The 54,828-nt window shown below is 77.1% G+C and carries 60 protein-coding genes and 1 riboswitch (2 of these 61 only partly in view); of the genes, 30 read left to right on the plus strand and 30 right to left on the minus strand.

All coding sequences use genetic code 11. The features are described from left to right. A protein-coding gene (locus HLV61_RS21890; RefSeq protein ID WP_369259319.1) for an HNH endonuclease signature motif containing protein crosses the window boundary here: on the plus strand, positions 1–555 show its 3' portion. It extends 96 nt beyond the left edge of the window; the window shows 555 of its 651 coding nt (coding positions 97–651); its start codon lies beyond the left edge, outside the window; the stop codon is at positions 553–555. Positions 556–606: 51 nt separating this feature from the next. On the opposite strand, the gene HLV61_RS21895 is transcribed toward HLV61_RS21890, so the two are convergent. From HLV61_RS21895 to HLV61_RS21930, 8 genes are all read right to left on the minus strand, one after another. Next, a complete protein-coding gene (locus tag HLV61_RS21895; RefSeq protein WP_369259321.1) occupies positions 607–1,224 on the minus strand; it encodes a flavodoxin family protein in 618 nt (205 codons plus the stop codon). A 37-nt stretch (positions 1,225–1,261) separates the two neighbouring features. Then, positions 1,262–2,845: a YfjP family GTPase gene (locus HLV61_RS21900; protein ID WP_369259323.1), complete on the minus strand. Its 1,584-nt coding sequence runs from the start codon at positions 2,843–2,845 to the stop codon at positions 1,262–1,264. Beyond that, the gene (locus HLV61_RS21905; protein ID WP_369259325.1) at positions 2,842–4,551 is read right to left on the minus strand and encodes an ABC transporter; all 1,710 of its coding nucleotides are present in this window, start codon (positions 4,549–4,551) and stop codon (positions 2,842–2,844) included. The genes HLV61_RS21900 and HLV61_RS21905 overlap by 4 nt, the downstream gene beginning before the upstream one ends. 28 nt (positions 4,552–4,579) lie before the next feature. Next, positions 4,580–5,239, minus strand: a complete 660-nt coding sequence (locus HLV61_RS21910) for an HAD hydrolase-like protein (protein WP_369259327.1) — start codon at positions 5,237–5,239, stop codon at positions 4,580–4,582. 163 nt (positions 5,240–5,402) lie between these two features. Further along, on the minus strand, positions 5,403–6,770 hold the full coding sequence (locus tag HLV61_RS21915; RefSeq protein ID WP_369259329.1) for an alpha/beta hydrolase: 1,368 nt from the start codon (positions 6,768–6,770) through the stop codon (positions 5,403–5,405). A gap of 62 nt (positions 6,771–6,832) precedes the next feature. Beyond that, entirely contained in the window at positions 6,833–7,291 is a 459-nt protein-coding gene (locus HLV61_RS21920) for a hypothetical protein (RefSeq protein ID WP_369259331.1), read from the minus strand. After that, positions 7,291–8,496, minus strand: coding sequence for a flavin-containing monooxygenase (locus HLV61_RS21925; protein ID WP_369259333.1), 1,206 nt, complete (start codon positions 8,494–8,496; stop codon positions 7,291–7,293). The genes HLV61_RS21920 and HLV61_RS21925 overlap by 1 nt, the downstream gene beginning before the upstream one ends. Next, entirely contained in the window at positions 8,493–10,370 is a 1,878-nt protein-coding gene (locus HLV61_RS21930) for a multicopper oxidase domain-containing protein (protein WP_369259335.1), read from the minus strand. The genes HLV61_RS21925 and HLV61_RS21930 overlap by 4 nt, the downstream gene beginning before the upstream one ends. A 167-nt stretch (positions 10,371–10,537) precedes the next feature. Here HLV61_RS21930 and HLV61_RS21935 point away from each other — a divergent pair, with 167 nt between their 5' ends. Beyond that, a complete protein-coding gene (locus HLV61_RS21935) occupies positions 10,538–13,819 on the plus strand; it encodes an AfsR/SARP family transcriptional regulator (protein WP_369259337.1) in 3,282 nt (1,093 codons plus the stop codon). 43 nt (positions 13,820–13,862) lie between these two features. Here HLV61_RS21935 and HLV61_RS21940 read toward each other — a convergent pair whose 3' ends face one another. The 5 genes from HLV61_RS21940 to HLV61_RS21960 form a co-directional block, all read right to left on the minus strand. Then, positions 13,863–14,807 (minus strand): CPBP family intramembrane glutamic endopeptidase, encoded by a 945-nt coding sequence (locus HLV61_RS21940; protein WP_369259339.1) that lies wholly within the window; start codon positions 14,805–14,807, stop codon positions 13,863–13,865. Positions 14,808–15,068: 261 nt separating this feature from the next. Continuing rightward, positions 15,069–15,440 (minus strand): VOC family protein, encoded by a 372-nt coding sequence (locus HLV61_RS21945; RefSeq protein WP_369259341.1) that lies wholly within the window; start codon positions 15,438–15,440, stop codon positions 15,069–15,071. A 40-nt stretch (positions 15,441–15,480) separates the two neighbouring features. Continuing rightward, positions 15,481–16,122 (minus strand): LysE family translocator, encoded by a 642-nt coding sequence (locus HLV61_RS21950; RefSeq protein WP_369259343.1) that lies wholly within the window; start codon positions 16,120–16,122, stop codon positions 15,481–15,483. Positions 16,123–16,182: 60 nt separating this feature from the next. Next, complete coding sequence (locus tag HLV61_RS21955; protein WP_369259442.1) at positions 16,183–16,665, minus strand: FBP domain-containing protein; 483 nt, start codon at positions 16,663–16,665, stop codon at positions 16,183–16,185. Between the two features lie 51 nt (positions 16,666–16,716). Next, positions 16,717–17,451: a cobalt-precorrin-6A reductase gene (locus HLV61_RS21960; RefSeq protein ID WP_369259345.1), complete on the minus strand. Its 735-nt coding sequence runs from the start codon at positions 17,449–17,451 to the stop codon at positions 16,717–16,719. Between the two features lie 26 nt (positions 17,452–17,477). On the opposite strand from HLV61_RS21960, the gene HLV61_RS21965 reads away from it, so the two are divergent. Further along, positions 17,478–18,566, plus strand: coding sequence for a cobalt-precorrin-5B (C(1))-methyltransferase (locus HLV61_RS21965; protein ID WP_369259347.1), 1,089 nt, complete (start codon positions 17,478–17,480; stop codon positions 18,564–18,566). Positions 18,567–18,610: 44 nt separating this feature from the next. Here the strand turns inward: HLV61_RS21965 and cobM are convergent, their stop codons facing one another. The 3 genes from cobM to def are packed head-to-tail and all read right to left on the minus strand — an operon-like array spanning position 18,611 to position 21,179. Next, the gene (gene cobM, locus HLV61_RS21970; RefSeq protein ID WP_369259349.1) at positions 18,611–19,351 is read right to left on the minus strand and encodes a precorrin-4 C(11)-methyltransferase; all 741 of its coding nucleotides are present in this window, start codon (positions 19,349–19,351) and stop codon (positions 18,611–18,613) included. Between the two features lie 29 nt (positions 19,352–19,380). Continuing rightward, positions 19,381–20,625 carry a precorrin-6y C5,15-methyltransferase (decarboxylating) subunit CbiE gene (gene cbiE, locus HLV61_RS21975; RefSeq protein ID WP_369259351.1) on the minus strand — a complete coding sequence of 415 codons (1,245 nt, stop codon included), beginning with the start codon at positions 20,623–20,625 and terminating at the stop codon, positions 19,381–19,383. Further along, on the minus strand, positions 20,622–21,179 hold the full coding sequence (def, locus tag HLV61_RS21980) for a peptide deformylase (protein ID WP_369259353.1): 558 nt from the start codon (positions 21,177–21,179) through the stop codon (positions 20,622–20,624). Before def ends, cbiE begins: the two co-directional genes overlap by 4 nt. 40 nt (positions 21,180–21,219) lie before the next feature. Between def and HLV61_RS21985 the strand changes: the two genes are divergently transcribed. From HLV61_RS21985 to HLV61_RS22005, 5 genes are all read left to right on the plus strand, one after another. Then, positions 21,220–22,170 carry a cobalamin biosynthesis protein gene (locus tag HLV61_RS21985; protein ID WP_440285280.1) on the plus strand — a complete coding sequence of 317 codons (951 nt, stop codon included), beginning with the start codon at positions 21,220–21,222 and terminating at the stop codon, positions 22,168–22,170. 262 nt (positions 22,171–22,432) lie between these two features. Next, a complete protein-coding gene (yczR, locus tag HLV61_RS21990) occupies positions 22,433–23,878 on the plus strand; it encodes a MocR-like transcription factor YczR (protein ID WP_369259357.1) in 1,446 nt (481 codons plus the stop codon). 173 nt (positions 23,879–24,051) lie between these two features. Continuing rightward, entirely contained in the window at positions 24,052–24,753 is a 702-nt protein-coding gene (locus HLV61_RS21995) for an ANTAR domain-containing protein (protein WP_369259359.1), read from the plus strand. An 87-nt stretch (positions 24,754–24,840) separates the two neighbouring features. Further along, positions 24,841–25,506, plus strand: a complete 666-nt coding sequence (locus tag HLV61_RS22000; protein WP_369259361.1) for a lysophospholipid acyltransferase family protein — start codon at positions 24,841–24,843, stop codon at positions 25,504–25,506. Continuing rightward, on the plus strand, positions 25,503–27,020 hold the full coding sequence (locus HLV61_RS22005) for a cobyric acid synthase (protein WP_369259363.1): 1,518 nt from the start codon (positions 25,503–25,505) through the stop codon (positions 27,018–27,020). Before HLV61_RS22000 ends, HLV61_RS22005 begins: the two co-directional genes overlap by 4 nt. Here the strand turns inward: HLV61_RS22005 and HLV61_RS22010 are convergent. Further along, on the minus strand, positions 27,007–27,405 hold the full coding sequence (locus tag HLV61_RS22010) for an acyl-CoA thioesterase (protein ID WP_369259365.1): 399 nt from the start codon (positions 27,403–27,405) through the stop codon (positions 27,007–27,009). The genes HLV61_RS22005 and HLV61_RS22010 overlap by 14 nt on opposite strands. 35 nt (positions 27,406–27,440) lie before the next feature. Here HLV61_RS22010 and HLV61_RS22015 point away from each other — a divergent pair, with 35 nt between their 5' ends. Beyond that, positions 27,441–28,046, plus strand: coding sequence for an MSMEG_1061 family FMN-dependent PPOX-type flavoprotein (locus HLV61_RS22015; RefSeq protein WP_369259367.1), 606 nt, complete (start codon positions 27,441–27,443; stop codon positions 28,044–28,046). 77 nt (positions 28,047–28,123) lie between these two features. Beyond that, entirely contained in the window at positions 28,124–28,549 is a 426-nt protein-coding gene (locus tag HLV61_RS22020; protein ID WP_369259369.1) for a VOC family protein, read from the plus strand. A gap of 47 nt (positions 28,550–28,596) precedes the next feature. Here HLV61_RS22020 and HLV61_RS22025 read toward each other — a convergent pair whose 3' ends face one another. Continuing rightward, complete coding sequence (locus tag HLV61_RS22025; RefSeq protein ID WP_369259371.1) at positions 28,597–28,791, minus strand: hypothetical protein; 195 nt, start codon at positions 28,789–28,791, stop codon at positions 28,597–28,599. A 158-nt stretch (positions 28,792–28,949) separates the two neighbouring features. On the opposite strand from HLV61_RS22025, the gene HLV61_RS22030 reads away from it, so the two are divergent. Continuing rightward, complete coding sequence (locus tag HLV61_RS22030; protein ID WP_369259373.1) at positions 28,950–29,462, plus strand: type II toxin-antitoxin system PemK/MazF family toxin; 513 nt, start codon at positions 28,950–28,952, stop codon at positions 29,460–29,462. A gap of 16 nt (positions 29,463–29,478) precedes the next feature. On the opposite strand, the gene HLV61_RS22035 is transcribed toward HLV61_RS22030, so the two are convergent. The 6 genes from HLV61_RS22035 to HLV61_RS22060 all read right to left on the minus strand — a co-directional run bounded on the left by HLV61_RS22035 (position 29,479) and on the right by HLV61_RS22060 (position 32,974). Further along, a complete protein-coding gene (locus HLV61_RS22035) occupies positions 29,479–30,243 on the minus strand; it encodes a maleylpyruvate isomerase family mycothiol-dependent enzyme (protein ID WP_369259375.1) in 765 nt (254 codons plus the stop codon). A 142-nt stretch (positions 30,244–30,385) separates the two neighbouring features. Continuing rightward, positions 30,386–30,649, minus strand: coding sequence for a hypothetical protein (locus tag HLV61_RS22040; RefSeq protein WP_369259377.1), 264 nt, complete (start codon positions 30,647–30,649; stop codon positions 30,386–30,388). Positions 30,650–30,720: 71 nt separating this feature from the next. Further along, positions 30,721–31,782, minus strand: coding sequence for an AbrB family transcriptional regulator (locus tag HLV61_RS22045; RefSeq protein ID WP_369259379.1), 1,062 nt, complete (start codon positions 31,780–31,782; stop codon positions 30,721–30,723). 3 nt (positions 31,783–31,785) lie between these two features. Further along, positions 31,786–32,079: a transcriptional regulator gene (locus tag HLV61_RS22050; protein ID WP_369259381.1), complete on the minus strand. Its 294-nt coding sequence runs from the start codon at positions 32,077–32,079 to the stop codon at positions 31,786–31,788. Continuing rightward, a complete protein-coding gene (locus HLV61_RS22055) occupies positions 32,076–32,519 on the minus strand; it encodes a hypothetical protein (protein ID WP_369259383.1) in 444 nt (147 codons plus the stop codon). Before HLV61_RS22055 ends, HLV61_RS22050 begins: the two co-directional genes overlap by 4 nt. After that, positions 32,516–32,974 (minus strand): hypothetical protein, encoded by a 459-nt coding sequence (locus tag HLV61_RS22060; RefSeq protein WP_369259385.1) that lies wholly within the window; start codon positions 32,972–32,974, stop codon positions 32,516–32,518. Before HLV61_RS22060 ends, HLV61_RS22055 begins: the two co-directional genes overlap by 4 nt. Before the next feature lie 106 nt (positions 32,975–33,080). Further along, positions 33,081–33,152, plus strand: a riboswitch (cobalamin riboswitch). A gap of 58 nt (positions 33,153–33,210) precedes the next feature. On the opposite strand from HLV61_RS22060, the gene HLV61_RS22065 reads away from it, so the two are divergent. The 14 genes from HLV61_RS22065 to HLV61_RS22130 are packed head-to-tail and all read left to right on the plus strand — an operon-like array spanning position 33,211 to position 45,320. Next, on the plus strand, positions 33,211–35,223 hold the full coding sequence (locus HLV61_RS22065) for a putative cobaltochelatase (RefSeq protein WP_369259387.1): 2,013 nt from the start codon (positions 33,211–33,213) through the stop codon (positions 35,221–35,223). A 1-nt stretch (position 35,224) separates the two neighbouring features. After that, positions 35,225–35,839 (plus strand): cob(I)yrinic acid a,c-diamide adenosyltransferase, encoded by a 615-nt coding sequence (cobO, locus tag HLV61_RS22070; protein ID WP_369259389.1) that lies wholly within the window; start codon positions 35,225–35,227, stop codon positions 35,837–35,839. 40 nt (positions 35,840–35,879) lie between these two features. Further along, positions 35,880–37,262: a cobyrinate a,c-diamide synthase gene (locus tag HLV61_RS22075; protein ID WP_369259391.1), complete on the plus strand. Its 1,383-nt coding sequence runs from the start codon at positions 35,880–35,882 to the stop codon at positions 37,260–37,262. Further along, a complete protein-coding gene (locus HLV61_RS22080) occupies positions 37,249–37,944 on the plus strand; it encodes an energy-coupling factor ABC transporter permease (protein ID WP_369259393.1) in 696 nt (231 codons plus the stop codon). The genes HLV61_RS22075 and HLV61_RS22080 overlap by 14 nt, the downstream gene beginning before the upstream one ends. Further along, positions 37,941–38,249 (plus strand): energy-coupling factor ABC transporter substrate-binding protein, encoded by a 309-nt coding sequence (locus HLV61_RS22085; RefSeq protein WP_369259395.1) that lies wholly within the window; start codon positions 37,941–37,943, stop codon positions 38,247–38,249. Before HLV61_RS22080 ends, HLV61_RS22085 begins: the two co-directional genes overlap by 4 nt. Continuing rightward, on the plus strand, positions 38,246–38,980 hold the full coding sequence (gene cbiQ / locus HLV61_RS22090; RefSeq protein WP_369259397.1) for a cobalt ECF transporter T component CbiQ: 735 nt from the start codon (positions 38,246–38,248) through the stop codon (positions 38,978–38,980). Before HLV61_RS22085 ends, cbiQ begins: the two co-directional genes overlap by 4 nt. Then, complete coding sequence (locus tag HLV61_RS22095) at positions 38,977–39,828, plus strand: energy-coupling factor ABC transporter ATP-binding protein (RefSeq protein WP_369259399.1); 852 nt, start codon at positions 38,977–38,979, stop codon at positions 39,826–39,828. Before cbiQ ends, HLV61_RS22095 begins: the two co-directional genes overlap by 4 nt. Further along, positions 39,819–40,166: a cobalamin biosynthesis protein gene (locus HLV61_RS22100; protein ID WP_369259401.1), complete on the plus strand. Its 348-nt coding sequence runs from the start codon at positions 39,819–39,821 to the stop codon at positions 40,164–40,166. Before HLV61_RS22095 ends, HLV61_RS22100 begins: the two co-directional genes overlap by 10 nt. Further along, on the plus strand, positions 40,163–41,245 hold the full coding sequence (cobC, locus tag HLV61_RS22105; RefSeq protein ID WP_369259403.1) for an Rv2231c family pyridoxal phosphate-dependent protein CobC: 1,083 nt from the start codon (positions 40,163–40,165) through the stop codon (positions 41,243–41,245). Before HLV61_RS22100 ends, cobC begins: the two co-directional genes overlap by 4 nt. Further along, positions 41,173–42,498 (plus strand): uroporphyrinogen-III C-methyltransferase, encoded by a 1,326-nt coding sequence (cobA, locus tag HLV61_RS22110; protein WP_440285288.1) that lies wholly within the window; start codon positions 41,173–41,175, stop codon positions 42,496–42,498. The genes cobC and cobA overlap by 73 nt, the downstream gene beginning before the upstream one ends. Beyond that, positions 42,495–43,208: an SGNH/GDSL hydrolase family protein gene (locus HLV61_RS22115; protein WP_369259405.1), complete on the plus strand. Its 714-nt coding sequence runs from the start codon at positions 42,495–42,497 to the stop codon at positions 43,206–43,208. Before cobA ends, HLV61_RS22115 begins: the two co-directional genes overlap by 4 nt. 47 nt (positions 43,209–43,255) lie before the next feature. After that, positions 43,256–44,191 carry an ABC transporter ATP-binding protein gene (locus HLV61_RS22120; RefSeq protein ID WP_369259407.1) on the plus strand — a complete coding sequence of 312 codons (936 nt, stop codon included), beginning with the start codon at positions 43,256–43,258 and terminating at the stop codon, positions 44,189–44,191. Then, complete coding sequence (locus tag HLV61_RS22125; RefSeq protein ID WP_369259409.1) at positions 44,188–45,042, plus strand: ABC transporter permease; 855 nt, start codon at positions 44,188–44,190, stop codon at positions 45,040–45,042. The genes HLV61_RS22120 and HLV61_RS22125 overlap by 4 nt, the downstream gene beginning before the upstream one ends. Beyond that, entirely contained in the window at positions 45,039–45,320 is a 282-nt protein-coding gene (locus HLV61_RS22130) for a helix-turn-helix transcriptional regulator (protein WP_369259411.1), read from the plus strand. The genes HLV61_RS22125 and HLV61_RS22130 overlap by 4 nt, the downstream gene beginning before the upstream one ends. A gap of 15 nt (positions 45,321–45,335) precedes the next feature. Here HLV61_RS22130 and ygiD read toward each other — a convergent pair whose 3' ends face one another. Further along, entirely contained in the window at positions 45,336–46,187 is an 852-nt protein-coding gene (gene ygiD, locus HLV61_RS22135) for a 4,5-DOPA dioxygenase extradiol (protein WP_369259413.1), read from the minus strand. 82 nt (positions 46,188–46,269) lie between these two features. Beyond that, positions 46,270–46,737 carry a redox-sensitive transcriptional activator SoxR gene (gene soxR / locus HLV61_RS22140; protein WP_369259415.1) on the minus strand — a complete coding sequence of 156 codons (468 nt, stop codon included), beginning with the start codon at positions 46,735–46,737 and terminating at the stop codon, positions 46,270–46,272. A gap of 46 nt (positions 46,738–46,783) precedes the next feature. Here soxR and HLV61_RS22145 point away from each other — a divergent pair, with 46 nt between their 5' ends. Both HLV61_RS22145 and HLV61_RS22150 read left to right on the plus strand, forming a co-directional pair. After that, positions 46,784–47,473 carry an SDR family NAD(P)-dependent oxidoreductase gene (locus tag HLV61_RS22145; RefSeq protein ID WP_369259417.1) on the plus strand — a complete coding sequence of 230 codons (690 nt, stop codon included), beginning with the start codon at positions 46,784–46,786 and terminating at the stop codon, positions 47,471–47,473. Continuing rightward, complete coding sequence (locus tag HLV61_RS22150; protein WP_369259419.1) at positions 47,470–48,492, plus strand: S-adenosylmethionine:tRNA ribosyltransferase-isomerase; 1,023 nt, start codon at positions 47,470–47,472, stop codon at positions 48,490–48,492. Before HLV61_RS22145 ends, HLV61_RS22150 begins: the two co-directional genes overlap by 4 nt. A gap of 110 nt (positions 48,493–48,602) precedes the next feature. Here the strand turns inward: HLV61_RS22150 and HLV61_RS22155 are convergent, their stop codons facing one another. Next, the gene (locus tag HLV61_RS22155) at positions 48,603–49,298 is read right to left on the minus strand and encodes a (2Fe-2S)-binding protein (protein WP_369259421.1); all 696 of its coding nucleotides are present in this window, start codon (positions 49,296–49,298) and stop codon (positions 48,603–48,605) included. Between the two features lie 123 nt (positions 49,299–49,421). On the opposite strand from HLV61_RS22155, the gene acs reads away from it, so the two are divergent. From acs to HLV61_RS22170, 3 genes are all read left to right on the plus strand, one after another. Continuing rightward, positions 49,422–51,374 (plus strand): acetate--CoA ligase, encoded by a 1,953-nt coding sequence (gene acs, locus HLV61_RS22160; RefSeq protein ID WP_369259423.1) that lies wholly within the window; start codon positions 49,422–49,424, stop codon positions 51,372–51,374. A gap of 130 nt (positions 51,375–51,504) precedes the next feature. Next, complete coding sequence (locus HLV61_RS22165; RefSeq protein WP_369259425.1) at positions 51,505–52,008, plus strand: phage holin family protein; 504 nt, start codon at positions 51,505–51,507, stop codon at positions 52,006–52,008. Between the two features lie 146 nt (positions 52,009–52,154). Then, positions 52,155–52,949 carry an alpha/beta fold hydrolase gene (locus HLV61_RS22170; RefSeq protein WP_369259446.1) on the plus strand — a complete coding sequence of 265 codons (795 nt, stop codon included), beginning with the start codon at positions 52,155–52,157 and terminating at the stop codon, positions 52,947–52,949. Positions 52,950–53,031: 82 nt separating this feature from the next. On the opposite strand, the gene HLV61_RS22175 is transcribed toward HLV61_RS22170, so the two are convergent. The 3 genes from HLV61_RS22175 to HLV61_RS22185 form a co-directional block, all read right to left on the minus strand. Further along, on the minus strand, positions 53,032–54,213 hold the full coding sequence (locus tag HLV61_RS22175) for a MarP family serine protease (protein ID WP_369259427.1): 1,182 nt from the start codon (positions 54,211–54,213) through the stop codon (positions 53,032–53,034). Positions 54,214–54,216: 3 nt separating this feature from the next. Beyond that, positions 54,217–54,624: a cupredoxin domain-containing protein gene (locus HLV61_RS22180; RefSeq protein ID WP_369259429.1), complete on the minus strand. Its 408-nt coding sequence runs from the start codon at positions 54,622–54,624 to the stop codon at positions 54,217–54,219. Positions 54,625–54,692: 68 nt separating this feature from the next. Next, on the minus strand, positions 54,693–54,828 hold the 3' end of the coding sequence (locus tag HLV61_RS22185; protein WP_369259431.1) for an NUDIX hydrolase. 635 nt of this gene lie beyond the right edge of the window; the window shows 136 of its 771 coding nt (coding positions 636–771); its start codon lies beyond the right edge, outside the window — the gene reads right to left on this strand; the stop codon is at positions 54,693–54,695.

Here is a 54,828-nt window from a genome sequence, read left to right on the forward strand (position 1 = left end):
CTGCTGTCACGCGAGCTCGACGCCCTCGGCGTGCGCACGCCCGACGGCGGGTCGGTGACGCTGGCGCTCAGCGACACCGACGGGTCGCTGCGCGCCACCGGCACCCTCGATCAACTCCGTCGCCTGGCCCGCCTCGGCTGCCCCGACCACCCGGCCGCCGACTGCGAGTGCGCGGTGCTCTACCGGCCCGGGCCGGTCGACCGCTACACACCGTCGGCCGCGCAGGACCGCTTCGTGCGCACCCGGGACCGCACCTGCCGGTGGCCCACCTGCGGCCGGGGGGTCGGCTGGGCCGACGCCGACCACGTCATCCCCCACGCGCACGGCGGGGCGTCGGACTGCGCGAACCCGTGCTGCCTGTGCCGCAGCCACCACCGCCTCACGACCTTCGCCCGCGGCTGGCGCTTCCACCTGAGCCCCGACGGGGTCCTCACCGTGACCACACCCTCCGCGATCACCAGGACGACCCGCCCACCGGGCATGCGACCACCACCACCGACACCCGACCCACCGCCCGACGACGTCCAACCGGACGACGACCAGCCGCCCTCCTGATCCCGCAGGGCAGGGAGCGGGCTCCCCACCGCACGGGGAGCCCGCGACCGCCTACCGGCCCGGGTAGGGCTGCCCCTTCAGCGCACGGGCCAGGTGCGCGGCGTTCTCGGCCAGCGTCCTGGTCGTCGACGCGACCGCCTCGGGGGTCTCGTCGAGGTCGTTGTAGTCGCGACTGCCCATCGCCTCGTCGTTCCAGTAGGTGGCGCCCTGCGCCGGGATGGTGAAGCCGATGTCGTTGAGGCCCTGGAAGAGGTCGGCGCTGATCTTGTGCGCGCCGTCCTCGTTGCCGACCACGCACACCACCGCCACCTTCCCGGTGACCAGCGGCCGGCCGGAGTCGTCGGTCTCGGACAGCTCGCCGTCGAGCCGCTCCAGCACCCGCTGCGCGACGCTGCTCATGTGCCCGACCCAGGTCGGGGTCGCGACGACGAGGACGTCGGCGGCCACGAGCTTCTCGCGGATGCCCGGCCACGCGTCCCCCTCGCCCATGTCCACCTCCACGCCGGGCTTGACGTCGTGGTCGACGACGCGGACGACCTCGGAGGTGAAGCCCTGCGCGCCGAGCCCCTCGAGCACCTGGCCGGCCAGGAGCTCGCTGGACGACGGTGCGGGGGACGGCTTGAGGCTGCAGATCAGGGCGAGGGCACGGGGTGACGCGGTCTCGGTCATGCCCCTGACCTGCCCAGACGGAGGCCGGTGTCACACATCAGGATCGTGCGCGACCCACCGCGGCGCAGTACCGGTCGTGGTCGGCGCGCGCCTCGGAGAGGGGGGCCAGCACCTCCTCGTCGGCCACCTCCGCCACCCGGGCGGTGAGCCGGCGCCGCGCGGTCCGCGCCCGGCGTCTGGCCCCCGCCGCCACCAGCGGCCGGCACAGCAGCGCCAGCAGCAATCCCGCCAGCAGCCCGCCGACCAGCAGCAGCGTGGGCAGCGGGATCCCCTGCACCCGCGGCAGCGGGACGACGTCGTCGAGCTGCAGCAGCCCCAGTCCCACGAGGGCGAGCAGCCACAGCGCGCCCACCAGCGCGGTCAGCGCGAGCAGCCACTGCAGGCCGCCGACGGTGCGCTGCCAGATCGGCGTGCGGTCCGGGCCGAGGTCGGTGCCGGCGACGGCGCGGTCGAGCTGGTCGGGCAGCCGTTCCTCGGTGTCCTCGGACGTGCGGCGCAGCTCGTCGCGCCAGGCGGGCGGCAGCCCCCGGCCGGCGTCGTCGCGGGCCCGGCGCAGCGCGGCGTCCATCCCGGCCCGCTGCACCGCCCCGGCCTGCGGCAGCGAGGTCCGCGAGCGCTCGTCGCCCAGGTGCAGCCGGTCCAGCGGGTCGGCGCGCAGCTTCGACGTCCAGCGCAGCACCGGCCAGCCGGTGTGCGCGGTGCCGTTGCGGCGGGCCGAGCGCTGCACGGCCGCGACGACGGCGGGCACCCCGGCGGCGTCGGCGAGCGCGCCGGCGAGGTGCTCGCGCGCCGCCCGGTCCGGCCCGCGGTCCCGGCCGGCGTCGGTCGCGCAGTGGGCCGCGAGCGCCCCGGCGGCGGCGCGGGCGTCGGCGGTGAGCCGGTCGGTGGCCGCCTTCCGCGCCCCCACCCGGCGGGCCAGCTCTGTCCGCAGCTCCGGCAGGCCGAACCCCGTGCGGGCCGAGGTGGGCAGCACCGGCGTGCCGGTCAGCCCCTCCTCGTCGAGCAGCCGGCGCAGGTCGGCCAGGCACGCCACGGCGGCGGCCTCGTCGAGGCGGTCGACCTGGTTGAGCACCACGAGCAGCACGCCGGAGTGCCCGGCCAGCGGCGCCAGGTAGCGGGAGTGCACGGCGTGGTCGGCGTACTTCTGCGGATCGAGCACCCACACCAGGACGTCGACCAGCTGCACCAGGCGGTCGACCTCCAGCCGGTTCTCCAGCCGCACGCTGTCGTGGTCGGGCAGGTCGAGCAGCACCAGCCCGTCCAGCGCGGGGTCGCCGTCGGCCACCCGGTGCCGGCGCGGCACCTCGAGCCAGTCGAGCAGCCGGTCGGCGCCGTTCTCCCCCCAGATCGTCGCGTGCGCGACGCCGGTGGTCGGCCGGCGCACGCCCGGGGTGCTCACCTCGGCGCCGGACAGCGCGTTGAACAGCGTGGACTTGCCGCTGCCGGTGGCGCCGGCCAGCGCGACGACGGTCGCGTCGCCCAGCGCCTCGCGGGCACCGGCCTTGGCCAGCAGCGACCGCGCGGCCCCCACCTCGGGCACCTCCAGCCGCCCCTCGGCCACGCCGACCGCCTCGCGCAGCGCCGCCAGCCGGTCGGCCAGCGACAGCTCCCGCGCCCTCACGCCGACCTCCGCGCCGCGGCCAGCGTGGCCACGGCCGCGCGCAGCCGCTCCACCGCGTCCGGCGCCTCCGCGACTCCGGCCAGCAGCTCGTCGAAGCGGTCCTGCTCGGCGGCCAGCAGCCGGTCGGCCCGGGCGTCGAGGTCGGCCCGCGCCCGTGCGGCCAGCGCGCGCACCGCGGCGTCGCCGAACACCGCCTCGAGCACCCGCTGCCCCACCGCCGTCGTCCCGCCGGCGATGGCGAGCTCGGCACCGGACAGGCCCGCCGTCGAGGCGAAGACGGCGACCATCACCAGCGCGCCGGCCCCGTTGACGCCCCAGGACAGCAACCGCGCCTGCGAGCGCTTGCCCGCGCCCTCCTCGCGGACCAGTTCGAGCACGTAGCCCTGCCAGTCGCGCACCTCGTCGGCGGCCACGGGGGCGAAGTCCGGCGACACCGTCCCGAGCTCCTCCTCGCGCCCCGCGACCAGCGCCCCGCCGCCGGGCAGCGAGCGCCACGCGGTCACCGTGCGGTCGGCGGCCCGCTCCCCCTCGGAGCGCAGCAGCGTCTCCACCCCCGACTCCAGCGCGCCGTGCAGGGAGTCGGCCGAGGACGGCCGCCCGTTCAGCGCCGCCCCCAGCCGGTCGCGCAGCCGCCCCACCCGGCTCTGCAGCGAGCGCATCCACTCACCCGTGCCGACGAAGTCCTGCCAGCGGGCCATCACCTCCCCGCGCAGCAGGCTGCCGTTGCCGACACCCTCGTTCACCGCCTGCCGCGCGCCGTCGTAGGCGGCGTCGGCGGCGTTCCCCAGGGCCGCGGCGGTCGCCGCCTGCTCCTCCACGCCGGCCGCGACCGCGGCCACCCGCCCGTCGAGGCTCTCCAGGGCACCGGCCAGCGTCTGGCGGACGACGGCGGCGCGCTGCTCCTGGTCGGCGGCGAGCCCCCGCAGCCAGTCGCGCAGCTGGGCGACCTGCGCCCCGGGCAGGAACCCGTCGTGCAGCGGCCGCTCCTCGACGACGAACAGCCGCGCCGCCCCCAGCCCGCCGCGCTGCAGCATGGCGGCGAGGTCGGCGGCCACCTCGGTCACCGCCTCGGGCGGCGTCCGGTCCAGCACGACCGCCAGCGCCGTCCCCCGTTCCTGCGCCGTCCGCAGCAGGTCCCAGGGGACGGCGTCGGCGTAGCGGGCCGCCGTCGTGACGAAGATCCACAGGTCCGCCGCCGAGAGCAGCTGCCCGGCGAGGTCGCGGTTGGCCTCCACCACCGAGTCGACGTCGGGGGCGTCGATGAGCGCCAGACCGGGCGCCAGCGCCTCGGTGGGCACCAGCCGCAGCCCGCCCGCGAGGTCGCGGGCACGGTCCCCCTCGCCGGTGGTCCGGGGCATCCCGGGCAGCACGCGGTCGCCGGAGAACGCGGGGAGGTCGGCCGGGGAGCAGACCAGCACGGGCGCGCGGGTCGTCGGCCGCAGCACGCCGGGTGTGGTCACCCGCGCGCCGAGCACGCTGTTGACCAGCGTGGACTTGCCCGCGCCGGTGGACCCACCGACGACGGCGAGCAGCGGGGCGTCGAGGTCGCGCAGCCGCGGCAGCAGGTAGTCGTCGACCTGGTCCACCACCGCGCGGGCGGTGCGCTCGGTGGCGTCCCGTCCGGGGGTGGCCAGGCCGAGGGGAGCCGCGGCGACCGCATCGCGCAGCTCCTGGAGGGCATCGGTCAACAGCACGGGCGCGGTCACACCCGTTCCTTGCCCGGACGGCGTCGCGCTACCCCTCCAGCCTCGCGAGCGCCGCGGGCACCTCCCCCGGCGTGGCGACGACGGCGGCCGCACCGGCCGCGGTGAGCTCCCCGGCACCGCCCGGACCCCAGCCCGCGCCGACGCACGGCAGCCCGTGCGCCGCGGCGCCGAGGACGTCGTGCTCCCGGTCGCCGACCAGCGCGACCGCGCGGGTGCCGGGGTGGGCGGCCAGCGCGGCGGCGACCACCTGGTCCTTGTGCCGGACGGCGCCGTCGAGGCTGGCGCCGTGGACGCCGGCGAAGGCGCGCAGCAGGCCCACGTGCCCGAGCACGCGGACGGCGAACACCTGCGGCTTGCTGGTGGCCACGGCGAGCACGGCGCCGCCGTCGCGCAGGGTCCGCAGCAGCTGCGGCACGCCGTCGTACACGGCGACGTCGAGCATCGCCCCGGACGAGTAGTGCCCGCGGTAGGCGGCCACCGCGCGCCCGACGTCGTCGCCGGTCAGGCCGAACACGGTGGCGAAGCCGTCCTGCAGCGGCGGGCCGACCATGGCCCGCAGCTGGGCCGGCGTCGGCTCGGGCAGCCCGAGGCCGGCGGCCGCGACGCGCACCGACGCCCAGATGCCCGGGGCCGAGTCGACCAGCGTGCCGTCGAGGTCGAACAGGACCAACGGTGGCCGATCGGGCACGGGGCCTGCTCCTCTGGTCGGTGGGAGCTCGTCGTCGGGCCCGAGGAGCCCGGCCACCGGGACACCGCTGCGACGGGGACACCTCGGGAGGCGGAGCTCGCGCCGCGGTGGTGGCACAGCGAGTGCGAGGAGACGGTAACGCCCACCGCTCGAGGTGGGCGCGTCAGCGCGGCGGGAGCGGTGCACCCGTCCGTGCGGCCCGGACGACGTCGGCGATCGCCTGCGCCGACGTCGCGGCGCCGTCCTCCTCGCCGAGCAGGCCGGCGTGCGTGGCGTCGGCGAAGCGGTGGCTGCTGTCGGTCGACAGGGCCGCCATCCGGTCCTGGGCGGCGGCCCAGGCCGCGTCCCCGTCGTGTCCGGCCGCGGTGAGCACCACCAGCGGCGTGCTGCCGAGGGTGGTCAGCGCCCGTGCCTGGTCGAGCAGCGCGGGCATGGTGACGTACTCGTCCCGGGTGGTGCGCCAGCCGCGGGGGCTGGAGGTGAACGCCTGCACCTGCCCGGCGGCCGGCTCGGGCAGGGCGGACCAGAAGGAGGTCGGCAGCAGGCGCCCGAGGCCGAGGCGGGCGAGGCTGGGCAGGACCGCGATCGAGCTGGGTGGGCCCGCGTGGGCAGGACCGGCGCCGGAGGACCGGTACGGGCTGGTGGCGTCGAGCAGCACCATGCCGGCGACCTGCTCGGGATGGCGGGCGGCGTAGACCATCGCGTGGTCACCGCCGATGGAGTGCCCGACCAGCACGAGGGGGCCGTCCTCGCCGGCGCGCTCGAGCAGGGTGTGCAGGTCGGCCGCCGCAGCCAGCCCGTCCTGCTCGGAGGGTGCGTCGTCGCTCCAGCCCTGTCCGGCGCGGTCGTATGCGCACACGCGGGTGGTGCCGGCGACGGCCGCGGCGATGCGCGCCCAGTTCGCCGAGGACTCACCGAGCCCGTTCTGCAGGACGACGGTGGGACTGCCGGTGCCGGTGCAGTCCAGGTGCAGCCGGTACCCACCGACGTCGTGGGTCTGCCCCGGCACGTCGTGGACGCGCTGGTCGACCGCCAGCCCGACGGTCTCGACCGCACCGCCGACCGCCGCTGCGGCCGTGACCGCCACGACCGGGTAGAGCAGCCAGCGGCCCTGGCCGACGGCCAGGCCGCGGCGGACCCGGACGCCCATCCAGACGGCGAGCCCCAGCAGGACAGGGGGCCATCCCCAGCCGGCGGCCGTCAGTGCCCGGTCGTCCGGCGCGAGGACCAGGAGCCCGAGCCCGGTCGCGGCCAGGCCGCCGGCCGGCACCCACGCCCAGCGCTGGGGTCGGTCGGTCAGCCGGCTCGACAGGACCGCGAGCAGCGCCCAGCCGGCCGCGAACCCGAGCAGGGCCGACCCGGTGACGACGTGCTCGGGGGAACCGGCGACGACGACCAGGGTCAGGACGGCGGCGGCCGCCGCCCCGGTGAGCAGCGAGCCGGCGACGATCCGGCGGATCGGGCCGGTGCGGGACGGGCGGGTGGTGGTGGACCCGGCCGCCGTGGCGGCGGTGGGTGCGGCGGTGGCCATCAGGGGGCTCCTGTTCACGTGTCGGGCCGTCGCGAGCCGGTGGTGTCCCGCCGGCGTGGTGCTCACCAGGGCACGGGGAACCCGACGAGGAGCGCGGCCGCGATGAGCGCGGCGGCGACCCCGTCGACGGCGGCGCAGAACGGCGGCCACCACCGGGTGCCGGTCACGAAGCCGGTGCGGTGCTGCCACAGGTCCTTGAGGCCGTGGCCGGCCAGACCGGCCACGACGAGCCAGGCCGGTCCGGTCACCGCGGCGGCGGCAGTGACGACGAAGACGGCGGCGACGGCCGTCTCGACGGCCAGGACGTGCCACCGGCCGTCAGCCACGGCGAACCCGACGTACACGGCGGCGATGAAGGCCAGCGAGAGGGCGTAGACCACCCCGCTGCGCGACCAGGGGAAGGCCAGCGGCGCGAGGGCCTGGACGCCTCCGAGGACGACGCCCCAGGCCAGCGGTCCGCGCAGGCTGCGGGGGGTGGAGACGGCCGGGGCGGGTGGCGCCGACATCTCGTGAGTGCTCATCACACGTCCTCCTGGCCGTACGCCCGGGCGCCCGGTGTCCCCTCGGGTGGTGTGGGGTGGGGCCTGCGGGAGAGACGCTGCTGGCAGGCGCTGTCCCGGCGCTGTCCGGGTCCTGTCCCGGTCTCTCCCGACTCCGGCCGCCCGAGGGCGGCCACCTGGTCGGCCACGTGGGCGGCGTCGGCGGCGACGAAGCCCAGCAGGGCCGAGCCGCGGGTGTGCTGCCAGGACAGGCCGAGGACGTACAGCCCGGGGACGTCGGTGACGCCGCGGCGATGGACCACGCGGCCGTCGCGCAGCACCCCCGGGACGTCGATCCAGGAGTGGTCCGACCGGAAGCCGGTCGCCCAGACGACGACGCCCACCTCCCGACCGGTGCCGTCGGCGAACCGCACGGTGTGGCCGATGGCGTCGACCAGCCTCGGCCGGAGGCGGACGCCGGCCCGCAGCAGGCCGCGACGGCTGCTGCCGATGAGGAACTCACCGCGGGACCGCATCCGGCGGCCGAGCCGGGAGCCGGCGGTCACGCGCATCAGGCCGAGCCGGGTCAGCCACCAGAACAGGTCCCGGCCGAGTAGCCGCTGCGGCAGCGCCGGGGGGACCGAGCCGACCGACAGCTCCGTCGGCCGGGTCGCGGCCAGCTCCGCAGCGATCTGGAAACCGGAGTTGCCGCCTCCGACGACCAGCGCGGGCCCCTCGGGCAGCACGTCGGGGCTGCGGTAGGCGGTGCTGTGCACCTGGGTCACCGACGCGTCCAGCCCGGCGGCGATCGGCGGGACGAACGGGGTCTGGAACGGCCCGGTGGCCACGACGACCTGCCGGGCGGTGTACGTCCGGCCGGCCGTGGCGAGCCGGAACCCGGCGTCGGTGCGCCGCAGCCCGGTGACCCGCGCGCCCGGCTCGACGGGCAGGTCGAAGGTGGCGGCGTAGGCCTGCAGGTAGTCGGCGACGGCGTCCTTGCCCGGGTGGCTGCCGGCCGGCGCCGGGAACGGCAGGCCGGGCAGCGCGTCGTGCTCGGCGGGGCTGAACAGCCGGAGGGAGTCCCACCGCGATCGCCAGGAGTGCCCGAGCTCCGCCGCCGCCTCCAGGACCAGGAAGCGCAGCCCGTGCCGGCGCAGGTGCCACGCGGCGGCCAGGCCCGCCTGGCCGCCACCCACCACGACGACGTCGTACGACCGGTCCGTGGCATGGCGCGCTGCGGCGCTCACGGTGTCGCCCCGGCCAGCACGGTGAAGCCGAACACCATCCCGCTGTGCATGTGCTCGGCGATGTGGCAGTGCGCCATCCACGACCCGGGGTTGGTCACGTCGAAGAGGACGTCGACGGTCTGCCCGGTGCGGATCAGCACGGTGTCCTTCCACACGAGGTTGGGCTCGGGCACGCCGTCGCGGGACAGCACGAGGAAGCGCCCGGCCCCGTGGACGTGGAACGGGTGGTGCATCGGGTGGTCGGAGTCCATCTCGTTGACCAGCCGGATCTTCACCCGCTCGCCGGCGGTGAACTGCCAGTCGATCGGCGGGCTGTCGCCGCCCGTGGTGCGGTCGAGCAGCTTCCAGCGCATGGTCGCCGGGGTGGTCCGACGGTTCAGCTCCACCATGTCGTCCTCCCACTCGATCCCGTCGGCGGTCCCGGACGCGTGGCCGGCGTGCGCCGTCGCTGACGAGTCGGGCCGCGCCCCGCGGTGGCCCGTGTCGTGCCCGCTGACGCCGCCCACCGGGGCCGCCATCAGCTTCATGCCGCACTGCGGGCAGCGGCCGGGCTGGTCGCTCACGACCTCGGGGTGCATGGGGCACGCGTAGGACACCGGCCCGGTCCGGTCGGCGGCGGGGTCGTCCATCTCGGCGACCGCGGCCAGGATCTTGTCCGGGGGTGCGGCCAGCCACGCGTCCAGCCGCTCGCGCTCGGCCGCCAGCTCCGGTGCCCGTCGCAGGTCCTCGAACGCCCGGCGCAGTGACGGCTCGGGGGTGTCACCCGTGACCGTGATCGACGCCAGCCGGTGGATGCGGTCGGGGGTGTGGTGCTCGAGGGTGAGCTCACCCGGCTGCTCGAACAGCACGTCGACCACGGCCCTCTCCGACGGTGCCAGCACGACGGAGGAGACGAACTCCTCGTGCTCCACCCGGCCGCTGTCGCCGCCGACCAGCTTCATCCGCGCCCCGGGAAGCCGGACGTCGAAGACGCGGCTGTTGGCGGTGTTGGTCAGCCACAGCCGCACGACCTCGCCGGTGTGCGCGGGAAGCGTCAGGTCGGTCTCGCCGGCGACCAGCAGCACGTTCCCGTAGCGGCCCATCGCGGCGTGGTTCGTCTGGGTCCGGCTGAACGGCGCGATGACGCCGTCCTCCACGAGCACGTCGTCGACGGTCAGGACGACGTCCCGGTGCGCCGGCGGCCAGTAGTCCGGCTCCGCGGGCTCGACCAGGATGCTGCCGTAGAGGCCCATCTCCTGCGTGTAGTCCTCGCGGACGTGCGGGTGGTACCAGTACAGGCCCGGGTCGGGGAACGAGAGCCGGTAGGTGAAGCTGCCGCCGGGGAGGATCGGCTGCTGGGTGTCGTGCGGCACACCGTCGTACCGGTTCCGCAGGCGCAGCCCGTGCCAGTGCACGGTCGTCTCCAGGTCGGTGTCGTTGGTGACGTGCACGACGACCTCGGAGCCCTGCCGCACCTCCAGCGTGGGGCCGGGGACGGACCCGTTGTAGCCGAGCATGCGCACCGTCGTCCCGCCCAGGCGCTTGGCGACGGGGGCGGGCCGGAGGTCGAGCGTCTCCCCGTCGGCCAGCTCGACGACCCGCGTGGGAGTGGCCTCGGGCAGGCCGGTGGTGTCGGTGGAGAAGGTGTCCACGGAAGGGCCTCCTGGATGGGCTGGTGCAGGGACCGGGGAACCGTCGTCCCACGGGTCGGGGGCGTAGCCGGCGGCGCGGATGGCGGCGCCCACCGCGGAGGGATCGGCGCTCCCGGTCACCTCGACGGTCCGGGTGGCCAGGTCGGCCCGGAGGGTCTGCACGCCCGGCACGTCGCAGATCCGCGCGCTGAGCACCCGGACGTCCTGCCGCGAGCTCATCGCCGGCACGCGGACCGCGATCATGGCGCCTCCTGTGCGGGTGGGTCGTCCCGGACCGTCCCGCGGCGCGCTGTCCGGACGCTGTCCACTCCCTGACCGGTGGTCCGCCGGCCGCCCGCCGAGTCGTTGCCTGCGCGATCCGGTCGGTCGACAATCGGCGCCTCGTCGGACTGGTCCGAGAGGGGCGCTGCATGGAGATCCGCGTCCTGGGACCGGTCGAGGTGGTCGTCGGGGGGCAGGCCCGGCCGCTTCCCGGCGGTGGGGAGCGGGAGCTGCTCGCGCTGCTGGCACTGTCCGCCGGCCGGGTGGTCGCCTCCTCCGCACTGGTGGACGCGTCGTGGGGTGAGCTGCTGCCGGCGAACCCGACGAACGCGCTGCAGGTACGGGTGTCCAGACTGCGCCGGGCGTTGGCGGGCACCGGCGCGGCGGTCGTCACCCGGCCGCCGGGCTACCTGCTCGATGCCGACCGGTCGCGGGTCGACGCGCTGCGCTTCACCGACCAGGTGGCCGCCGCCCGGGCCGCCAGCGATCCGTCGGCCGCCGCGGCGCTGTACCGGGACGCGCTGGCGCTGTGGCGCGGTCCGGCGCTGGGCGAGTTCGCCGGCACCGGATGGGCCGGCTCGGAGGCGGCCCGCCTGACCGACCTGCAGCTGGCGGCGCACGAGGAACTGATCGACCTGGACCTGGCGGCGGGCCGGCACGTCGAGGTGCTGGCCGAGCTCGAACGGCTGACCGCCGCCCATCCGCTGCGCGAGCGGCTGCACGCCCGGCTGATGCTCGCGCTCTACCGCGCCGGCCGCCAGGCCGACGCGCTGGCGGCCTACCAGCGGGCCCGGGGCGTGCTCGATGCCGAGCTCGGTCTGCTGCCGGGGGCGGAGCTGCGCGAGCTGGAGTCGGCGATCCTGCAGCAGCGGCCCGACCTGACCGCCCCGACCCGGACACCGGTCGTGCGCGCGCCGGACCCGGTCGCCGCGGACGTGCCGGCGCCCGCGTCGGCGTCCGCGTCGGTGCCGGGGAGCCTGCCGCGGCGGCTGACGTCGTTCCTGGGCCGGGAGGCCGACCTGGACGGGGTCGGCCGGCTGCTGCGGACCCGTGGGCTGGTCACGATCACCGGTCCCGGCGGGGTGGGGAAGACGAGCCTGGCGTCGGAGGCGGCCCGCGCGGCCGCGGACGGCTTCGGCGACGGTGTCGGGTTCGTCCGGCTGGCCGGCGTCAGCGACCCGGCGCAGGTGCCCGGCGCGGTGCTGGCCGCACTCGAGGTCCGGGACGAGGCGACCGCGACGGCCGACGCCCGGCTGGTCGGTCACCTGCGCGACCGCGCCGTGCTGCTGGTGCTCGACAACTGCGAGCACCTCGCCGACGCCTGCGCGCTGCTGGCCGAGCGGCTGCTGGAGTCCTGCCCCCAGGTGCGGCTGCTGGCCACCAGCCGCGAGCCGCTGGCCGCCCGCGGCGAGGTCCAGTACGCCCTCGACCCGCTCCCGGTGCCCACCGGCACGCCGGCCGGCGGCGAGGTGGCGGCGAGCACCGCGGTACGGCTGTTCGTCGACCGGGCGCGCGCGGTGCTGCCGGGCTTCACCCTCGACGAGGGCAACACGGCCGCCATCGTCGAGGTGTGCCGGCACCTGGACGGGATCCCGCTGGCGCTCGAGCTCGCTGCCGCCCGGGTGGCGGCCCTCCCGGTCGACGAGCTGGCCAGGCGCATGGGCGACCGCTTCGCGCTGCTCACCACCGGCCCCCGCACCGCCGAGGCCCGCCAGCGCACGTTGCGGGCGACGGTCGAGTGGAGCCACCAGCTGCTCAGCGAGCCCGAGCGGGTGCTGCTGCGCCGGCTGTCGGTGTTCCGCGGCCGGTGGACGCTGGAGGCCGCGCAGGCCGTCGGGGCGGGTGGGTCCCTTCCCCCGGCGGCGGTCGTGGACCTCGTCGGCCGGCTGGTCGACCGGTCCCTGGTCGTCGTCGACCGCGCCGGGCGGTCCCCGGGCGAGGAGACCCCGGGCGACCGGACCCCGGACGACCGGACCCCCGGGGTGCGGTACCACCTGCTCGAGACCATCCGGGAGTACGCCGCCGAGCGGCTGGCGGAGTCCGGCGAGGCGGACGCGGCCGCCCGGGCGCACGTCGGCCACCTCACCGGCCTGGCCGAGCGCGCCGAGGCCGAGCTGCGCGGCGACGGGCAGGCGCGCTGGCTGCCGCGGCTGGCCGCCGAGCGCGACGACCTGGACGCCGCCCTGGCCTGGTGCACCGAGCACGCGGCGACCGAGCCGGACGCGGGACTGCGCCTGGTGGCGCCGCTGGGCTGGTACTGGTACTTCGCGACCCGCCCCGACGGCGGCCGCCGGATGGCGGCGATGCTGTCCGCCGCCGCGGGCGGCTCCCCGGAGGCGCGGGCGCGGGCGCTGCAGGCGCTGGCGGTCGCCGCCCGGCCGGGGGCGTGCATCGTGCACCCGGACGCCGGGTGCGCCGCGGCAGCCGCGCAGAGCCGGGCACTGTTCGCCGACCTGGACGACGAGTTCCGCACGGCGCTGTCGGACACGCTGCTGGCCGTCGAGGGCATCGGCGCCGACCGCCCCGCCGAGGCCACCGCCCTGCTGGAGCGCGCCGACCGCCAGTTCGGCCGGGCCGGTGACGCGTGGTGCACGGCGCTGGTCCAGTTCGTGCGGATGGAACTGCTGGCCGCCGCCGGCGACCTGAGCGAGGCCCGCGCCGTCGGCGCCCGGGCGCTGGCCGCGTTCCGGGCGCTGGGCGACCAGTGGGGTGTGTCGGCCGTCCAGTTCCACCTCGGCACGGCCCTGCACCGCGCCGGCCGACTGGAGGAGGCCCTGGCGATGTACGAGGGCGCGCGGGCCAGCGGCGAGGTGGCCGGCCCGGCCAACACCCTGCAGTACGCCCTGGCCGGCGCCGGCCACGTCACCCTGCTGCTCGGGGACGCCGACCGCGCCGCTGCGCTGTTCGCCGACTCGCACGCCGTCGCTCGCGGGCTCGGCGCCGAGGGCAATCCCCGGGCCGCCGTCGGTGAAGGACTGCTCGCCCGTGAGCGCGGCGATCCCGCCGCCGCGCGGGAGCGCCTCACGGCCGCGCAGCACCTGCTGGCCGGGCTGAACGAGAAGCCGGAGTGGACCGCCGCCGCCCTGGTCGGGCTGGGCCACCTCGCCGACGCCGAGGGCGACGGCGACGGCGCCGAGTTCTCCTTCCGCCGAGCGTGGCAGACCGCGCCCGGGCACGCCGCCGCCCTCGAGGGGCTCGCCGGTGTCGCCGCTGCCCGTGGTGACGCCGCCGCGGCGGCCGGGCTGCTGGGGGCGGCGGCGTCCTGGCGGCGACGCTCGCACCGGCCCGCGTCCCGGCTGGAGGAGGCCGATGCCACCCGGGCCGAGCAGCGTGCCCGCGCGGTCCTGGACGAGGGCGGGTACTCCGCGGCGTTCGCCGCCGGCGCGGCCCGGCCGGAGACCGTGCTCGACGCAGCGCGCGTGCACGCCTGACGACCGTCCCGTCTGCTCGACGGTGCGGCCGGCGGATGGGCGGTCAGGAGCTGCGGACCGGCGCGACGGTGGAGACCACGGACGGCGCGCGGGACGAGCCGGACGCCCCCAGCCGCCCCCGGGTCGCGACCAGCACGACCAGGCCGACGACGGCGAGGGCCAGCAGGTGCAGCACACCGACGAGGGAGGCGTCCGGGTACAGCCGCGGCAGGAAGCCGGTACCGAAGCCGCTGCCGCCGCCCGCGCCGTTGGCGGCCGCGTGCAGGAGGGCGACGGCGAACAGGCTGCCGGTGCGGTTGTAGGTCCAGCCCATGACCGCGCGGATGGGGACGTTGACCGCGACGAAGAACAGCATCAGCACGACGGCGACCGCGACGGAGTCGCCGATGACCAGGACGACGTGCTGCAGCGCGAACAGCGGCGCGGTCAGCGCGGCCGCGCGCATCGGTGTGCTGCGGGCCTGCAGCCGGGACTGGACGAAGCCCGTCCAGGCGACCTCCTCGGCCCAGTTGTTGGGCACGAGAGCCACCACGGTCTGCACCAGCAGACCCGACACCAGCGCCGTACCGACCGATGCGGCGCCCGTCGCCGCCGTCGGCGCGCCGAGGACGGCGAACGCCAGCGCGGTGGACAGCGCCGGCACGGCGGCCAGGGCCAGGACGTACCAGCGGACCGAGACCCACACGGCCGACGAACGGCGCCACAGGTCGCGGACCCCCGCGGGGCCGTCGACGACCCAGGTGATCACGACGGCCGGCAGCAGCAGGCCGACGAGGGTGCTGGCGACGACGAACACCTGCGGGGGCAGGTCGACGCCGTACCCGCGGGCGACCGACGGGGTGAACACCAGCGCCTGACCCACGGTGAAGAACCAGGCCAGGAACGCGGTGAGCGGCCGGCGGCGGACGAGCCCGGCCACCCCGGTGCTCGTGTCGCGGGCCCGGGGCATCGGGAATGGGTGCGCCGGGGTCTGCTGCGTGTCGGCCATGACGGCTCCTCCAGGACGAGGACCCGCACCGAGCGTGGAGCTCGGGAGCGGCGGTGCGGCGTCCTCGACGCTGCTGCGCGCCCCTGTCCCGTCCCTGTCGGGGCGCTGACCGCACCCGACAGCCGCTGACGGGGAGGAGGGGCCGTCCTCCTCGTCAGCGCGCTGCTGAGATCACCCGAGGTGCGTGACCGTCGGCGTCGCCTGCCGGCCGGTGGACGCGGACGGCGCACCTCGGGGACGGCGACCGGGGTCCACGGGCGGTCACCGCTCCGACCAGACGCCGAGCTCGTTGCCCGACGGGTCGGCGAAGTGTAAGCGGCGCCCGCCGGGGAACGCGTACGGCTCCTCGACGACCGTCCCACCCGCACGCCGCACCGCGGCCACGGACGCGTCCAGGTCGGCCGAGAACAGCAGGACCAGCGGTCCGCCGGGACGCACCTCGTCGCCGCGTCGCAGGCCGCCCACCTCCCCGGCGTCGTCGCGGGGGTCGCGGATGCCGGAGTACTCCGGCCCGTAGGAGGTGAACCGCCACCCGAACGCCTCGCCGTAGAAGCGCTCGGCCGCGGGGAGGTCGGTCACGGTCAGCTCGACGTAGTCGATGGCGTGGTGCCGGTGCGCGGGGTCCTCGGCCATGGCGAGATCCTCCCGCCGACGGAGCCGCCGGGGGAACGGGTCACCGGCCGGAGACGGCGACCCGCAGGCCCAGCCCCACGAGGACCGTGCCGCTGACGCCCTCCAGCCACGTGCGCACCCGCGGACGGCGGAACCAGGCCCCGGCGCGCGCCACCCCGGCCGCCAGCGACAGGTACAGCACCGTCTCCAGCGCCACCTGCACGAGCGCGAGCACCGCGGTGGTGGCGAACAGCGGCCGGTCCGCGGGCACGAACTGCGGATAGAAGGCGATCATGAACACTGCCGCCTTGGGGTTGGCCAGCTGCACGGCGACGCCCTCGCCGAAGCCGGCCCACCCGCCCCGGCGGGACACGGGGAGGGCAGCCGCCCCGGACCGGCCGGCGCGCCGCTCGCGCCAGGCCGCGCGCAGCGCCTGGACGCCCAGCCAGCACAGGACTCCGGCACCCACGACCCGCAGGACGAGGAAGGCCGCCTCGGAGGCGGCGACCAGACCGGCGAAGCCCGCCGCGGCCAGCAGCGCCCAGGTGTAGAGCCCGAGCTCCAGGCCCAGGACCGTCGGGACGGCGGTCCGGAAGCCGCCGAGCGCGGCGCGGCGCAGGATCAGGGCCACCGCCGGCCCCGGGGACGCCGCGATCAGCAGGACGGCGACCAGGAACGCCGGCAGCGAGGGGATCGCGTCCACGCCGCGCATGGTGGCACCGGGCCGGCGGGCGGTCGACCGCGTTCCCGGCCGGCGAGGGCGTCAGCGCAGCACGGCGTCGAGGAAGGTCCCCACCCGCGCCAGCAGATCCGCGGCGCGCTCCTCGCCCACCTGGGCCGGGTCCCGCTCGCGCAGCCACGGCGGGATCTCGGTGCGCGCCCGGGTGGCGCAGCCGAGGTCGGCGCACACGTAGGTGCCCACGGTGTCGCCGTTGCGGCCTGCTCCCCCGGCCCGCCGCGCGGTGAACAGCGAGACGGCGTCGCCGGAGTGCGTGGACTGGCAGAGCAGGCACATGACCGTGCGGCGGGCCGACATCCGGGTGTCGGCCGCCCGCAGCGCCACGCCCACCGGCCGGCCCTCCCGCTGGACGACGAGGTAGCCGCGCAGGGGCGCCTTCGGGTCGCGCCAGCCGAGCACCTCGAGCTCCCCCCACGGCAGGTCGGCGAGGTCGCGCGGCAGGGTGGCGGAGTTCGCCTCGCCCTTCGAGCAGTTCACGAAGGAGCGGCGCACCTGCTGCTCGGTCATCGGGTCCACGAGGAGCCAGTGTCCGTTCCGGCACGGAGGCGTCTCAACCGGTTATCCGAGCCGCGTCACCCAGGCCGCCGCCTCCTCGACCGTCGTCACCACCTCGACCCCGGCGGGCAGCGGCGGCCGGCGGACGAGCACCACGGGCAGCCCCAGCCGCCGGGCGGCGGCCAGCTTGGCCTCGGTCATGGCGCCGCCGGAGTCCTTGGTGACGACGACGTCGATGCCGTGCTCCCGCATCAGCGCGGCCTCCTCGTCCACGGTGAACGGGCCGCGGGCCAGCAGCAGCACCGCCCCCGCGGGCAGCGGCCCGTCGGGCGGGTCGACGGCGCGCACCAGCACCCGCCCCGGCAGTGCGGCGAACGCGCCCACGCCCTGCCGGCCGGTGGTGAGGAAGACGGTGCCGGCGTCGTGCACCGCCCGCGCGGCGTCGTCCAGCGAGTCGACGGACGTCCACCGGTCCCCCGGCCCCGGCGTCCAGCCCGGGCGCTGCAGCCGCAGCAGCGGGGTGCCGTGCCGGGCGGCGGCGGCGGCCGCGGAGGCGGTGATCCGGGCGGCGAAGGGATGGGTCGCGTCGACGACGGCGCGCGGCCGGTGCACGGCCAGCCAGTCGGCGAGCCCGTCGGCGCCGCCGAACCCGCCGACGCGCACCCCGCCCTCCGGCAGCACCGGGTCGGCCACCCGCCCGGCGAGGCTGGACAGGACGTCGACGCCCGCGGCCACCAGCGCCGCGGCCAGCCGCCGGGCCTCCCCCGTGCCGCCCAGCACGAGCACCTGCCCGCTCAAGCCGCGCCGCCGGGGATCATGGGGCCGTGAGCAGGGACGGCGCCTCCGGTCTGCGGCACGGCTGGACCACCGGCGCGTGCGCGACGGCGGCCACCACCGCGGCCTACACCGCGCTGCTCACCGGCGAGTTCCCCGACCCCGTGACCATCGACCTGCCGAACGACCGGCACCCGTCCTTCGCGCTGTCCCGCGAGGGCCTCGACGGGGGCGGCGCCTGGGCGGGCGTGGTGAAGGACGCCGGCGACGACCCCGACGTCACCCACGGCGCCCTGGTCAGCGTGCGGGTGACGCACGGGGAGCCGGGCGGCGGCGTGGTCTTCCGGGCCGGCGAGGGCGTGGGCACGGTGACCAAGCCCGGGCTGCCGCTGGCGGTGGGCGAGCCGGCGATCAACCCGATGCCCCGGCAGTTCATCCGCGAGCACGTCGCGGCGGTGGCGCGGCGGCACGGCGGCAGCGGCGACGTCGTCGTCGAGGTGTCCATCGAGGACGGCGCGGAGCTCGCCCGGAAGACCTGGAACCCGCGGTTGGGGATCCTCGGCGGGCTGTCGGTGCTCGGCACGACCGGTGTCGTCGTCCCGTACTCCTGCTCGTCGTGGATCGACTCGATCCGCCGCGGCATCGACGTCGCGCGGGCCGCCGGGCACCGCCACGTGGCCGGGTGCACCGGCTCGACCAGCGAGCGGACGGTGCAGCAGCTCCACGGCCTGCCCGAGGACGCGCTGCTCGACATGGGCGACTTCGCCGGCGCGGTGCTCAAGTACCTGCGCCGCCACCCGGTGCCGCGGCTGACCGTGGCCGGCGGCATCGGCAAGCTGGCCAAGCTCGCCGACGGCCACCTCGACCTGCACTCGGGCCGCTCGCAGGTGTCCTTCGACTCGCTGGCCGCGCGGGTGGCCGCCGCCGGGGGCTCCCCGGACCTGGTCGAGGGCGTGCGGAGCGCGAACACCGCCCTCGACGCGCTGCGGCAGTGCCAGGCGGCCGCGCTGCCGCTGGGCGACCTCGTGGCCGCGGGCGCCCGCGAGACGGCGCGCGGCGTGTTGCTCGGCGCACCGGTGGCGGTCGACGTCGTGGTGATCGACCGCGCGGGGACGATCGTCGGGACGGCCCCGCTGTAGGGGCCCGCCGCGAGCGTGCGAGCGGTGGGGGGCAGCGGGGTCCCTCACCGGCATCGGGTCGTCGAGTAGAGGTGGCTGTCCGGGAACTCCCCGGCGCTCAGCACCGGGCCCACGATCACCACCGCCGTCCGCTTCACGCCTGCCGCCTCGACCTGCGCGGCGATGTCGGCGAGCGTGCCGCGCAGCACCAGCTCGTCGTCGCGGCTGGCCCGGGCGACGACGGCGACCGGGCCGTCGGGGCCGTAGTGCTCGGCCAGCTGCGGAGCGAGCTCGGCCATCCGCTGCACGGCCAGGTGCAGCACGAGCGTGGCGCCGGTGGCGGCGTAGGCGGCGAGCTCCTCCCCCGGCGGCATCGGCGTCGACCGGGCCGACGTGCGCGTGAGGACGACGGTCTGCCCGACGCCGGGCACGGTCAGCTCGCGCTTGAGCGACGCGGCCGCCGCCGCGAACGCCGGCACCCCCGGGACGACGTCGTAGGGCACGCCCGCGGCGTCGAGGCGGCGCATCTGCTCGGCCATCGCGCTGTAGACGCTCGGGTCGCCGGAGTGCAGCCGGGCGACGTCGAGGCCCGCCTCGTGCGCGGCGACGAGCTCGGCGGTGATCGCGTCGAGGTCGAGGTCGGCGGTGTCGACCAGCCGGGCGCCGGGCGGGGCGGTGTCGAGCAGCTCCCGCGGCACCAGCGCCCCGGCGTACAGGCAGACCGGGGCGCTCGCGATGATCCGCGCCGCGCGCAGCGTGACCAGGTCGGCGGCGCCCGGGCCCGCCCCGATGAAGTGCACCGTCATGGCAGGGCCTTCGTAGCGCTGATGGCTGCTCACCACCGGGTCACCGACCAGATCGTCACCGGCATCGCGGGCTTCCAGCCGGTGAACGAGCCGACCGGCTCGGCGCGGGAGACCTCGACCCGCACCAGGTCGCCGCCCACCCGCGCGTGCCACTGCGCGAGCACCGCCTCGCTCTCCACCGTGACCGCGTTGGCCACGAGGCGCCCCCCCACCGGGAGGGCGTCCCAGCACGTGTCGACCAGCAGCGGCGTGGTCAGCCCGCCGCCGATGAACACCGCGTCGGGCGCCCCGAGCCTCGACAGCACGTCCGGCGCGTGCCCGTGCACCACGCGCAGGTAGGGGACGCCGAGCCGGGCGGCGTTGCGGGCGATCCGTCCGGCCCGCTCGGCGGAGGCCTCCACCGCGACGGCGCGGCAGGTGGGGTGCGCCCGCATCCACTCGATGCCGATCGACCCGGAGCCGGCGCCGACGTCCCACAGCAGCTGCCCGGGCACCGCGGTCAGCCGCGCCAGCGTCACGGCGCGGACCTCGGACCTCGTCAGCTGCCCGTCGGACTCGTAGGCGCCGTCGGGCAGGCCGGGCGTGGTGGGCAGCGGCATGGTGCCGCGGTCGGCCCGGCACTCGACGGCGGTGACCACCAGCGCGGGCGCCGGCTGCGACCAGGTGGCGGCGGTGCCGGTGCGCACCTCCTCGTCGGGGCCGCCCAGCCCGCCGAGCACGGTGACCAGGCTCTGCCCGTAGCCGCGGCCGGCCAGGAGCGCGGCCACCTGCGCCGGCGTCCCGCCGTCGGAGCCGAGCACCAGCAGCCGCCGGCCGGGCTGCACGTGCGGGTGCAGCAGCTCGATCGGCCGGCCCACCAGGGTGACCACCTCGGTGTCCTCGACCGCCCAGCCGAGCCGCGCGCAGGCCAGCGAGACCGACGACGGCGCCGGCAGCACCCGCACCCGGTCCGCGCCGAGCAGCCGGGTCAGCGTGGTGCCGATGCCCGACAGCATCGGGTCGCCGCTGGCCAGCACCACCAGCGCGCGCCCGGCGTGCTCCTCGACCAGCCCGGGCACCGCCTCGGTCAGCGGCGAGGGCCAGGGCACCCGCTCGGCGGACACCCCGTCGGGCACCAGGTCCAGCTGCCGGGCGCTGCCCAGCAGCACCTCGGCCCGCTCGACCTCCGCCCGCGAGGTGGGCGCGAGGCCCTCCCAGCCGTCCGCGCCGATCCCGACGACGACGACCGGCGCGGCCGGGGCCGCCTCCACGGCCTCCTCCACCGTTCCGCTCATGCGGGCAGCTCTCCCTCGGGGCCCGCGGCCTCGGCGAGCAGCCGCTCGCGCAGCTCCTCCGGCAGCCGGTCCACGTAGACGACGCCGTCGAGGTGGTCCACCTCGTGCTGCAGGCAGCGCGCCGCCATGCCGGTGGCCTCGATGCGCACCGCCTTCCCCTTCACGTCGACGCCGTCGACCCGGGCGCGGAAGGCGCGCGCGAGGTCGGCGTAGGGGCCGGGCACCGAGAGGCAGCCCTCCTCGGTGACCTCCTCGGCCGGCTCGCCGTCGACCGGCGGCAGGAGCGTCAGCTGCGGGTTGACCACGTACCCGACGACGTCCGCGCCCTCGGCGTCGGGGCAGTCGATGACGAACACCCGCGCGTCGACGCCGATCTGGTTGGCCGCCAGGCCCACACCGTCGGCCTCGCGCATCGAGGCGAACATGTCGAGCACCAGGCGGCGCAGCCGCTCGTCGAAGTCGGTGACCGGCGCGCACGGCCGGTGCAGCACCTGGTTGCTGCCGTACGTGACGATCGGCCGGGCGACGCCGTCGTAACGGCCGGGCAGACGCATGGCCGCGATCCTAGGAAGCGCCCTCGGCAGGATGGACGGCGTGCTGCGCCGACGGGACGTCCCCACCGCCCTGGGCCTGGCGCTCGGCGCGGGCGCCGACCTGCTGCTCGCCGACCCGCGCCGCCGCCACCCCGTCGCCGGGTTCGGCACGGTCGCCGCGGCGCTGGAGCGGCGGGTCTGGCAGGACTCCCGGGCGGTCGGGGCCGGCCACGCGGCGGTCCTCGTGGCCGGCGCGGCGGGTCTGGGGGCGGCTGTGGACCGCGCCACCCGCGACCGGCCGGCCGCGCGGCGCACCCTCGCCGTGGCGGCCGGGACCTGGGCGGTGCTCGGCGGCACCTCGCTCGGCCGCGCGGCCACGGCGATGGCCGGGGCGCTGGACGGCGGCGACCTGGCCGCGGCCCGCGCGCTGCTGCCCACCCTCGCCGGGCGGGACCCGTCCACCCTGGACGCCGGCGAGCTGGCCCGGGCCACCGTGGAGTCGGTCGCGGAGAACACCTCCGACGCCGCCGTCGCGCCGCTGGTGTGGGGCGCGCTCGCCGGGCTGCCCGGCCTGCTCGGCTACCGCGCCGTCAACACCCTCGACGCGATGGTCGGCCACCGGTCCCCGCGGTACGCCCGGTTCGGCTGGGCGGCCGCCCGCACCGACGACGTCGCCAACTGGCTGCCCGCCCGGCTCACCGCGGCGCTGACCGTGGTCTGCGCGCCGCTGGCCGGGGGCTCGGCGCGCGGCGCGCTGCGGGTGTGGCGCCGCGACGGCGCCGCCCACCCCAGCCCGAACGCCGGCCGCTGCGAGGCCGCGGCGGCCGGCGCCCTGGGGCTGCGGCTGGGCGGGCGCAACGTCTACGGCAGCAGGGTGGAGGACCGGCCGGTGCTCGGCGACGGCCGGGCGCCCGACAGCAGCGACGTCGCCCGCGCGGTGCGGTTGTCGCGCGCGGTGTGGCTCGCCGCCGCGGCCCTCGCCGCGGGGAGCAGGCTGGCCCGGCGCGGCTGAGGACGGGTCCGCGGGCCGTGCCGGTGCAGGACGCCGCGCGGCGCGGGGAGCACCGGGAAGCCGGACGGGTCGACCCGGAGGTGGCTGGCCGGCGGGTCGGCCGGGCCGCGGCCACCGCGGACGGCGACCACGAGGGTGGCCACCGCGAGCCCGGCCGTGGCCAGCAGGAGGAGCAGGACGAGGACGGCAGCAGGAGTCATGACAGGGACAGTGGCACCATCCGCCCTGGACGGGAGCGGTCCAATCCGGCACGGTGGCCTGCATGCCACTCCACCCTGACCAGTCCAACGCCGCCGAGCTGGCCGGACTGGTGGGTCCACTCGGGAACCTGCCGGGCCCGCGCTACGCCGCACTGGCCCGCCGCGTCCGTGAGCTGGCCGCCGTCGGGCAGCTCCCGCCGGGCACCCGGCTGCCGGCCGAGCGCGACCTCGCCGCCGCCCTCGCCGTCAGCCGGGTGACCGTCGCCTCGGCCTACCGGCTGCTGCGGGAGCAGGGGCACGCCCGCACGCGGCACGGCGCCGGCACCGTCGTCGAGGCGCCCGGCACCGAGCCGGTGTGGACCACCCCCAGCACCGACCCGGCGATCCTCGAACTGGCCCACGCCGCCCCCGAGGCCGCGCCGCAGCTCCTGCCGGCCTACCGCGAGGCCCTGGACCGGCTGCCCGCGGTGGCCGCCGGCCACGGGTACGCGCCCGGCGGCCTGCCGGAGCTGCGCGAGGCGATCGCCGACCGCTACACCGCCCGCGGCCTGCCCACCGACCCCGAGCAGGTCGTCGTCACCGCCGGCACCGGCGACGCCACCGCGCTGGCGATCGAGACGCTGCTGCAGCCCGGCGACCGCGTGCTGGTCGAGCACCCCACCTACCCGGGGGCCGTGGCCATGGTCACCGCGGCCGGCGGCCGCTGCGTCCCGGTCGCCGTGGACGCCGGGGACCCCGACGCGATGGTCCGGGCGGCCTCCGTCGCGGTCCGGCAGAGCAGCCCGCGGATGGCCTTCCTCATGCCCGACTTCTCCAACCCCAGCGGCGCCCGGCTGTCCGCTGCCGGACGCCGCCGCCTCGCCGCGACGTTGTGGCAGCAGGGCGTGCTGACCGTCGTCGACGAGGTCGCCGCGGAGCTGTACCTCGACGACGGGCCGCTGCCGCCCTACGCCGCGGGGCTGCCCGACGCCGCCACGGTGACCGTCGGCGGCCTGTCGAAGGCCGTGTGGGGCGGGCTGCGGGTCGGCTGGCTGCGGACCGACGGCGCGCTGGCCGCCTCGCTGGGCGCCGCGCTGGGCCGGCGCCAGCTCTCCGTCGGGCTGCTCGACCAGCTCGCCGCCGCCGTCCTCGTGCGGGACCTGGACGCGGTGCTCGAGAGCCGGCGCGCGCTGCTGCGCGAGCGGCGCGACGTGCTGCTCGCCGAGCTCGCCGCGCGCCTGCCGGCGTGGACCGCGCCGCGCCCGCGCGGCGGGCTCTCGGTGTGGTGCGCCCTGCCCCCGGGGAGCAGCTCGGCGGCCCTGGTCGCGGCCGCCGCGCCGCTCGGGATGGTGCTCGCCGAGGGCCGCGCCTTCGGCACCGGGACGGCCTTCGACGACCACCTCCGCGTGCCCTTCACGCTCCCGGCCGCCGACCTGCGCACCGCCGTCGCCGGCCTCGCCGCCGTCGACGCCGCCCTGCGCAGCGGCCCGCCGGTGCGCTCCCCCGCGCGGCCGGTGACGGTCGTCTGAGCGGCCTCCGGGACGGATCCGTCCGACGGCTCGCGCCCACCGGGGACCGGGACTAGCGTCGGTCCCGTCCCGAGCGGCCGGGCACCTCCGGCGTCAATCCGCAGATGGTCGAACAGCCGGCTGCGCGGCGCTCCCCCCGGGCCACGCCCGGAGCGCGTCCACCGGAGCTCGTCATGACGTCCACCCAGTCGCGAGTCGCCCCCCGTCCCATCCCCGCCCCGCCACTGTCCCGTCCTCCTGCCCCGGCCACCCTCCCCGAGCGGCACCCGCGGGTGGCCGGCCGCTGGCGCTACGACCGGCACAGCGGCGAGTGGTGGTGGTCGCCGGAGATGCGCGCGCTGTACGGCCTGGCCGCCGAGGGCCGCGGTCCCTGCACGGAGGCGCTCGTCGCCGCCGAGCACCCCGACGACCGCCCCCGCACGATCGAGGCGCTGTCCGCCGCGGTCACGGGGGCCCAGGGGTTCTGCCTGGAGGTGCGCCTGCGGGCCGGTGACGGCGAGGTGCCCGTCGTCCTCCTCGGTGAGCCGCAGCTGGACGACGACGGCCGGGTGACCGCGGTCGAGGGCCTCGCCTTCCGGGCGCCGCCGCCGGCCGAGGAGCGGGTCCGCGCCCTGGAGACCGAGGTGGCCCAGCTGCGCACGGCGATGGCCGGCCGGGCCCCGATCGAGCAGGCCAAGGGCGTGCTCATGCTGCTGACGGGGTGCGGCGAGCAGTCGGCCTTCGACCTGCTGGCGCACATCTCCAGCCACACCCACCGCAAGGTGCGCGAGGTCGCCCTCGACCTGGTCGCCTCGGCGGCCGGTCAGCGGCCGCTCTCGGCCGAGGTGCGCACGATCCTGCGCGACGCCTGCCCGCCCGGGCACGGGGGGCACTGACCGGGGAGCGGGGTCCGCGGGGGAGGATGCCCGGGGCCGGACCGGCGGGCAGACGCCGGGCCCCGGCTCCTGGGAGGAGGCGGACGCGTGATCTACCTGCTCGCGCGGTTGCTGCTGCGGCCGCTGTTCCGGATCCTCTTCCGGCCCCGGGTCAGCGGGCGGCAGAACGTCCCGGCCACCGGGGCGTTCCTCATCGCCAGCAACCACCTGTCGTTCATCGACAGCATGGTCATCCCGCTGTCGTCCCCGCGGCGGGTCCGCTACCTGGCCAAGCACGAGTACTTCAGCGGCCGCGGCGTGGGCGGGTGGGCCACCCGCACGCTGTTCACGGCGCTGGGCGCCATGCCGGTGCAGCGGGAGGCGTCCCGGGCCGCGCAGGAGGCGCTGGACACCGCGCTCGGTGTGCTGCGCGCCGGCGAGGGCTTCGGCATCTACCCCGAGGGCACCCGCTCCCGCGACGGCCGGCTGGCGCGGGGCAAGACCGGCGTGGCCTGGCTGGCGCTCACCGCCGGCTGCCCGGTCGTGCCGGTCGGCGTCGTCGGCACCGACCGCATCCAGCCGGTCGGCGCCCGCTGGCCGCGGCCGCACCGCTTCTCGGTCACCTTCGGCGAGCCGCTGACCTTCCCCGAGCACGCCGGGAAGGCCCGCAACGGCCCGGCCCGTCGCGAGGTCACCGACCGGATCATGGAGGCGGTCGCGGAGCTCTCGGGCCAGGAGAAGGCCGGCTGGGGCACCCCGCGCCCCCCGGCGTGAGCGGCGCGCTCCTCGTCGCCGGGACGACGTCGGACGCCGGGAAGTCGGTGGTCACGGCGGGCATCTGCCGGTGGCTGGCTCGCCAGGGGGTGCGGGTCGCGCCGTTCAAGGCGCAGAACATGAGCAACAACTCGGTGGTGACCGCCGACGGCGCCGAGATCGGCCGGGCGCAGGTCATGCAGGCCGCGGCGGCCCGGGTGGAGCCCGAGGCGGCGATGAACCCGGTGCTGCTCAAGCCCGGCGGCGAGGACGCCAGCCAGGTCGTGGTGCTCGGCCGGCCGGTCGCCGACGTCACCGCGCTGTCCTACCGGCCGATGAAGGCCGCGCTGCTGGAGCAGGCGCTGGCCTGCCTGGCCGACCTGCGCAGCCGCTTCGACGTCGTCGTCTGCGAGGGGGCGGGCTCCCCCACCGAGATCAACCTGCGCGCCGACGACATCGCCAACATGGGGCTGGCCACCGCCGCGGAGCTGCCGGTGGTCGTCGTCGGCGACATCGACCGCGGCGGGGTGTTCCCCGCCCTCTACGGCACCGTCGCGCTCATGCCGCCGGGCGACCAGCGGCTGGTCGCGGGGTTCCTGGTGAACAAGTTCCGCGGCGACGTGCGGCTGCTGCGGCCCGGCCTCGAGCAGCTCACCGCGCTCACCGGGCGCCCCACGCTCGGCGTCCTGCCCTGGCTGCCCGGCGCCGCCCTCGACGTCGAGGACTCCCTCGGCATCCCCACCGGCGTCTCCTCGGCCGGCCCGCCGCACGGCGAGGAGGTGCTGCGGGTGGCCGTCGCGCGGCTGCCCCGGCTGTCGAACTCCACCGACGTCGACGCGCTGGCCGCCGAGCCCGGCGTCCTCGTCCGGTTCGTCACCCGTCCCGAGGAGGCCGCCGACGCCGACCTGCTGGTGCTGCCCGGCACCCGGTCGACGGTGGCCGACCTCGCCTGGCTGCGCTCGACCGGGCTGGCCGGCGCGGTGGCCCGCCGCGCCGCCGAGGGCCGCCCGGTGCTCGGGATCTGCGGCGGGCACCAGATGCTCGCGCGCACGATCACCGACGACGTCGAGTCGCGGGCGGGCACGGTCGAGGGACTCGGGCTGCTGCCGGCCGACGTCCGGTTCGCGCGGGAGAAGACGCTGGGCCGCCCCTCCGGCACGGCGCTGGGCCACCCGGTGCAGGGGTACGAGATCCACCACGGCGTGGTGACCTACGACCACGACACGGACCCGCACACCCACCCCTTCCTCGACGGCGGCCGGGTCGGGTCGGTGTGGGGCACCACCTGGCACGGGGCGCTGGAGAACGACGGCTTCCGCCGCGCCTTCCTCGCCGAGGTCGCCCGCGCCACCGGCCGCCGGTTCACCCCGGCGCCGGACACCTCCTTCGCCGGCGTCCGCGAGCAGCGCCTCGACGCCCTCGGCGACCTGGTGGCCGAGCACGCCGACACCGGCGCGCTCTGGCGGCTGCTCGAGGACGGACCGCCGGCGGGCCTGCCCCTGCTGCCGCCCGGGGACGCGCTCAGCCCGCGCTGAGCGCGGCCTCCAGGCGCTCCCGGACGTCGTCGGGCCACGGCGCGGACGCCCCGCCCGCGGTGCCGACGTAGGTGGTGCGGATGACGCAGCACACCCGCTCGCCCACGCGGACGGTGAAGCGCACGGTCACGCTGGTGCGCCCCAGCCGCTCGGCCGCGGCGTCGACGGTGACCGTGTCGCCCCAGCGGGCCGACGACGACCACTCCAGCGCGCTGGCCTTGACCACCGGCTCGACCCGCGCCGACAGCTCGTCCCACGGCAGGCCGAGGGAGGCCCACCAGAGGGTCGAGGCCTCGTCGGCCCAGACCAGGTAGTGCGCGTTGAACACGACGCCCTGCTGGTCGCACTCGACGAAGCGGACCGGGGAGCTCCAGGGAACGGCCACGGGGAGCGACGCTAGCCGGGGTTACCGTGCTGCCCATGCAGCACGACGGCGCCGACCCGGTCCTCGCCTCCTACCGCCCGCCCTCGCAGCTGGTGGTGGACAAGGAGATCGACCACCTCGACGTCCACTGCCGGGCATTGATCGGGCTCTCCCCGTTCCTCACGATGTCGACGGCCGACGCCGACGGCTGGCCGGAGATCTCCCCGCGCGGCGGCGACCCGGGCTTCGTCAAGGTGCTCGACGAGCACCGGCTGGCGCTGCCCGACCGCCAGGGCAACAACCGGCTCGACAGCCTGCGCAAGATCGCGGTCAACCCGCGGGTGGCGCTGCTGTTCTTCGTGCCCGGCGTCGAGGAGACGCTCAAGGTGTTCGGCACCGCCGAGCTGCTGGCCGCCGACGCGCTCGACGTCGACCTCACCGAGTTCGGCCGGGCGCCGCGCTCGGTGCTGGTGGTCACCGTGCAGCGGGCCTACCTGCAGTGCGCCAAGGCGGTCATGCGCTCGGGCCTGTGGGACCCGGCCAGCCGCATCGACCGCGCTGCCCTGCCGCCCTTCGGCACCATGATCCGCGACCACTGCCGGCTGGAGTCGCCGCTTCCCGACGACGCCACCATCCGCGCGGAGCTCGCCCTCGAGCTCTGAGCGCGGACCCCGTCCTCACCGCCCCTCGCCGGCCCGGGACGGAACCGGATGTCGGTGCGCCCTGCCAGGCTGCGCGCATGGCGACCGACTTCCAGGTGACCGTGGACTGCGCCGAGCCGCACGTGCTCGCCGACTGGTGGGCCGAGGCGCTCGGCTGGCAGGTGGAGCCGCAGGACGAGGCGTTCATCCGGCGCATGGTCGACGCCGGGCACGCGAGCGAGGACCAGACGACCACGCACCGCGGGCACCTGGTGTGGGTCACCGGCGCGGCCATCACCTCGCCGGACCCGGACCGGCCGCGGGTGCTCTTCCAGTCCGTGCCGGAGGCCAAGACGGTCAAGAACCGCGTGCACCTGGACCTGCGGGTGGGCGGCGAGCGGCGCGAGGCCGAGGTGGCGCGGCTGACCGGCATGGGCGCCACCGAGCTGTGGCGTGCCTCCCAGGGCCCGTTCACCTGGGTGACGATGGCCGACCCCGAGGGCAACGAGTTCTGCGTGGCCTGACGACGGGGCCCGACGACAGGCTGACGGCCGCGCTGCGGCCGCCGGCGCTACACGGGCAGGTCGCGGGCGAGGCGGCGGGAGACGATGGTCCGCTCGGCGATCCGGCGGGTGCGGACGTGGCGCGGTCTGCGCTCGGTCCCGAGGTAGCGGGCGTCCTCGACCAGCTGGAACGCGGCGAGGACGCTGGCGCGCGGCTCGCGCACCAGCGGGATGGTGGCGACGACGGGCTGGGCCGAGGTCATGGGAGCCCCCCTCTCCCGGAACGCGGCGGCTACGCGTTCCGTGACGCAATGGTGCCCCCGTTCGACGGAACGCAACCAGAACCGGCCCGATTTGGTACCGATGTGACGAACGGGACTGCTGAGGCGGTCCGCCGCCCCGGATCCGTACGGTTCGCCCCATGAGCCGTGCGAGCCGTCCGAGCCGCCTCGTCGACGCCGTCCTCTCGGTGCTGCGCGCCGCCACGGCGCCGGCCGCCCGCCGGCCCGCGGCGCGGCGTCCCGCTCCCCGCGCCCGGCAGGCGCCGTCCGGCGTCGACGTCGACTACCGCCCGCGCGCGGACGGCCGGCCCGACCCGGGTGAGGTCGTCTGGGCCTGGGTGCCCTACGACGAGGGCGACGGGCGGGGCAAGGACCGTCCCGTGCTCGTCGTCGGCCGGCGGGGCGAGGACCTGGTGGGGCTGATGCTGACCAGCAAGGACCACGACCGCGACGCCGCCGACGAGGCCCGGCACGGCCGCTCGTGGATGGACGTCGGTACCGGCGGCTGGGACGGCCGGGGCCGGCCGAGCGAGGTGCGGCTCGACCGGCTCCTCACGCTGGACCCGGCGCGGGTGCGGCGGGAGGGCGCGGCGCTGGACCGGGCGCTGTTCGAGCGGGTGGTCGCCGCCGCCCGGCGTACGCAGGGCTGGTGACCGGGGTGGCAGGTGCTCAGAACGGCACCTGCTCCGCGAGGAGGCCCGCGCCGGAGCCGCGTCCGGACAGCAGCCGGCAGAACTCCACGGCGTCGTGCTCGAGGTCGGGCCCGCCGGCGCCGGCCGCCCAGGTCCCGCCGGCCGGCCCCGTGAGCCGCAGCCGGCACGCCCGGCCGTGCCGGCCGAGCCACTCGCGGACGACGTCGTCGACCAGGACGCCGTCGTGCCCGGGGGTCAGCAGCGGGTCCCTGCCCGTGGCGCGGGCGACGTCGACGCGGTGCATCCAGGTGTCGCGGGTGAGCACGACGTCGAGCAGGTAGCCGAACGCCCACCACTCCCGACGCTCCCCCACCACCTGCTGCTCGGGGAGCGGCAGGCGCCCCACGACGGCCGCCAGCCGGCGCCGGCCCCGCACCGCGCGGGGTGCGACGGCCGCCAGCCCGGCCACCACCTCGTCCGGGGTCAGGCCGGCCGCCCGGCGCACCTGCAGCGCGGTCAGCGCGTCGATGCCGCCGCCGGCCCGGGCGGCCGCGGCGTTCTGCGTGACGAACCCACCGACGGAGGCGACCATCCGCGCCATGCCCAGCATGTGCCCGGCCACCGCGCGCACGTCCCAGCCAGGGCAGTCGGTCCGGCGCACCCACTCGTCGGGGTCGAGGCTCCGGAGCAGGTCGACGAAGCGGCCGTACTCCGTGGCGGCCAGCCGCATGGCCCGGTCCCGGTCGAGGGCGGCCCGCCGCGGGCCGGTCCGGGGGACGACGGAGACGACGGTGCTGCTCATGCCGGGCTCCTCGGGGGGTCAGGGCCGACTCGGCACTCCAGACGGTGCCGCCGGGGGTGCACCGGCACCGTCCCGGTCACGGCCAGAGCGTTCGCCTGCCGGTGTCAGGAGGTCAAGGGCCCCGCGCGCGGGCGCACGACGGTCAGTCGGCGGCGGCCCGGTCGTCGCTGCCGGGCTGCCGGACCGGCGGGCGCAGGTGGTAGACACCGGCCGCGCCGGGCAGGGGCTGCAGGTCGTAGCGGGAGACGACCTTGGGACCGCCGTGCAGGTGGACGTGCGTGACCGTCGGGAGCGGTGCACCGTGCCGGGCGGCGCGGACCTCCACGCGCCCGTCGAGGGGGCCGCCGACGAACAGCAGGACGGCGTCCTGCTCGTCGCCGTCGGCGTCCACGGGCGCAGTCTCCACGTCCGACAGCTCCGTCCCCTCCCTCGGCGCACGACCCACCCGGACGAGGGTAGGCGTGCCGCGCCCGCCGGTCAGGCCGGCCGGCGGCGGAGCCGGCGGGCGATGAGCGGCGCGGCGAGCAGCATGACGAACAGCCGCAGCACCTGGACGGCGAGCACGAACGTCGCGTCGGCGCCGGTCCCGGTGGCCGTGGCGAGGACGGCGTACAGGCCGCCGGGCGTCGTCGCGAGGTAGGCGTCGAGCTGGCTGACCCCGGTGGCCGCCGACAGGACCAGCCCCAGTCCCGCGCAGGCGACGACCAGGCCGACGATGACGGCCAGCGCCGGCAGCAGGGCGCGGCCGACCGTGCGCAGGGCGGCCACGGTGAACCGCAGGCCCACCTGCAGGCCGATGAGCAGGAACGCGGCCGCCTCGACCGGTCCGGGCACGCTCACGCCGCCCGACAGCCCGCCGAGGTCCACCGCGGCGGCCACCAGCAGCGGCCCGAGCAGCGCCGGCACCGGCAGCCGGACCAGCCGTGCCAGGAGCACGCCGGCGACGGCGCAGCCGGCGGTGGACAGCAGGCCGGCCGGCCAGCCGGGGGTGGCCTCCACCGGGACGGCGGTCCCGGCGGTGGGGTCGGCGCCGTAGACCGTCGTCGCCACGACCGGCATGGCGACGACGATCAGCACCACCCGCAGGTACTGCAGGACGGCGACCATGCGGTCGTCGGCGCCGAGGTCGCGGGCCATCGCGGTGATGCCCGACGCGCCGCCGGCGATCATCGCGAACGCCCCGGTCACCGGGCTGATCCCGGGCTGGCGGCGCAGCAGCAGGCCGGCGCCGACGGTGAGCAGCAGCGTGGCCAGCGTGACCAGCACGACCGGCAGCCAGTCCTCGCCGAGCGCGGCCAGGGTCGCGGGGTCGACGAGGGTGCCGATCGAGACGCCGACGACGGCCTGGGACGCGGCCGCCGCGGGCCGGGGGACGCCGAGCGGCCGGCGCCCGGCCAGCCCGCGCACCAGCCCGGCGAGGAGTCCGCCGAACAGCGCGGCCGACGGGACGCCGGCGCGGCCGAGCAGCCAGCCGGCCAGCGCGGCGCCGACGAGGACGAGGGCGCCGTCGGCGAGGACGCGCGCGGCGGGCCGGGGCACCCGCTACAGGCCGGCGATGCGGCGCAGCTCGGCGACGTGGGCGTCGAACGCCCGCCGCCCCTCCTTGGTCAGCGAGAGGCTGGTGCGCTGGCGCGAGGCCACGGTCGCCTTGCTGACCTTCACGTACCCCGCCTCCTCCAGCTGCTTGACGTGCTTGGACAACACCGAGTCGCTCACGTCCACCCGGTCGCGGACGGTGGCGAACTCCATGGTGTCGACGGCCGCCAGCAGTCCGCAGATCTGCAGTCGCGGCGAGGGGTGGATGACCGCGTCGAAGTGCGGCGCGACCGCCGTCACCGCGGGCTCCGCAGCTCGGCGACGTACGCGCGCATCCAGACGCGGCTGAGCACGCCGACGGTGACGCCCAGGACCGCGCCGGCCACCACCATCGCCCAGCGCTGGTCGTAGGCCTCCGCCAGCACGAGCGCCGGCACCAGGACCACCAGCACGATGCCGCCCCAGAGGACCATGGCCCGGGTCGGCGTGCCGATCCAGACCCCGGTGATCCGCCGGTAGGCCGCGACCAGCGCACCGAGGCCGGCGGCGAAGAGGACGAACGCGGGGACGGTCACCCAGGGGGAGTCGAAGGCGTAGGACGCCAGGAAGCCGAAGAGCAGCAGCCCCAGCGCGACGTCGTACCACCACGGCTGCAGGATCCGGTCGGCCAGCGCCTCCCGGTCGGCCTGCAGGCCCGCGAGCTGGTCGGCCGCGGCCCGCTGCCGGTCGGCCGCGGTCACAGCTCGCCCCGGAGCTCGCGCACGTACAGCCGTCCGGCCCAGCGGCTGGTCACCGCCGCCGTTCCGCCCGCGACCGCCCCGGCGACCACGAGTGCCCACGACTGGTCGAAACCCAGGGCGAGCACCAGCGCCGGCACGGCGACGAGGCCGTAGACCACCAGGTACGCCGTCGACGCGCGGCGCATGGCGCCGTGTGTCCCGTCGACCCAGAAGCCCGTGCGCCGCCGGTAGGTCGAGATGAGCCACCGGAGGGCGCCGGCGAACCCCGCCACGGCGGCGAGGGTCAGGAAGACGTTGCCCACCGCCAGGACGGAGAGCAGGCCGAACACCAGCAGTCCCAGCGACACGTCGTACCACCACGGCTGCATCGCCCGGTCGGCGAGCACCTCCCGGTCGGCCCGGAGGCCGGCCAGCTGGGCGGCCGCGGTGGCCCGGTCCACGTCGTTGCTTTCCATGCCGGAAAGTGTGGACCGTCTCTTTCCGATCCGTCAAGTCACCGCCCCGGCCTGTCGGGGGCGGGTCCCGCGTGGTTGCATGGGCGCCGCCACAGCGACGGCAGTGGAGGAAGCCCGGTGCGACTCCGGCGCGGTCCCGCCACTGTGACCCGGCCACCCGCCGGGGAGTCAGGAACTCCGGCCGTCGCCTCCTGCCACCTCCGGGCGTGGACACCCGGGGAGAGGATCCCTGCCGCATGACGTACCCCTTCGGCGCCGTCGTCGGGATGGACGACATGCGGCTGGCCCTGCTGCTCAACGCCGTCTCCCCCGCCATCGGCGGCGTGCTGGTGCGCGGCGAGAAGGGCACCGCCAAGTCGACGACGGTGCGCGCGCTGGCGGCCGTGCTCCCCTCCGTCGCCGTCGTCCCCGGCTGCCGCTTCGCCTGCGACCCCGCCGCGCCCGACCCGGCCTGCCCCGACGGACCGCACGAGCCCGCCGCGCCCGCGCAGACCCGCCCCGCCCGGCTCGTGGAGCTGCCGGTGGGCGCCTCGGAGGACCGCGTCGTCGGCTCGCTGGACCTCGAGCGGGCGCTCACCGAGGGCGTGAAGGCCTTCGAACCGGGCCTGCTGGCCGCCGCGCACCGGGGCGTCCTGTACGTCGACGAGGTCAACCTGCTGCACGACCACCTCGTCGACCTGCTGCTCGACGCCGCCGCGCTGGGCACCGCCTACGTCGAGCGCGAGGGCGTCTCGGTGCGGCACGCGGCGCGGTTCCTGCTGGTCGGGACGATGAACCCCGAGGAGGGCGAGCTGCGCCCGCAGCTGCTCGACCGGTTCGGGCTGACCGTGGAGGTCGCCGCGCCGCGCGACCCGGCGGTGCGCGCCGAGGTGGTGCGCCGGCGGTTCGCCCACGACGCCGACCCGGCCGGGTTCGGGGCCGCGTGGGCGCCCGAGGAGGCCTCCCTGGCCGCGCGCATCGCCGACGCGCGCGCCCGGCTCCCGCGCGTCGTCCTCTCCGACGACGCGCTGCGCCAGGTCACCGCGGTCTGCGCCGCCTTCGACGTCGACGGCCTGCGCGCCGACCTCGTCACCGCCCGCACCGCCATCGCGCACGCCGCCTGGTGCGGCCGCGAGGAGGTCACCGAGGACGACGTCCGGGTGGCCGCCCGCCTCGCGCTCCCCCACCGCCGCCGGCGCAACCCGTTCGACGCGCCGGGCCTCGACGACGACACCCTCGACCAGGCGCTCGAGGACTCCCGCCCCGAGGACGCGCCCGACGAGGACCCGCCCCCGCCCGACGGCCCCGGCGACGGCGGCACTCCCCCGCCGCCCCCGAACGACGACGCCGGTCCCGGTCCCGGTCCCGACGAGGGCGGATATCGCGACAAAGGCTCACCCGAGGGCGGCGAGGAGGCCGCGGGCGCGCCGGCGCGGGAGAAGGCGGCCGTCGCGCCGTCGGACCCCTTCCGCGCCCGCCGGCTCGAGGTGCCCGGCATCGGCACGGGCGTGGCCGGCCGGCGCTCCAAGGCGCGCGCCGAGCGCGGCCGCGTGGTCGGGTCGGTGCGCCCGTCCGGGCCGGTGACCCGGCTGCACCTGGTCGACACCGTGCTGGCCGCGGCGCCGCACCAGGTGGCCCGCGGGCGCAGCGGCCCGGGGCTGCGGATCGCCCGCGAGGACCTGCGCCAGGCCACCCTCGAGGGCCGCGAGGGCAACCTCGTGCTCTTCGTCGTCGACGCCAGCGGCTCGATGGGCTCGCGGGCGCGGATGGGCGCGGTCAAGGGCGCGGTGCTGTCGCTGCTGCTCGACGCCTACCAGCGCCGCGACAAGGTCGGCCTGGTCACCTTCCGCGGCGGCGACGCCGAGCTGGCGCTGCCGCCCACCTGGTCGGTGGAGGCCGCCGCGGCCCGGCTGCGCGAGCTGCCCACCGGCGGCCGCACGCCGCTGGCCGCGGGGCTGCACCGGGCCGCGGAGACCCTGCGCGTGGAACGGGTGCGCGATCCCCAGCGGCGGCCGCTGCTCGTCGTCGTCACCGACGGCCGGGCCACCGGCGCGCGCGGCTCCGACGCCGTCGGAGCGGCGCACACGGCCGCGCGGCGGCTGGCGGACGCGGGGACGGCGGCCGTCGTCGTCGACTGCGAGTCCGGGCCGGTGCGGCTCGGGCTGGCCGGCGTCCTCGGCGCCCACCTGGCCGCGCGGACGCTGAGGCTGGAGGAGCTCGCCGCCGACGCGCTGGCGGCCACCGTCCGCAGCGTGCGGGAGGCGGCCTGACATGCCCCAGGGACAGGTCGCCGTCGTCCCGCAGGACGGGCTGACGACGCGGCAGCGGCGCAACCGGCCGCTGCTGGTGGTGCACACCGGTGAGATGAAGGGCAAGTCCACCGCCGCGTTCGGCATGGCGATGCGCGCGTGGAACCAGGGCTGGTCGATCGCGGTCTACCAGTTCGTCAAGAGCGCGAAGTGGAAGGTCGGCGAGGAGAACGCGCTGAGCGCACTGGGCCGGCTGCACGCCGAGACGGGCGAGGGCGGCCCGGTGGTCTGGCACAAGATGGGCTCGGGCTGGAGCTGGTCGCGCCGCCAGGGCAGCGAGGTCGACCACGCCGCCGACGCCGCCGAGGGCTGGGCGCAGATCAAGCGCGACCTCGCCGCGGAGGCGCACCGCTTCTACGTCCTCGACGAGTTCACCTACCCCCTCAAGTGGGGCTGGGTCGACGTCGGCGACGTCGTCGCGACGCTGGCCGACCGGCCGGGCACCCAGCACGTGGTCATCACCGGGCGGGACGCACCGCAGGCGCTGGTCGACGCCGCCGACCTGGTCGTGGAGATGACCAAGGTCAAGCACCCGATGGACGCCGGCCAGAAGGGCCAGCGGGGGATCGAGTGGTGAGGGCGGCAGGAGTGGCCGTCTCCGCCGGTGGGAGGGCGGAGTGAGCGTCCCGCGCGTGGTCGTCGCCGCCCCGTCGAGCAACGCGGGCAAGACATCGGTCACGACCGGGCTGGTCGCCGCGCTCACCGCCCGCGGCCTGGCCGTCTCCCCGCACAAGGTCGGCCCCGACTACATCGACCCCGGCTACGCCGGCCTGGCCGCCGGGCGACCCGGCCGCAACCTCGACCCCTGGCTGGCCGGCGAGGAGCGCATCGCGCCGCTGTTCCTGCACGGTGCGCGCGGTGCCGACGTCGCCGTCGTCGAGGGGGTCATGGGCCTGTTCGACGGCGCCACGCACCCCGAGGTCGAGCCCGGCTACGCCTCGACGGCGCACGTGGCGCGGCTGCTGCGCGCCCCGGTCGTGCTGGTGGTCGACGCGTCCTCGCAGGCGCGCAGCGTCGCGGCGCTGGTGCACGGGTTCGCCACGTTCGACCCGTCAGTGCGCCTCGGCGGCGTGGTGCTCAACCGGGTCGGCAGCGACCGGCACGAGGCGATCCTGCGCGAGGCGCTGGACGCGGCCGGGGTGCCGGTGCTCGGCGCGGTCCGGCGGCTGGCCGAGCTGGGCACGCCCTCGCGGCACCTGGGGCTGGTGCCGGCGGCCGAGCGCTCGGCCGAGGCCCTGGCCACCGTGCGCCGGCTCGGCGAGGTGGTCGCCGGCGGCGTCGAGCTCGACGCCGTGCTGCGGCTGGCCCGCACCGCCCCCGACCTGGACGCCGCACCGTGGGACCCGGCCGCCGAGGTGACCCCCGTCCCCGGGCGGCCGCGCGTCGCCGTCGCCGGCGGACCGGCGTTCACCTTCGGCTACGCGGAGCACGCCGAGCTGCTCGCGGCCGCCGGCGCGGAGGTGGTGACCGTGGACCCGCTGCGCGACGAGGCGCTGCCCGAGGGCACCGCGGGGCTGGTCGTGGGCGGCGGCTTCCCCGAGGTCTACGCCGACCAGCTCTCGGCCAACACGACCCTGCGGGCCGACATCGCGGCGCTGGCCGCGCGCGGCGGACCGGTCGCCGCCGAGTGCGCCGGCCTGCTGTACCTGTCCCGCGAGCTCGACGGCTCGCCGATGTGCGGCGTCCTCGACGTCGCGACGGCGATGACGCCGCGGCTGACCCTCGGCTACCGCGCCGCGGTGGCGCTGACCGACAGCGTGCTCGCCCCGGCCGGCACCCGCGTGCGCGGCCACGAGTTCCACCGCACGCACGCCCTCCCCGCCGCCGGCCCGACCCCCGCCTGGGGACGGGCCGGCGCCGGACCCGAGGGCTTCGTCGCCGGCTCCGTGCACGCCTCCTACCTGCACCTGCACTGGGCCGGCTCCCCGGCACTGGCCGAACGGTTCGTCGCCGCCTGCGCGGCGGCGGTCCCGGAGAGGGCACGCCATGCACATCGCTGAGGGCTTCCTCCCGGCACCGCACGCGATCGGCTGGACGGTCGCGGCCGCCCCGTTCGTCGTGCACGGCGCCCGGGCGGTCGTCAAGGAGGTGCGCGAGCACCCGGAGTCCACGCTGCTGCTCGGCGCCGCCGGGGCGTTCACCTTCGTGCTGAGCGCGATCAAGCTGCCCTCGGTCACCGGCAGCTCCAGCCACCCGACCGGCACCGGCGCCGGAGCGGTGCTCTTCCGCCCACCGGTCATGGCGCTGCTGGGCACGGTGGTCCTGCTGTTCCAGGCGCTGCTGCTGGCGCACGGCGGGCTGACCACGCTGGGCGCCAACGCGTTTGCCTTCGCCGTCGTCGGGCCGTGGGCCGGCTACGGCGCCTACCGGCTGGCCCGGGGGCTGGGCGCCGGGCTGCTGCCCGGCGTCTTCGTGGCCCTCTCGCTGGCCGACCTCGCCACCTACGGAACGACGGCGCTGCAGCTGGCGCTGGCCTTCCCCGACGCGGCCAGCGGCCTCGCCGGCGCGGCGGCCAAGTTCCTCGGCGTCTTCGCCGTCACCCAGGTGCCGCTGGCCGTCGCCGAGGGCCTGCTCGGCGTCCTGCTGTTCCGGGTGCTGACGGTCAACGCCCGGCCCGAGCTCGAGCGCCTCGGCGTGCTGCGCCCCGCTCCCGCGGAGGAGACGGCGGAGGAGGTCCGATGACCCGCCGCTCCCTGGTCACCGCGCTGCTCGTCCTCGCCGTCGTCGCGCTGTTCGCCCTGCCGCTGGTGCTCGACGGCGGCGCGTCCGAGTACGCCGGCACCGACAGCCTGGCCACCGAGACGATCGAGGAGTCCGGGTACACGCCCTGGTTCGAGTCGGTGTTCAGCCCCTCCTCGAGCGAGGTCGAGTCCGGGCTGTTCGCGCTGCAGGCGGCCCTCGGCGGCGGTGTGCTCGGCTACGTGCTGGGCCGGCTGCGCGGCCGCCGCGGCGCCCGGGAGACCACGCCGCCCGCCGAGGCGCCGTGACCGGACTGGCGGTCGACGACGCCGCCTGGGCCAGCGCCTGGCGCACCCGCTCGCCGGTGGACAAGCTCGTCCTCTGCGCGGGGCTGGTCGGCTGCGCGCTCGTCCTGCCCGTCTGGCCCGGCGGCGTGCTCGTCGCGCTGGCCGCCGTCGTCCTGGCGCTGGGCCCCGCGCGGGTGCCGGCCCGCACCTTCGGCCGCGCGGTGCGCTGGCCGCTGGCCTTCGTCGCCGTCGGAGCGCTGACCGCCGTCGTCTCCGTCGACGGCGGCGGCCTCGGGTGGGCTCCCGACGCCGCGGTCCGGGCCGGCGAGCTGGTCGGGCACTCGGTGGCCGGGGGCGCGGCGGTGCTGCTGCTCGCCACCACCACGCCCATGAGCGACCTGCTGCCGGCGCTGCGGCGGCTGCGCGTGCCGGGGGCCGTCGTCGAGGTGGCGAGCGTGACCTACCGGCTGCTGTTCGTGCTGCTGGAGAGCCTGTCCACCATCCGCGAGGCGCAGACCGCGCGGATGGGCCACTCGTCGCTGCGCCGCTCCTACCGGTCCTCGGGGATGCTGGCCGCCGCGGTGCTCACCCGCTCCTGGGACCGCGCCCGGCGGATGCAGGAGGGCCTGGCCGGCCGCGGGATGGAGACCGGGCTGCGGGTGCTGCCCGAGGCCCGCCCGTCCTCCCCCGGGTTCCTCGCCGCGACCGCAGCAGGGCTGGCGGCGCTGGTCACCCTCGGCGTGCTGGCATGAGCCACCGCACGATCACCGCCGAGGGGCTGGTCGTCGGCTACGAGCGCGGCCGCCGGGTGCTCGACGGCGCCTCGCTCACCATCCCGGCCGGCCGGCGGCTGGCGGTCCTCGGCGCGAACGGCTCGGGCAAGACGACGCTGCTGCGCTGCCTGTCCGGCGCGCTGCGCCCCGACGCCGGCGGGGTCGCCGTCGACGGCGAGCTGCTGCACCACACCCGCCGGGGCCTGCGGCGGCACCGGCAGGAGGTCCAGCTGGTGCTGCAGGACCCCGACGACCAGCTGTTCAGCGCCTCGGTGACCCAGGACGTCTCCTTCGGCCCGCTCAACCTCGGCCTGCCCGAGGACGAGGTGCGCACCCGGGTGGCCGAGGCGCTCGCGCTGCTCGCCGTCGACGGGCTCGCCGCGCGCCCCACGCACCAGCTGTCCTACGGCGAGCGCAAGCGGGTGGCGATCGCCGGCGCGGTGGCCATGCGCCCCTGCGTGCTGCTGCTCGACGAGCCCACCGCCGGCCTCGACCCCTCCGCCGTCGCCGAGACGCTGGCCGCGCTCGACCGGCTGCGGGCCTCGGGCTCCACGGTGGTCATGAGCACCCACGACGTCGACCTCGCGCTGCGCTGGGCCGACGAGGTCGCCGTCGTCGTGGACCGGCGGGTGGTGCAGGGCCGGCCCGAGGAGCTCCTCGCCGACGACGGCCTGCTCGTCCGCGCCCGCCTGGACCGGCCCTGGGCGCTCACCGTGGGCGCCCGGCTGCGCGACCTCGGCCTGCTGCCCGACGGCCCGCTCCCCGTCGACGCCGCCGCGCTGCTGGCCGCCCTCCCCGACCGGCCCGGCGTCACCCCGTGGACGTGACCGTCGGCGTCGGCGCGGTGCCCGGGGTGTCGGCCGACGAGGTGCTGGCCGCCGTCGACGCCGTCCTGCCCGCCGGCGCACGGGTGACCGCGCTGGCCACCCTCGACCTCCGCGCGGCCGAGCCCGGGGTGGCCGGGGCCGCGGCGGCGCGCGGCTGGCCGCTGACCGGGCACCCCGCGGCGGTGCTGGCGGCGGTCTCCGTGCCCTCGCCGTCGGCGCGGGTGGCCGCGGCCGTGGGGACGGCGTCGGTGGCCGAGGCGGCGGCGCTGCTCGGCGGCGCCCGGCTCGTGGTGCCCAAGTCGGTGCACGGGCGGGTGACCGTGGCGGTGGCCGCGTGACCGACCCCCTCCACCACCACGGCGACGACGACCTCGGGCCCGGGCTGGTCGACCTCGCGGTCAACGTCCGCGCCGGGACGCCGCCGCCGTGGCTGCGCGACGTGCTGCGGGCGGCGCTGGACGACGTCGCCGCCTATCCCGACGCGCGCCCGGCCCGCGCCGCGGTGGCCGCCGCGCACGGCCGCGACCCCGCCGAGGTGCTGCTCACCGCCGGCGCCGCCGAGGCGTTCGTGCTGGCGGCCCGCGCGCTCGCGCCCCGGCGGGCGGTGGTCGTGCACCCGTCGTTCACCGAGCCGGAGGCGGCGCTGCGCGCGGCCGGGCACCCCGTCGAGCGGCTGCTGCTCGACCCGCCCGCGTACCGGCTGGACCCGGCCGCCGTCCCCGCCGGCGCCGACCTGGTGGTGCTGGGCAACCCGACCAACCCGACGTCGGTGCTGCACCCGGCGGACGCCGTCGCCGCGGTGGCCCGGCCCGGGCGCGTGCTGCTGGTCGACGAGGCCTTCGCCGACACCGTGCCCGGGGAGCCGGCGTCGCTGGCCGGGCGCACCGACCTGCCCGGCCTGCTCGTCGTGCGCAGCCTGACCAAGACGTGGGGGCTGGCCGGCCTGCGCGTGGGCTACGCGCTCGGCCCGGCGGACCTGGTCGCGGCGATGGCGGCCGCCCAGCCGCACTGGCCGCTGTCCACCCCGGCGCTGGCGGCGGCGGTGGCCTGCACGACCGCGGCCGCCCGCGCCGAGGCAGACGCGGCCGCGCGCGAGCTCGCCGGGCACCGGGCCGCCCTGCTGGCCGCGCTGCCGCCGGGGGTGGCCGTCGTCGGGGAGCCGGCCTCGTCGTTCGTGCTGCTGCGGGTGCCCGGCGGCGGCCGGGTGCGCGCGGCGCTCCGCGACCGGGGGTGGGCGGTGCGCCGCGGGGACACCTTCCCGGGGCTGTCCCCCGACCACCTCCGGGTGGCCGTCCGCGACCCGGCGACCTCGCGTGCGTTCGCCGCGGACCTCGCTGCGATCCTGTGTGCCGAGATCCCTGGTCCGATGCCGACGACGACGTCGCTGCCGGCCGCCGTCCCGGAGGAGCACCGCTGAACGCGACCCCCGTCGACCCGTCGTCCGGCGTCGTCTACCCCGTCGGCCTGCGCCTGCTCGACCGCCGCGTCGTCGTGGTGGGGGGCGGCCAGGTCGCGCACCGCCGGGTGGCCGGGCTGCTCGAGTCCCGCGCGCGGGTCACCGTGGTCAGCCCGGAGGTCACGCCCGCGCTGGAGGCGCTGGTGGTCCCCGGCTCGCTGTCCTGGGTGCGCCGCGAGTACCGGCCCGGCGACCTCGACGGCGCCTGGTACGCCGTCGCCGCCACCGACGACCCGGCCGTCAACGCGGCCGTGGCCGAGGAGGCCGAGCGGCTGCGGGTCTTCTGCGCCCGCGCCGACGACCGGTCGGCCTCCAGCGTCTGGACGCCCGCCGTCGGCCGGCAGGGCGACCTGGTGGTCGGGGTGCACGGCGGCGGCGACCCGCAGCGGGCGGTCGGCGTGCGCGACGCCGTCGTCGCGGGGCTGACCGACGGCAGCATCCGCGACCGCGCCGCCCGCGAGCCCTCCGGCGGCCGGACCGGCAGCGTGGTCCTCGTGGGTGGTGGGCCCGGCGACCCCGGGCTGATCACCGTGCGCGGGCAGCAGGCGGTCGCGCAGGCCGACGTCGTGCTGGCCGACCACCTGGCGCCGCAGTCGCTGCTGGCCTCGCTGCCGCCGGAGGTCGAGGTCATCGACGCCTCGAAGCTGCCGCGCGGCCGGTCGATGGCGCAGGAGCAGATCAACGCGCTGCTGGTGGAGCACGCGCTGGCCGGCCGGCGGGTGGTGCGGCTCAAGGGCGGCGACCCGTTCGTCTTCGGCCGCGGCATGGAGGAACTCGAGGCGTGCGTCGCCGCGGGCGTGCCGGTGGAGGTGGTGCCGGGCGTGACCAGCGCGATCGCCGTCCCCGCACTGGCCGGCATCCCGGTGACCCACCGCGGGCTCACGCACGAGTTCGTCGTCGTCTCCGGGCACGTGCCACCGGGGCACCCGCAGTCGCTGGTCGACTGGGCGGCGCTCGGGCGGCTGCGCGGCACCGTCGTGGTGCTCATGGGCGTGGACACCGCGGGGGCGATCGCGGCGGCGCTGGTCGAGCACGGGCGCCCGCCGGAGACGCCGGTCGCCGTCGTCGCCGACGGGTCCACCGCCACGCAGCGCGCGGTCCGCACCACGCTGGCCGGGCTGGCGCGGACGCTCACCGAGGAGGGCATCCGCCCGCCGGCGGTGTGGGTGGTCGGGGAGGTCGTCTCGCTGGGCGTGCGGACTCCCCCGGCGTGACCTCCCGGCTGCCCGCCGCCCTGCTCGCGCCGGTCCTGCTCGTGCAGGGCGCGGGGGTGCGCCGCCGGACGCCGGTGCTGCCCGAGGCCGCGGGCCCGCGCAGCGGCGTCGTCCCGGGGAAGGCGCCGGCCCTGACCGTGGCGGTGCTCGGGGAGTCGCCGGCCGCCGGCGTCGGGGTGGCCACGCAGCAGGAGGCGCTCGCCGCCCGGTTCGCCGAGGCGCTGGCCGGCCGGAGCGGGCGGGAGGTGCGCTGGCGGCTGTCGGCCCGCACCGGCACGACGGCCGGGCAGGCCCTCGTGCGCCTGGTCCCCGGGCTGGCCGGGCCGCCCGCCGACGTCGTCCTCGTGGTCCTCGGCGTCAACGACACGCTGCGGCTGCGCGGCCGCGCCGCCTGGCGCCGCGACGTCACCGCGCTGCTCGAGGAGCTGCGGGCGCTCACCGCGCCGGGCGGCGTCGTGGTGCTCGCCGGGCTGCCGGACATGGGCCGGTTCCCGACCCTGCCGCAGCCCCTGCGCGGGGTGCTCGGCCGGCACGCCCGGGCCCTGGACGGCGCGCTGGAGGCCCTGGCCGGCCCGGGCGTCCGGCACGCGCCCGCGCCGCCGCTGGACGGCCCGGGGCTCTTCGCCGAGGACGGCTTCCACCCGAGTGCCGCCGCCTGCCGGATCTGGGCCGGCACTCTGGCCGGTACAGCACTTCCGCTACCGATGTAGCAGCCCTACTATCACGGGCACCACCGGTCCCTGCCGCGGAGGCCCCGATGCCCGTACCGCCCAGCCCGACGTCCGACGCCGTGATCGTGGTGCGCGACCTGCGCATGACCTACGGGACCCACGAGGTGCTGGCGGGGGTCGACCTCACCGTGCACGCGGGCGAGGTGGTCTGCCTGCTCGGCCCCAACGGCGCGGGCAAGACGACGACGATCGAGGTCCTCGAGGGCTTCCGGATACCGTCGGCCGGCGAGGTCCGGGTGCTCGGCCAGGACCCGGCCCGCGCCGACGACGCGTGGCGCGCGCGGGTGGGTGTGGTGCTGCAGTCCTGGCGCGACCACGCCCGGTGGACACCCCGCCGGCTGCTGACCCTGCTCGGCGACTACTACACGCCGTACTCGACCCCCGAGCGCCCGCGCCCCTACGAGGTGGACTGGCTGCTGGACACCGTCGGGCTCCGGGAGCACGCCGACCGCAAGATCGTCACCCTCTCCGGCGGGCAGCGGCGGCGGCTGGACGTGGCGGTGGGCATCATCGGCCGCCCCGAGCTGCTCTTCCTCGACGAGCCGACCGCCGGGTTCGACCCGCAGGCCCGCCGCGACTTCCACGACCTGGTGCACCGGCTGTCCGACCTGGAGGGCACCAGCATCCTGCTGACGACCCACGACCTCGCCGAGGCCGAGAAGCTGGCCGACCGCATCCTCATCCTGACCGGCGGCCGGATCGTCGCCGACGGGAGCGCCGAGGAGCTGGGCCGGCAGGTCGCCGGCACCGCGGAGGTGCGCTGGGCGTGCGGCCGGGAGCGCTTCGTGCACCCGGCCACCGACGTCGTCGCCTTCGTCCGCCGGCTGTTCGAGGAGCACGGCGACGAGCTGACCGACCTCGAGGTCCGCCGGGCGGACCTCGAGGACACCTACCTGGCGATGGTCGCGCGCGCCGAGGCGGGCCTGCGGCCCGAGCCCGTCCTGGAGGAGGTCCCCCGGTGAACCCGACCCGGCACGCGATCGCCCTCGGCCTGCGCCGCGGCTGGACGGAGTTCCTCCAGAGCCTGCGCAGCCCGCAGGACCAGGGGTTCTACCTGTTCACGGCCGTGGGCACGCTGCTCCTGCTGTGGTTCAACCGGGACAACGAGGTCGGGGACAGCGGGCTCCTCTACCCGACCTGGGCGCTGCCGAGCATCCTCGGCGCGCTGCTGGCCTTCGGCGTCGTCATCGGGCCGGCCTTCGCGCTGGCGATGGAGCGGGAGGACGGCACCCTCCTGCGGCACAAGGCGCTGCCGCACGGCATGCAGGGCTACGTCACCGGGCAGCTGACGTTCCACTCGCTGGGCCTGGTGCCCTCGCTCCTGACGATCCTCGTGCCGAGCTTCCTGCTCTTCGACGGGCTGATGCACCGCGGAGCGGGCGGATGGCTCACGGTCGCCATGATCGTCGTCCTCGGCCTGCTGGCCACGCTCCCGCTGGGGATGATCCTGGGTTCGGTCGTGCCCAGCACCCAGAAGGTGGGCACCTGGGGCATGCTGCCCGTCCTCGTCCTCACCGCGATCTCGGGGATCTTCTTCCCGCTGCAGGCGCTGTGGGGCTGGGTGCAGGTGGTGGCCCAGGTCTTCCCCGTGTACTGGATCGGCCTGGGCCTCCGGTCGGCCTTCCTCCCCGACGCCGCGGTGGCCCTCGAGGTCGGGGACTCCTGGCGCACCGGGGCGACGGTGCTGGTGCTCGCCGCCTGGGCGGTGGCCGGGCTGCTCGTCACGCCCCGGGTGCTGCGCCGGATGGCCCGCCGGCAGTCCGGATCGCAGGTCGAGGCGGCCCGCGAGGCCAGCCTGCAGTGGGTCAGGTGACCGGTGACCGCGGCGCGGACGCGGTCTACAACCGGATCGCCCTGCTGCGGGCCGAGCAGGGCGTGACCCGTCGGGAGCTCGCCGACGCCCTCGGCGTGCACTACCAGACGGTCGGCTACCTGGAACGCGGCGAGTACAACCCCAGCCTGAACCTGGCGCTGCGGATCGCGGAGTTCTTCGGGCTGCCGGTGGAGGTCGTGTTCTCCACCCGTCCGTTCCCGCGGATCAGCGACGCCGCCCGCCCGGCACCGGCCGACCCGCCCGCCGCGGCCGGCTGAGCGGCGGACCCGGCCTCAGACGTTGGCGCCGTCCGGCGGGGGTCCGTCGGGCAGCGGCGCGGCGACGCCGCTGCCCGCGACGTCCGGCGCCGGCATGCCGACCGTGTAGGACGTCATCGACAGCGACCCGTAGGCGTAGCCGTCGACGAGCACCTCCGCCGGCGCGCCGGTGGCACCGGCCATGCCGGCCACGTAGAGCAGCGGCAGGAAGTGGTCGGGCGTGGGGACGGCGAGGTCGAAGTCCCGGTGCCCGTCGAGGCGCCCGATCGCGCCCGGGTCGGTGAGCATGAGCTCCCGCGCGGACTGGTCGAAGCGCTGCGCCCAGTCGAAGCCGGCGTCGGGCAGGGCGCGGCTGACCCCGCCGAGGTTGTGCACCACGTTGCCGCTGCCGATCACCAGGACGCCGTCCTCCCGCAGCGGAGCGAGCGCGGCACCCATCTGCAGGTGGTAGTCGATCCCCTTGAGCGCGTTGATCGACAGCTGGACGACGGGGATGTCGGCCTCCGGGAAGGCGTGCAGCAGCACCGACCACGCGCCGTGGTCGATCCCCCAGCTGTCGAGGTCGGCGCCCACCCAGGTCGGGGAGACGACGTCGGCCACCTGCTCGTGCAGGTCGGGCAGGCCCGGCGCGTCGTAGGAGACGTCGAAGAGCTCGCCGGGGAAGCCGAAGAAGTCGTGGATCGTGCGCGGGCGCGGCATCGCCGTCACCGCGGTGGCGTGCACGTACCAGTGCGCCGAGACGACGAGGATCGCCCGCGGCCGGGGCACCGCGCGGCCGAAGGCGCGCCAGGCCTCGGTGTAGCGGTTGCGCTCGAGGGCGTTCATCGGGTTGCCGTGCCCGATGAAGGCAGCGGGCACGAGGGTCATCCGGCTCTCCTCCCCCACGGCGGCCGCGCTGATCGGTCCCGTCCGGATCATCCCCCGCCCGCAGGGGCTCCGCGAGGGGCGCTCAGCCCGCGCGGCCGGCCGGCGGGAGACGCCGCAGCTGCGGGGACAACCGCCGGGCGCCCGGCCCCTCGGCGCCCGCGACGTCACCCGGGTTGGACAGCGCGCAGGCCGTCAGCGACAGGCAGCCGCAGCCGATGCACGAGGACAACCCGTCGCGCAGCTGCTCGAGCGCGGCGATCTGCGCGTCGAGCCGGTCCCGCCACCCGGCCGACAGCCGGGTCCAGTCGCTGGCCGACGGCGTGCGCCCGTCGGGCAGCGTGGCCAGCGCCTCCCGGATCTCCGGCAGCGACAGGCCGACGTTCTGCGCCGCGCGCACGAAGGCCAGCCTGCGCAGCACCGAGCGCGGGAAGCGGCGGGCGTTCCCGGGCGTGCGGGTGGCGGCGATGAGCCCCTCGGCCTCGTAGTGCCGCAGGGCCGACGGCGCCAGCCCCGACCGCGCGGCCACCTCCCCGATCGGCAGCAGCTCCACAGCGCCCCCTTGACCTCAAGTCGCCTCGAGGTCCCACGGTAACCGCATGACCTCCACCGCAGTGATCACCGGGGCCTCCCGCGGCCTCGGACTCGCCCTCGCCACCGAGCTGTCGCAGCGCGGCTGGCGGCTCGTCGTCGACGCCCGCGACGCCGGCCGGCTGGACTCCGCCGTCGCCGGGCTCCCCCGTCCCGACCTGGTCACCGCGGTCGCGGGCGACGTCGCCGACCCGGCCCACCGCGCCGCGCTCGCCGCCGCGGCCGGCGACTCCCTCGACCTGCTGGTGAACAACGCCTCCGCCCTCGGCCCGACTCCGCTGCCGCCGCTGGCCGACCTCCCGCCGGCGGCGCTGGAGGACCTGCTGCGGACCAACACCGTCGCCCCGCTGGCGCTGGTGCAGGCGGTCCTCCCCGCCCTGCGGCGCGCCGGCGGGACGGTGGTCTCGCTCAGCAGCGACGCCGCGGTCGAGCCGTATCCCGGCTGGGGCGGCTACGGGGCGAGCAAGGCCGCGCTGGACCTGCTGACCGCGGTGCTCGCCGTGGAGGACCCGGCGCTGCGCGTGGTCGCCGTCGACCCCGGTGACATGGCCACCGACATGCACGCCGCGGCCGACCCCGGCGCCGACCCGGCCGACCTGGCCGCACCCGGGGACGTCGCCCGGGCGCTGCTGCGCCTGCTCGACGGGGACCTGCCCGGTGCGCGCGTGCGCGTCGGGGACCTGGAGGTGGCCCGGTGACCGCCGTTGCCGTCCCGATGGGAGCGGAGGCCACCGAGCCGCCGGAGCGCCGCGGCCTGGCCCGCGACGGCGTGCGGCTGATGGCCGTGCGCCCGGGCAGCCTCACCCACGCCCGGTTCTCCGACCTGCCCGGCCTGCTCGAGCCCGGCGACCTCGTCGTGGTCAACACCTCGGCCACGCTCCCCGCCCGCCTGACCGCCCGCCGGGCCGACGGCACGGACGTCCCGGTGCACGTCTCGACGACGCTGGACGACGGCACCTGGGTGGTCGAGGTGCGCCGCCCCGGCGACGACGGCCCCGAGACCGGCCTCGAGCCCGGCGCCGCGCTGGCCCTGCCCGGCGGCGTGCGGCTGGTCCTGCGCACCGGGTTCCCGGACCCGACCCGGCCCGGGCGGCTGTGGCGGGCGGCCGCCGACCCGGCCGTCGCCGTCCCGGCGTACCTGGCGCGGCACGGCGAGCCGGTCCGCTACCGCCACCTGCGCGGGCCGCTCGCGCTCGACGACGTCCAGAACGTCTACGCCACCGAGCCGGGCAGCGCGGAGAACGCCAGCGCCGGCCGGCCCTTCACCGACCGCCTGCTGGTGCGCCTCCTGGCCCGCGGCGTCCCGGTGGTGCCGCTGGTCCTGCACGCGGGGGTGTCCAGCCCCGAGCTGCACGAGCCGCCGGCGCCCGAGCGCTACCGCGTCCCGGAGGTCACCGCCCGGCTGGTCACCGCGACGCGGGCGGCCGGTCGGCGCGTGGTCGCCGTCGGCACCACGGTCACCCGGGCGCTGGAGACGGTCACCGGCGAGGACGGCGTCACCCGGCCCGGCGCGGGCTGGACCGACCTGGTCCTCGGCCCGGACCGGCCGGCGCGGGCGGTGACCGGGCTGGTCACCGGCCTGCACGAGCCCGAGGCCAGCCATCTGCTGCTGCTCGAGGCGGTCGCCGGCCGGGACCTGGTGGAGCGCGCCTACGCGGCCGCCGCCGGCACCTACCTCTGGCACGAGTTCGGCGACTCGATGCTGTTCCTGCCGTAGCCGGTGTCGTGCCGAGCGGGCCCCGGAGGGGTCCGCGCAGGCACGACGGATGGGCTCAGCGCCGCCGGGGACGGCGCCTGGTCGCGGTGTCGTCCGTCAGGACGACCATGTCACAGCCCCTCCAGGAGGACCTGCCGGTGCGCGGGCGGCCGGGCGGGGCAGGCCGTGCACATGGCCTCGCCGGGCAGCCGGAGCAGCAGGCAGCAGGAGACGCGGCGGACGTACCGGACGCCGCCGACGTCGGTGTACCGGGGCGCGGGCATCGGGTTGCCGACGGCCGCGGCCACCGGCGCGGCCAGCGCCGTGACCGCGCCGACGGCGCCCAGCGCCCGGCCGACGGCGAGCAGCCGGCCGGCCAGCGAGTCGGCGGCCACCGCCCACAGCGGCCGCGGCCGCACCCCGCCGGCCTCGGCCACCGCGGCGATCGCCGAGCCGAGCGCCTCGCGCAGCTCCCCCGCGGAGTCCGGTCCCGCCGGCGCCCGCGAGACGCCGGCCAGCACGGTGCCGCCGGCGATCTCGTACAGGGTGGTGTCGGCCAGCCGCGCCGACAGCGGCCGGCCGGTGGCCAGGCCCGCCGCGACCGGCGTCAGCAGCACCGCGGAGGCGGAGTACCACCACACGGTCGCGAGCACCCGCCGGTCGGCGCTGCGGTAGCGGCGGCCCAGTGCGGCCACGCGGCCGGCCGTCCACGCCGGGTCGGCCAGCAGGGCGGCCGGGAACGGGCGGGCCGACGGCGGTGCGAGCAGGCCGAGGCCGGCGGCGCCGGGCACCCGCGCCGCCACGACCGCCTGGGGTCCGCCGTCCACCCGGTCAGTGTGCTGCAGGCAGGTTGCGGTCGGCTGCCCCCCGGGCCGGGCCGGGCCCTACGGTGTGTGCTGGGACACGCCGCCGTCGGGCGTGCGGCGGTCACGAGACGGAGGGAGCACCACGTGAGCGAGTCGACCGGGTCGGAGGGCCGCCGGTTCCCGGCGCCGGAGCAGCTGGCCGCGTCCGCGAACGTGGGCCCCGACGTGTACGAGCAGGCCGGGGCCGACCGGCTCGCCTTCTGGGAGGCCGCGGCGCGCCGGCTCACCTGGACGCAGGAGTGGGACGAGGTCCTCGACTGGACGAACCCGCCCTTCGCCAAGTGGTTCGTCGGCGGCAAGCTCAACGTCGCCTACAACTGCCTGGACCGGCACGTCGAGGCCGGCCACGGCGACCAGGTCGCCTACCACTGGGAGGGCGAGCCGGGCGACACGCGCACGATCACCTACGCCCAGCTCACCGAGGACGTCTGCCGCGCCGCCAACGCGCTGGTCGAGCTCGGCGTCCGGGCCGGCGACCGCGTGGCCATCTACATGCCGATGATCCCCGAGACGATCGTCGCGATGCTCGCCTGCGCCCGCATCGGCGCGGTCCACATGGTCGTGTTCGGCGGCTTCTCCGCCGACGCGCTGGCCTCCCGCATCACCGACGCGGGCGCCGTCCTGGTGATCACCTCCGACGGCGGCTACCGGCGCGGCGCCCCGAGCGCCCTCAAGCCCGCCGTCGACGACGCGGTGACCCGCACCGAGGGCGTCCGCAACGTGCTGGTGGTCAAGCGCACCGAGCAGGACGTCGAGTGGACCGAGGGCCGCGACCTGTGGTGGCACGACGTCGTGGACCGGCAGTCGCCGCAGCACACGCCCGAGGCCTTCGACGCCGAGCACCCGCTCTACATCATGTACACGTCGGGCACGACGGCGAAGCCCAAGGGGATCCTGCACACCTCCGGCGGCTACCTCGCCCAGGTGGCCTACACGCACTGGGCGACCTTCGACCTCAAGCCCGACAGCGACGTGTACTGGACCGCCGCCGACGTCGGCTGGGTCACCGGCCACAGCTACATCGTCTACGGGCCGCTGGCCAACCGGGCGACGTCGGTCATGTACGAGGGGACGCCGGAGACGCCGCACCGCGGCCGCTGGTTCGAGCTGATCGAGAAGTACCGCGTCTCGATCCTCTACACCGCGCCCACGGTCATCCGGACGTTCATGAAGTGGGGCGAGGACATCCCGGCCGGCTTCGACCTCTCCTCGCTGCGGGTGCTGGGGTCGGTGGGCGAGCCGATCAACCCCGAGGCCTGGCTCTGGTACCACCGCAACATCGGCGGCGAGCGCTGCCCGATCGTGGACACCTGGTGGCAGACCGAGACCGGGGCGCACATGATCACGCCGCTGCCCGGCGTCACCGGCCTCGTCCCGGGCTCGGCCCAGCACCCCTTCCCCGGCATCTCGGCGAAGGTCGTCGACGACGAGGGCAACGAGCTGACCAACGACTCGACCGGGCTGCTGGTGCTCACCGAGCCGTGGCCGGCGATGCTGCGCACGATCTGGGGCGACGACGACCGCTACGTCGACACCTACTGGTCGCGGTTCGGCAAGGACGTCTACTTCGCCGGCGACGGCGCGAAGAAGGACGCCGACGGCAACATCTGGCTGCTGGGCCGGGTCGACGACGTCATGAACGTCTCGGGGCACCGCATCTCCACCACGGAGGTCGAGTCGTCGCTCGTCGGCCACCCGACCGTCGCCGAGGCGGCCGTCGTCGGGGCGTCCGACCCGACCACCGGCCAGGGCATCGTCGCCTTCGTGATCCTGCGCGGGAACGCGGAGGACTCCGGCGACGAGCTGGTGCAGACGCTGCGCAACCACGTCGCCCGCGACATCGGCCCGATCGCCAAGCCGCGGCAGATCATGGTCGTGCAGGAGCTGCCCAAGACCCGCTCCGGGAAGATCATGCGGCGGCTGCTCCGCGACATCGCCGAGAACCGCGAGCTGGGCGACGTCACCACGTTGACCGACTCCTCGGTGATGAACCTGATCAAGGACAAGCTGCCCGCCGGCAGCGGCTCGGAGGACTAGGCGCGGGCCGCGCGTCCCGGCTCCCCGCGCCCGACAGGGGGAAGCCGGGACGCGCGCCCGGCGATCATGGGGGACGATCCTCCGCAGGCCGTCCGCGGCCGTCCGACAGTCCGACCAGGGAGGAGCCCTCGTGGCCCACAGCGCGTCGTCCACCCAGCCCGCCGCGCGGCCTGCCGCCGGCGCCGACCCCTCCGTGGGCTCGCTGGTGCAGAGCGCCATGGCCGACGTCTCCACGCTGATCCGCGCGGAGATCGAGCTGGCCAAGACCGAGATCAGCCGCTCGGCGAAGAAGGCCGGCATGAGCGTCGCGCTGTTCGCCGTCGCGGGGGTGCTGCTGGCCTTCGCCGGCATCTACCTGTTCGTCACGCTCGCCGAGTTCTTCACGTGGCTGGGCCTGCCCCGCTGGGTGTCCTACCTCATCGTCACCGTCGGCCTGCTGCTCGTCGCCGCGATCGCGGGGCTCGTCGGTCTGCGGATGCTCAAGAAGATCGACAAGCCCGAGCGGACGATGGAGTCGCTGCGCGAGCTGCCCGACGTCATGCACCGCGAGGAGCCGGGCCAGCGCCGCCGCGCGCTGCCCACGGTGAGCAACGGGCGCGTCGAGCGGCGCTCCCCCGACAGCTACCTGGTCTGAGCGCCGGCACGACCGGGGGCGCCCCGAACGGCGAGCGGCCGGACGCCACCAGCGTCCTGCTGCCCGGCCCCTGGATCCACCGCGACGCGTCGGCCAACGGCGTCCGGCTGCACCTGGCCGAGGCCGGGGAGGGTCCGCTGGTCCTGCTGCTGCACGGCTTCCCGCAGTTCTGGTGGACCTGGCGGGCGCAGCTGCCCGCCCTCGCCGCGGCCGGGTTCCGGGCGGTCGCGCCCGACCTGCGCGGCTACGGCGCCAGCGACAAGCCGCCGCGCGGCTACGACCTGCCGACGGCGGCCAGCGACGTCGCCGCACTCGTCCGCGCCCTGGGCGAGCGCGACGCCGTCGTCGTCGGCCACGACTGGGGCGGGCTGGTCGCCTGGACGATGGCCGCGCTGCACCCGCGGGTGGTGCGCCGGCTGGTCGTCGTCTCGATGGCCCACCCGCGGCTGCTGCGCGCCGGCCTGCGCGACGCCGCCCAGCGGCGGGCCCTGCGCCACGTCCTGCGCTTCCAGCTGCCGCGGCTGCCCGAGTGGCGGCTGACCCGCACCGACGACGACCCGGTGGCCGAGTGGCTGCGCAACTGGGCCGGGCCGGACTGGACGCAGACCGCCGACTTCGCCGAGGCGGTGGGGCGCTACCGCTCGGCCGCGCGGATCCCCCAGGCGGCCTACGGGTCGATGGAGTACTTCCGCTGGGCCGGGCGCTCGCAGGTGCGGCCCGACGGGCTGCGCTACGCCCGCCGGATGGCCGCCCCGGTCACCGCGCCGACCCTGCAGCTGCACGGCGACGCCGACCCGCTGGTGCTGCCGCGGACCGCCCGGGGCTCGGGCCGCTACGTGGCCGGCGCCTACGAGTGGTGCGAGCTCCCCGGCGTCGGCCACTTCCCGCCCGAGGAGGCCGCGGCGGAGCTCGGCACCGCGATCGCCGGCTGGGCCCGCTGAGGGGAGGCCCCCGCAGGGGTCCGGCGGCGGTGCGGCCACCCTTCAGGGGCCCGCGCCGAGCGTGCGAGGTGCGGGGTGGCTTCTACTCGCAGGGGCCGGTGTCGACCTCGGCGGTCGCGGTGGAGCCGGCCCGCGCGGCCGGCGCGACCTGCTGCGCGGTGAGCGCGTAGCCGGTGGACGGGTCGTCGATGGCCGAGGCGAAGACCACGCCGAGGACCTGCCCGGCCGGGTCGAACAGCGGCCCGCCGGAGTTGCCGGCGCGCACCTCGCCGAAGAGCGCGTAGACGTCGCGCTGCACCGTGCGGGTGTCGCGGAAGTCCGGACCGCTGATCGGGCCCTGGTCGCGGACGCGGGCCGGGCCGATGAACAGCCCGCCGCCGCCCGGGTAGCCCATGATGATCGCGCCGTCGCCGGTGGCGGCGACGTCCGGCGTGAACGCCAGCGGCACCTGCGGCAGGTCGGGCACCGCGAGCACCGCGACGTCGACCTCCTCGTCGACGTAGACCGTCGTCGCCTCGTACTCCTCGCCCTCGGCCTCGACCACGGGGGCGTCCACCCCGGCGAGCACGTGCGCGTTGGTCATCACCCGGCCGGGCGCGTAGACGAAGCCGGAGCCGTCGATCTGCCGCGAGCAGGACGGCGCGATGCCGCTGATCTTGACCACGGAGCCCTGCACCCGGCCGACGACGGGGCTGGCGGCCAGCGCCTGGTCGGGCGCCTCGACCTCGCGGGCCCGGGTGGGCGTGAGCGGGTCGAGGACGTCGGGCAGCCCGCGGCGGTCGATCGCCTCGCGCAGGGAGTCGTAGACCGCGCGCACGCCGTCGGGGACGGCCCGGTCGACCGCCTGCACGAGCGCCGACTGGCGCACCTGCCCGGCGAGCGCGGGGAACGGGGCGGAGGCGAGCGGGGTGGCCACCATCCACGCCACGAGCAGCACCGCCACCGCCGACACCACCGCGCCGGCGACCGAGTCGAGCACCTCGGCCGGCTCCCAGGTGACCCGGCGCCGCACCGCCCGCCCGATCGCCCCGGCCAGCACCTGCCCGAGCAGCGCCCCCGCCAGGACGACGACCAGCGCGGCGAACACCCGGGTCACCGGCGACCCGTCGAGCCGGTCGGCGACCGGCCCGGACAGCTGCGCACCGAGGACGGCGCCGCCCAGGAAGCCGAGGAAGGAGGTCGCCGACACCACCAGGCCCTGGCGGAAGCCGGAGAAGGCGAAGACCAGGGCGAGGACGATGAGGGCGAGGTCGACCAGCGACATGGGTCAGCCGCGCACCGTCATGACGCCCGTCTGGCCGAGCTGGACGTGGAAGCTGCACTCGAAGGGGTGGTCACCGGGCGCGGTGACCTCGAACTCGATGGTCTCCGTCGCCCCGGCGGCCAGCAGCGGGATCTCCTCGGGGATCTCCTCGACGCCGGCGCCGGGCGTGAAGCGGAAGTTGTGGGTGGCCTGCGTGGCGGTGCTCTGGACGGTCAGCCGCACGCGGCCGGGGGCCACGGTGAAGGTGTCGGGCACGAACACGTAGTCGTCCGGCGTCTGGATGGTGACCTCCTGGACGCCGTCCTCCCCCGTGGTCACCGTGCCCAGGGACGCGTCGCTGCTCGAGGGGGCCGCGGCGCCGCCGCCGTCCCCGGAGCCGCAGCCGGCCAGCAGGACCGCTGCGACCGCCACCGCGGCGGCCTTCGTGCAGGGACCCGCCGCGAGTCCGCGAGTGGTGGGGGGCACGGAGGTCCTTTCGCTCATCGGCGCGGAACCGTACGCGTCGCGACGTCCCCGGGCCCGCCGTCGGCCACCGTCGGCGCGGCGGCGTCCTCGGCGCCGCCCTCCCCGAGCGAGCCGGGCGCGCCCTCGGGGCGGGCACCCGCCGAGTCCAGC

Source organism: Geodermatophilus amargosae, assembly GCF_041028265.1.
GTDB classification, from domain to species: Bacteria; Actinomycetota; Actinomycetes; order Mycobacteriales; family Geodermatophilaceae; genus Geodermatophilus; species Geodermatophilus amargosae_A.

What these genes read in the sequence shown, in the direction of transcription:
- HLV61_RS22020 (WP_369259369.1), top strand. Translation starts at nt 28,124, where the DNA reads ATGGCGACCGACTTCCAGGTGACCGTGGACTGCGCCGAGCCGCACGTG.
- HLV61_RS21920 (WP_369259331.1), bottom strand. Translation starts at nt 7,291, where the DNA reads ATGAGCACTCACGAGATGTCGGCGCCACCCGCCCCGGCCGTCTCCACC.
- HLV61_RS22145 (WP_369259417.1), top strand. Translation starts at nt 46,784, where the DNA reads ATGACCTCCACCGCAGTGATCACCGGGGCCTCCCGCGGCCTCGGACTC.
- cbiE (WP_369259351.1), bottom strand. Translation starts at nt 20,625, where the DNA reads ATGAGCGGAACGGTGGAGGAGGCCGTGGAGGCGGCCCCGGCCGCGCCG.
- HLV61_RS22060 (WP_369259385.1), bottom strand. Translation starts at nt 32,974, where the DNA reads ATGGAAAGCAACGACGTGGACCGGGCCACCGCGGCCGCCCAGCTGGCC.
- cobO (WP_369259389.1), top strand. Translation starts at nt 35,225, where the DNA reads ATGCCCCAGGGACAGGTCGCCGTCGTCCCGCAGGACGGGCTGACGACG.
- yczR (WP_369259357.1), top strand. Translation starts at nt 22,433, where the DNA reads ATGCCACTCCACCCTGACCAGTCCAACGCCGCCGAGCTGGCCGGACTG.
- HLV61_RS22120 (WP_369259407.1), top strand. Translation starts at nt 43,256, where the DNA reads ATGCCCGTACCGCCCAGCCCGACGTCCGACGCCGTGATCGTGGTGCGC.
- cobM (WP_369259349.1), bottom strand. Translation starts at nt 19,351, where the DNA reads ATGACGGTGCACTTCATCGGGGCGGGCCCGGGCGCCGCCGACCTGGTC.
- HLV61_RS22085 (WP_369259395.1), top strand. Translation starts at nt 37,941, where the DNA reads ATGACCCGCCGCTCCCTGGTCACCGCGCTGCTCGTCCTCGCCGTCGTC.
- HLV61_RS22015 (WP_369259367.1), top strand. Translation starts at nt 27,441, where the DNA reads ATGCAGCACGACGGCGCCGACCCGGTCCTCGCCTCCTACCGCCCGCCC.
- HLV61_RS22035 (WP_369259375.1), bottom strand. Translation starts at nt 30,243, where the DNA reads ATGAGCAGCACCGTCGTCTCCGTCGTCCCCCGGACCGGCCCGCGGCGG.
- HLV61_RS22095 (WP_369259399.1), top strand. Translation starts at nt 38,977, where the DNA reads ATGAGCCACCGCACGATCACCGCCGAGGGGCTGGTCGTCGGCTACGAG.
- HLV61_RS21930 (WP_369259335.1), bottom strand. Translation starts at nt 10,370, where the DNA reads ATGATCGCGGTCCGCGTGCCGGCGATGAGCTCGCGGCAGGACGTCCGG.
- HLV61_RS22175 (WP_369259427.1), bottom strand. Translation starts at nt 54,213, where the DNA reads ATGTCGCTGGTCGACCTCGCCCTCATCGTCCTCGCCCTGGTCTTCGCC.
- HLV61_RS22065 (WP_369259387.1), top strand. Translation starts at nt 33,211, where the DNA reads ATGACGTACCCCTTCGGCGCCGTCGTCGGGATGGACGACATGCGGCTG.
- HLV61_RS21995 (WP_369259359.1), top strand. Translation starts at nt 24,052, where the DNA reads ATGACGTCCACCCAGTCGCGAGTCGCCCCCCGTCCCATCCCCGCCCCG.
- HLV61_RS21945 (WP_369259341.1), bottom strand. Translation starts at nt 15,440, where the DNA reads ATGGCCGAGGACCCCGCGCACCGGCACCACGCCATCGACTACGTCGAG.
- ygiD (WP_369259413.1), bottom strand. Translation starts at nt 46,187, where the DNA reads ATGACCCTCGTGCCCGCTGCCTTCATCGGGCACGGCAACCCGATGAAC.
- HLV61_RS21955 (WP_369259442.1), bottom strand. Translation starts at nt 16,665, where the DNA reads ATGACCGAGCAGCAGGTGCGCCGCTCCTTCGTGAACTGCTCGAAGGGC.
- def (WP_369259353.1), bottom strand. Translation starts at nt 21,179, where the DNA reads ATGCGTCTGCCCGGCCGTTACGACGGCGTCGCCCGGCCGATCGTCACG.
- HLV61_RS21940 (WP_369259339.1), bottom strand. Translation starts at nt 14,807, where the DNA reads ATGGCCGACACGCAGCAGACCCCGGCGCACCCATTCCCGATGCCCCGG.
- HLV61_RS22025 (WP_369259371.1), bottom strand. Translation starts at nt 28,791, where the DNA reads ATGACCTCGGCCCAGCCCGTCGTCGCCACCATCCCGCTGGTGCGCGAG.
- HLV61_RS21915 (WP_369259329.1), bottom strand. Translation starts at nt 6,770, where the DNA reads ATGGCCACCGCCGCACCCACCGCCGCCACGGCGGCCGGGTCCACCACC.
- HLV61_RS21935 (WP_369259337.1), top strand. Translation starts at nt 10,538, where the DNA reads ATGGAGATCCGCGTCCTGGGACCGGTCGAGGTGGTCGTCGGGGGGCAG.
- HLV61_RS22080 (WP_369259393.1), top strand. Translation starts at nt 37,249, where the DNA reads ATGCACATCGCTGAGGGCTTCCTCCCGGCACCGCACGCGATCGGCTGG.
- HLV61_RS21895 (WP_369259321.1), bottom strand. Translation starts at nt 1,224, where the DNA reads ATGACCGAGACCGCGTCACCCCGTGCCCTCGCCCTGATCTGCAGCCTC.
- HLV61_RS22030 (WP_369259373.1), top strand. Translation starts at nt 28,950, where the DNA reads ATGAGCCGTGCGAGCCGTCCGAGCCGCCTCGTCGACGCCGTCCTCTCG.